The sequence below is a fragment of the Pseudomonas sp. GW823-FHT02C05 genome (assembly GCF_058797595.1).
Window position 1 is genome coordinate 1 of record NZ_JBXAJU010000004.1, and the last position, 57,209, is coordinate 57,209.

The 57,209-nt window shown below is 61.9% G+C and carries 54 protein-coding genes (1 of these 54 running past the window's edge); 24 read left to right on the forward strand and 30 right to left on the reverse strand.

Features of this window, described 5'->3' with window-relative positions:
• Positions 1-202 (forward strand): hypothetical protein (locus AC1RGE_RS21385; RefSeq protein ID WP_492584977.1); only part of this gene is annotated, 202 nt, incomplete at its 5' end.
• On the opposite strand, the gene tyrS is transcribed toward AC1RGE_RS21385, so the two are convergent.
• A complete protein-coding gene (tyrS, locus tag AC1RGE_RS21390; RefSeq protein WP_053154182.1) occupies positions 189-1,388 on the reverse strand; it encodes a tyrosine--tRNA ligase in 1,200 nt (399 codons plus the stop codon). The two genes, AC1RGE_RS21385 and tyrS, sit on opposite strands and share 14 nt — an antisense overlap.
• A 209-nt stretch (positions 1,389-1,597) precedes the next feature.
• Here tyrS and AC1RGE_RS21395 point away from each other — a divergent pair, with 209 nt between their 5' ends.
• Both AC1RGE_RS21395 and AC1RGE_RS21400 read left to right on the forward strand, forming a co-directional pair.
• On the forward strand, positions 1,598-3,019 hold the full coding sequence (locus tag AC1RGE_RS21395) for a peptidoglycan DD-metalloendopeptidase family protein (protein WP_011063787.1): 1,422 nt from the start codon (positions 1,598-1,600) through the stop codon (positions 3,017-3,019).
• Between the two features lie 3 nt (positions 3,020-3,022).
• Positions 3,023-4,114, forward strand: a complete 1,092-nt coding sequence (locus tag AC1RGE_RS21400) for an anhydro-N-acetylmuramic acid kinase (protein ID WP_492584979.1) — start codon at positions 3,023-3,025, stop codon at positions 4,112-4,114.
• Positions 4,115-4,184: 70 nt separating this feature from the next.
• On the opposite strand, the gene erpA is transcribed toward AC1RGE_RS21400, so the two are convergent.
• Positions 4,185-4,535 carry an iron-sulfur cluster insertion protein ErpA gene (erpA, locus tag AC1RGE_RS21405; RefSeq protein WP_011063789.1) on the reverse strand — a complete coding sequence of 117 codons (351 nt, stop codon included), beginning with the start codon at positions 4,533-4,535 and terminating at the stop codon, positions 4,185-4,187.
• 168 nt (positions 4,536-4,703) lie between these two features.
• A complete protein-coding gene (gene argC / locus AC1RGE_RS21410) occupies positions 4,704-5,738 on the reverse strand; it encodes an N-acetyl-gamma-glutamyl-phosphate reductase (protein WP_011063790.1) in 1,035 nt (344 codons plus the stop codon).
• Positions 5,739-5,873: 135 nt separating this feature from the next.
• Here argC and hemJ point away from each other — a divergent pair, with 135 nt between their 5' ends.
• The 6 genes from hemJ to coq7 all read left to right on the forward strand — a co-directional run bounded on the left by hemJ (position 5,874) and on the right by coq7 (position 10,358).
• A complete protein-coding gene (gene hemJ / locus AC1RGE_RS21415) occupies positions 5,874-6,305 on the forward strand; it encodes a protoporphyrinogen oxidase HemJ (RefSeq protein ID WP_011063791.1) in 432 nt (143 codons plus the stop codon).
• Positions 6,306-6,337: 32 nt separating this feature from the next.
• Entirely contained in the window at positions 6,338-7,306 is a 969-nt protein-coding gene (locus AC1RGE_RS21420; protein ID WP_492584981.1) for an NAD(P)H-dependent flavin oxidoreductase, read from the forward strand.
• 96 nt (positions 7,307-7,402) lie between these two features.
• Entirely contained in the window at positions 7,403-8,323 is a 921-nt protein-coding gene (locus tag AC1RGE_RS21425; RefSeq protein ID WP_019092761.1) for a DUF805 domain-containing protein, read from the forward strand.
• A 62-nt stretch (positions 8,324-8,385) separates the two neighbouring features.
• Positions 8,386-9,174 carry an SDR family NAD(P)-dependent oxidoreductase gene (locus tag AC1RGE_RS21430; protein WP_015637239.1) on the forward strand — a complete coding sequence of 263 codons (789 nt, stop codon included), beginning with the start codon at positions 8,386-8,388 and terminating at the stop codon, positions 9,172-9,174.
• Between the two features lie 70 nt (positions 9,175-9,244).
• Entirely contained in the window at positions 9,245-9,583 is a 339-nt protein-coding gene (locus AC1RGE_RS21435; RefSeq protein ID WP_011063795.1) for a histidine triad nucleotide-binding protein, read from the forward strand.
• A gap of 127 nt (positions 9,584-9,710) precedes the next feature.
• Positions 9,711-10,358, forward strand: a complete 648-nt coding sequence (gene coq7 / locus AC1RGE_RS21440; protein ID WP_011063796.1) for a 2-polyprenyl-3-methyl-6-methoxy-1,4-benzoquinone monooxygenase — start codon at positions 9,711-9,713, stop codon at positions 10,356-10,358.
• A gap of 72 nt (positions 10,359-10,430) precedes the next feature.
• Here the strand turns inward: coq7 and AC1RGE_RS21445 are convergent, their stop codons facing one another.
• A complete protein-coding gene (locus AC1RGE_RS21445) occupies positions 10,431-10,853 on the reverse strand; it encodes an OsmC family protein (protein ID WP_009045862.1) in 423 nt (140 codons plus the stop codon).
• A gap of 236 nt (positions 10,854-11,089) precedes the next feature.
• On the opposite strand from AC1RGE_RS21445, the gene crp reads away from it, so the two are divergent.
• Positions 11,090-11,734, forward strand: coding sequence for a cAMP-activated global transcriptional regulator CRP (crp, locus tag AC1RGE_RS21450; protein WP_011063797.1), 645 nt, complete (start codon positions 11,090-11,092; stop codon positions 11,732-11,734).
• On the opposite strand, the gene AC1RGE_RS21455 is transcribed toward crp, so the two are convergent.
• From AC1RGE_RS21455 to AC1RGE_RS21490, 8 genes are all read right to left on the reverse strand, one after another.
• Positions 11,731-12,432: a lipoate--protein ligase family protein gene (locus AC1RGE_RS21455; RefSeq protein ID WP_015637240.1), complete on the reverse strand. Its 702-nt coding sequence runs from the start codon at positions 12,430-12,432 to the stop codon at positions 11,731-11,733. The genes crp and AC1RGE_RS21455 overlap by 4 nt on opposite strands.
• A 67-nt stretch (positions 12,433-12,499) precedes the next feature.
• Positions 12,500-13,336, reverse strand: coding sequence for an indole-3-glycerol phosphate synthase TrpC (gene trpC, locus AC1RGE_RS21460; RefSeq protein ID WP_103290291.1), 837 nt, complete (start codon positions 13,334-13,336; stop codon positions 12,500-12,502).
• A complete protein-coding gene (gene trpD / locus AC1RGE_RS21465) occupies positions 13,333-14,382 on the reverse strand; it encodes an anthranilate phosphoribosyltransferase (protein WP_011063800.1) in 1,050 nt (349 codons plus the stop codon). The genes trpC and trpD overlap by 4 nt, the downstream gene beginning before the upstream one ends.
• 9 nt (positions 14,383-14,391) lie before the next feature.
• The gene (locus AC1RGE_RS21470) at positions 14,392-14,985 is read right to left on the reverse strand and encodes an aminodeoxychorismate/anthranilate synthase component II (RefSeq protein ID WP_492584983.1); all 594 of its coding nucleotides are present in this window, start codon (positions 14,983-14,985) and stop codon (positions 14,392-14,394) included.
• Between the two features lie 887 nt (positions 14,986-15,872).
• Complete coding sequence (locus AC1RGE_RS21475) at positions 15,873-17,504, reverse strand: ABC transporter ATP-binding protein (RefSeq protein ID WP_492584985.1); 1,632 nt, start codon at positions 17,502-17,504, stop codon at positions 15,873-15,875.
• 2 nt (positions 17,505-17,506) lie between these two features.
• Positions 17,507-18,334 (reverse strand): ABC transporter permease, encoded by an 828-nt coding sequence (locus tag AC1RGE_RS21480; protein WP_011063803.1) that lies wholly within the window; start codon positions 18,332-18,334, stop codon positions 17,507-17,509.
• A gap of 3 nt (positions 18,335-18,337) precedes the next feature.
• The gene (locus tag AC1RGE_RS21485; protein WP_011063804.1) at positions 18,338-19,297 is read right to left on the reverse strand and encodes an ABC transporter permease; all 960 of its coding nucleotides are present in this window, start codon (positions 19,295-19,297) and stop codon (positions 18,338-18,340) included.
• Positions 19,298-19,349: 52 nt separating this feature from the next.
• Entirely contained in the window at positions 19,350-20,951 is a 1,602-nt protein-coding gene (locus AC1RGE_RS21490) for an ABC transporter substrate-binding protein (protein ID WP_492584987.1), read from the reverse strand.
• A 238-nt stretch (positions 20,952-21,189) separates the two neighbouring features.
• Between AC1RGE_RS21490 and AC1RGE_RS21495 the strand changes: the two genes are divergently transcribed.
• Positions 21,190-21,630, forward strand: a complete 441-nt coding sequence (locus AC1RGE_RS21495; protein WP_145713278.1) for an Rrf2 family transcriptional regulator — start codon at positions 21,190-21,192, stop codon at positions 21,628-21,630.
• A 152-nt stretch (positions 21,631-21,782) separates the two neighbouring features.
• On the opposite strand, the gene trpE is transcribed toward AC1RGE_RS21495, so the two are convergent.
• From trpE to AC1RGE_RS21560, 13 genes are all read right to left on the reverse strand, one after another.
• Complete coding sequence (trpE, locus tag AC1RGE_RS21500; protein WP_011063807.1) at positions 21,783-23,270, reverse strand: anthranilate synthase component I; 1,488 nt, start codon at positions 23,268-23,270, stop codon at positions 21,783-21,785.
• A 71-nt stretch (positions 23,271-23,341) separates the two neighbouring features.
• Positions 23,342-24,160, reverse strand: coding sequence for a phosphoglycolate phosphatase (locus tag AC1RGE_RS21505; protein WP_011063808.1), 819 nt, complete (start codon positions 24,158-24,160; stop codon positions 23,342-23,344).
• Positions 24,157-24,831, reverse strand: coding sequence for a ribulose-phosphate 3-epimerase (gene rpe / locus AC1RGE_RS21510; RefSeq protein WP_011063809.1), 675 nt, complete (start codon positions 24,829-24,831; stop codon positions 24,157-24,159). The genes AC1RGE_RS21505 and rpe overlap by 4 nt, the downstream gene beginning before the upstream one ends.
• Positions 24,832-24,911: 80 nt before the next feature.
• Positions 24,912-26,060 carry an iron-containing alcohol dehydrogenase gene (locus AC1RGE_RS21515; RefSeq protein ID WP_011063810.1) on the reverse strand — a complete coding sequence of 383 codons (1,149 nt, stop codon included), beginning with the start codon at positions 26,058-26,060 and terminating at the stop codon, positions 24,912-24,914.
• A gap of 117 nt (positions 26,061-26,177) precedes the next feature.
• Entirely contained in the window at positions 26,178-27,623 is a 1,446-nt protein-coding gene (locus tag AC1RGE_RS21520; RefSeq protein ID WP_125063642.1) for a hypothetical protein, read from the reverse strand.
• A gap of 73 nt (positions 27,624-27,696) precedes the next feature.
• Complete coding sequence (locus AC1RGE_RS21525) at positions 27,697-28,845, reverse strand: iron-containing alcohol dehydrogenase (protein WP_011063812.1); 1,149 nt, start codon at positions 28,843-28,845, stop codon at positions 27,697-27,699.
• A gap of 197 nt (positions 28,846-29,042) precedes the next feature.
• Positions 29,043-30,416 carry a sigma-54 interaction domain-containing protein gene (locus tag AC1RGE_RS21530; protein ID WP_011063813.1) on the reverse strand — a complete coding sequence of 458 codons (1,374 nt, stop codon included), beginning with the start codon at positions 30,414-30,416 and terminating at the stop codon, positions 29,043-29,045.
• A 102-nt stretch (positions 30,417-30,518) separates the two neighbouring features.
• Positions 30,519-31,343, reverse strand: a complete 825-nt coding sequence (locus tag AC1RGE_RS21535) for an ABC transporter permease (protein WP_011063814.1) — start codon at positions 31,341-31,343, stop codon at positions 30,519-30,521.
• Between the two features lie 13 nt (positions 31,344-31,356).
• Entirely contained in the window at positions 31,357-32,604 is a 1,248-nt protein-coding gene (locus AC1RGE_RS21540) for an ABC transporter permease (RefSeq protein ID WP_011063815.1), read from the reverse strand.
• A 148-nt stretch (positions 32,605-32,752) separates the two neighbouring features.
• Positions 32,753-33,796, reverse strand: a complete 1,044-nt coding sequence (locus AC1RGE_RS21545) for an ABC transporter substrate-binding protein (protein WP_072443675.1) — start codon at positions 33,794-33,796, stop codon at positions 32,753-32,755.
• Between the two features lie 43 nt (positions 33,797-33,839).
• Complete coding sequence (locus tag AC1RGE_RS21550; protein ID WP_011063817.1) at positions 33,840-34,964, reverse strand: ABC transporter ATP-binding protein; 1,125 nt, start codon at positions 34,962-34,964, stop codon at positions 33,840-33,842.
• Between the two features lie 262 nt (positions 34,965-35,226).
• A complete protein-coding gene (locus AC1RGE_RS21555; RefSeq protein ID WP_011063818.1) occupies positions 35,227-35,856 on the reverse strand; it encodes a response regulator in 630 nt (209 codons plus the stop codon).
• 13 nt (positions 35,857-35,869) lie between these two features.
• Positions 35,870-38,269: a PAS domain-containing sensor histidine kinase gene (locus AC1RGE_RS21560; RefSeq protein WP_492584989.1), complete on the reverse strand. Its 2,400-nt coding sequence runs from the start codon at positions 38,267-38,269 to the stop codon at positions 35,870-35,872.
• 74 nt (positions 38,270-38,343) lie between these two features.
• Between AC1RGE_RS21560 and AC1RGE_RS21565 the strand changes: the two genes are divergently transcribed.
• Entirely contained in the window at positions 38,344-39,333 is a 990-nt protein-coding gene (locus AC1RGE_RS21565; protein ID WP_065365139.1) for an alpha/beta hydrolase family protein, read from the forward strand.
• Positions 39,334-39,378: 45 nt separating this feature from the next.
• On the opposite strand, the gene AC1RGE_RS21570 is transcribed toward AC1RGE_RS21565, so the two are convergent.
• Genes AC1RGE_RS21570 through AC1RGE_RS21580 form a run of 3 tightly spaced genes read right to left on the reverse strand, consistent with a single transcriptional unit; the run spans position 39,379 to position 41,844 of the window.
• Positions 39,379-40,146, reverse strand: a complete 768-nt coding sequence (locus AC1RGE_RS21570) for a TerB family tellurite resistance protein (RefSeq protein WP_492584991.1) — start codon at positions 40,144-40,146, stop codon at positions 39,379-39,381.
• A gap of 1 nt (position 40,147) precedes the next feature.
• Positions 40,148-40,822 carry an N-acetylmuramate alpha-1-phosphate uridylyltransferase MurU gene (gene murU, locus AC1RGE_RS21575; protein WP_015637249.1) on the reverse strand — a complete coding sequence of 225 codons (675 nt, stop codon included), beginning with the start codon at positions 40,820-40,822 and terminating at the stop codon, positions 40,148-40,150.
• Positions 40,819-41,844: an aminoglycoside phosphotransferase family protein gene (locus tag AC1RGE_RS21580; protein ID WP_011063823.1), complete on the reverse strand. Its 1,026-nt coding sequence runs from the start codon at positions 41,842-41,844 to the stop codon at positions 40,819-40,821. Before AC1RGE_RS21580 ends, murU begins: the two co-directional genes overlap by 4 nt.
• Before the next feature lie 130 nt (positions 41,845-41,974).
• On the opposite strand from AC1RGE_RS21580, the gene AC1RGE_RS21585 reads away from it, so the two are divergent.
• The 11 genes from AC1RGE_RS21585 to AC1RGE_RS21635 all read left to right on the forward strand — a co-directional run bounded on the left by AC1RGE_RS21585 (position 41,975) and on the right by AC1RGE_RS21635 (position 56,110).
• Positions 41,975-44,812 (forward strand): LPS-assembly protein LptD, encoded by a 2,838-nt coding sequence (locus AC1RGE_RS21585; RefSeq protein WP_072443666.1) that lies wholly within the window; start codon positions 41,975-41,977, stop codon positions 44,810-44,812.
• Positions 44,793-46,109 (forward strand): peptidylprolyl isomerase SurA, encoded by a 1,317-nt coding sequence (surA, locus tag AC1RGE_RS21590; protein ID WP_036997049.1) that lies wholly within the window; start codon positions 44,793-44,795, stop codon positions 46,107-46,109. The genes AC1RGE_RS21585 and surA overlap by 20 nt, the downstream gene beginning before the upstream one ends.
• Positions 46,106-47,095 carry a 4-hydroxythreonine-4-phosphate dehydrogenase PdxA gene (gene pdxA, locus AC1RGE_RS21595; RefSeq protein WP_015637252.1) on the forward strand — a complete coding sequence of 330 codons (990 nt, stop codon included), beginning with the start codon at positions 46,106-46,108 and terminating at the stop codon, positions 47,093-47,095. The genes surA and pdxA overlap by 4 nt, the downstream gene beginning before the upstream one ends.
• Positions 47,092-47,904 carry a 16S rRNA (adenine(1518)-N(6)/adenine(1519)-N(6))-dimethyltransferase RsmA gene (rsmA, locus tag AC1RGE_RS21600; protein WP_492584993.1) on the forward strand — a complete coding sequence of 271 codons (813 nt, stop codon included), beginning with the start codon at positions 47,092-47,094 and terminating at the stop codon, positions 47,902-47,904. The genes pdxA and rsmA overlap by 4 nt, the downstream gene beginning before the upstream one ends.
• A 124-nt stretch (positions 47,905-48,028) precedes the next feature.
• On the forward strand, positions 48,029-48,409 hold the full coding sequence (gene apaG / locus AC1RGE_RS21605) for a Co2+/Mg2+ efflux protein ApaG (protein ID WP_011063828.1): 381 nt from the start codon (positions 48,029-48,031) through the stop codon (positions 48,407-48,409).
• Positions 48,409-49,278 (forward strand): symmetrical bis(5'-nucleosyl)-tetraphosphatase, encoded by an 870-nt coding sequence (locus tag AC1RGE_RS21610; RefSeq protein ID WP_492584995.1) that lies wholly within the window; start codon positions 48,409-48,411, stop codon positions 49,276-49,278. The genes apaG and AC1RGE_RS21610 overlap by 1 nt, the downstream gene beginning before the upstream one ends.
• A gap of 33 nt (positions 49,279-49,311) precedes the next feature.
• On the forward strand, positions 49,312-49,641 hold the full coding sequence (gene glpE, locus AC1RGE_RS21615; protein WP_011063830.1) for a thiosulfate sulfurtransferase GlpE: 330 nt from the start codon (positions 49,312-49,314) through the stop codon (positions 49,639-49,641).
• 299 nt (positions 49,642-49,940) lie between these two features.
• Positions 49,941-51,863: a PrkA family serine protein kinase gene (locus AC1RGE_RS21620; RefSeq protein ID WP_011063831.1), complete on the forward strand. Its 1,923-nt coding sequence runs from the start codon at positions 49,941-49,943 to the stop codon at positions 51,861-51,863.
• 118 nt (positions 51,864-51,981) lie between these two features.
• Positions 51,982-53,256 (forward strand): YeaH/YhbH family protein, encoded by a 1,275-nt coding sequence (locus AC1RGE_RS21625; protein ID WP_011063832.1) that lies wholly within the window; start codon positions 51,982-51,984, stop codon positions 53,254-53,256.
• The gene (locus tag AC1RGE_RS21630) at positions 53,253-54,815 is read left to right on the forward strand and encodes a SpoVR family protein (protein ID WP_492584997.1); all 1,563 of its coding nucleotides are present in this window, start codon (positions 53,253-53,255) and stop codon (positions 54,813-54,815) included. Before AC1RGE_RS21625 ends, AC1RGE_RS21630 begins: the two co-directional genes overlap by 4 nt.
• Before the next feature lie 65 nt (positions 54,816-54,880).
• Positions 54,881-56,110 carry a multifunctional CCA addition/repair protein gene (locus AC1RGE_RS21635; RefSeq protein WP_492584999.1) on the forward strand — a complete coding sequence of 410 codons (1,230 nt, stop codon included), beginning with the start codon at positions 54,881-54,883 and terminating at the stop codon, positions 56,108-56,110.
• Between the two features lie 46 nt (positions 56,111-56,156).
• Here the strand turns inward: AC1RGE_RS21635 and folK are convergent, their stop codons facing one another.
• Entirely contained in the window at positions 56,157-56,672 is a 516-nt protein-coding gene (folK, locus tag AC1RGE_RS21640) for a 2-amino-4-hydroxy-6-hydroxymethyldihydropteridine diphosphokinase (protein WP_492585001.1), read from the reverse strand.
• Complete coding sequence (gene folB, locus AC1RGE_RS21645) at positions 56,663-57,016, reverse strand: dihydroneopterin aldolase (RefSeq protein ID WP_011063836.1); 354 nt, start codon at positions 57,014-57,016, stop codon at positions 56,663-56,665. The genes folK and folB overlap by 10 nt, the downstream gene beginning before the upstream one ends.
• Positions 57,017-57,090: 74 nt before the next feature.
• Here folB and plsY point away from each other — a divergent pair, with 74 nt between their 5' ends.
• Positions 57,091-57,209 carry the 5' end (the start) of a glycerol-3-phosphate 1-O-acyltransferase PlsY gene (gene plsY, locus AC1RGE_RS21650; protein ID WP_019094979.1) on the forward strand. 451 nt of this gene lie beyond the right edge of the window, so 119 of the gene's 570 nt are visible here — the first part of the coding sequence; the start codon lies at positions 57,091-57,093; its stop codon lies beyond the right edge, outside the window.

Genomic DNA, 57,209 nt, shown 5'->3' on the forward strand with positions numbered 1-57,209 from the left:
GATCGAATCGTTAATAAGGCGAAAACTGACTGCCTTACCAACTACTCCTGGCTTCGATGAACTGAAGCGTAACCGCTATCGAAAACTGCGTAACTCATTGAATCTCAAGGAGTTTTCCGTTTCGACTGCGCCGGAAGTGGGGCGAATTATAGAGAGATATAATTCGCCGTCAACATCTATTTTCAGTTTTATTCGGATTTAAGCGTAATACGTGCAAATGCCTTCTTGCCGGCTTGGCACACATGGGTTGAACCTACTGCATATATATAGGTGCGATCGACAACCTCACCATCCACCCGCACACCACCCGAACCTAGAAGATCCCGAGCCACTGCGGCGTTCTTCACCAGCCCTGCCTTATTAAGGACAGCCGCAATCGGCATATCCTCGGCAGCAACCAGCTCAATTTCCGGCAGATCATCAGGCAGCTCGCCATCTTTCATGCGATTACCTGCGGCACGGTGAGCATTTGCAGCAGCCTCTTCACCATGGAAACGCGCAACAATCTCTTCGGCCAGCTTGATCTTGATGTCACGCGGGTTAGCGCCAGCATCTACATCCGCCTTGAATGCATTGATCTCATCCATGGAGCGGAAGCTGAGCAACTCGAAGTAACGCCACATCAACGCATCAGGAATGGACACCAGCTTGCCGTACATCACGCCAGGCGCCTCCTGGATACCGACATAGTTACCCAGAGACTTGGACATCTTCTTGACGCCATCCAACCCTTCGAGCAATGGCATGGTCAGAATGCACTGAGCCTCCTGACCGTAACCGCGCTGCAGCTCACGCCCCATCAGCAGGTTGAACTTCTGGTCGGTACCGCCCAGCTCGACATCGGCGCGCAATGCCACCGAGTCATAGCCTTGCACCAACGGATACAGGAACTCATGAATGGCAATCGGCTGATTGGTCGAATAGCGCTTGTCGAAGTCGTCGCGCTCGAGCATCCGTGCAACGGTGTACTGGGAAGTTAGACGAATGAAGTCCGCCGGTCCCATCTTGTCCATCCAGGTGGAGTTGAAAGCCACCTCAGTCTTGGCAGGATCAAGAATCTTGAAGACCTGGCTTTTATAGGTCTCTGCGTTTTCCAGGACCTGCTCGCGAGTCAAGGGTGGGCGCGTGGCACTTTTGCCACTGGGGTCACCGATCATGCCGGTGAAGTCGCCAATCAGGAAGATTACCTGGTGACCCAAGTCCTGGAACTGACGCAGCTTATTAATAAGTACGGTATGCCCGAGATGCAGATCCGGCGCCGTCGGATCAAAGCCAGCCTTAATGCGCAGCGGTTCGCCGCGCTTGAGCTTCTCGATCAACTCGGACTCGACCAACAACTCTTCCGCACCACGTTTGATCAGCGCTAGCTGCTCTTCAACCGACTTCATAACAGACCCGCAAGGCTCAGATTCAAAAGGGAACCAACCATACAAGATCATGGACTAATTACAAGTTTTGCCCGGCGTACGGGAGCATTCCGAAAGCAGAGTGCCCGCGCCCTTGCGTCACAGATGATTTGGTTATATTTTATACAGTTATTTCATCTTCATCATGTCATTCATCTTTTCCATTTCATCTTTTCAAAGTCAAATTACCTATGACCACCGAACCGTCTAAAGCGCCACCGCTTTATCCGAAGAGCCACCTGCTCGCCGCAAGTGGCATCGCGGCCCTTCTCAGCTTGGCCCTTCTGGTATTTCCATCCAGTGATGTAGAAGCAAAAAAAACGACATTGAGCCTTGATCTGGAAAGCCCGATCGAGCAACTGACACAAGATCAAGACGCCGCATCCACCGAACAAGCCACAAGCGAGGCCGTTGCCTCACCTTTCGCACAGATCGAAAACACCGCCGAAGACACCACGCAAACCGCAGAAACCGCACCTGTGCCTGCTGCCGTGGAGGAGCCAAAAGCCCCCGGCCACAGGGAAGTTCTGGTCACCAAGGGCGACACCCTCTCCACACTCTTTGAAAAGGTTGGCCTGCCAGCCACTTCTGTCCATGAAGTACTGGCCAGCGACAAGCAGGCCAAGCAGTTCTCCCAGCTCAAGCATGGCCAGAAGCTGGAGTTCGAGCTGACGCCTGATGGCCAACTGAACAACCTGCACAGCAAGGTCAGCGACCTGGAAACCATCACCCTGACCAAAGGCCCCAAGGGCTTTACGTTCAGCCGCGTGATCACCAAGCCAGTGGTTCGTTCTGCCTATGTCCATGGCGTCATCAACAGCTCGCTTTCGCAGTCTGCCGCACGCGCCGGGCTGTCCCACAGCCTGACCATGGATATGGCCAACGTTTTCGGCTACGACATCGACTTCGCCCAGGATATTCGCCAGGGTGACGAATTCGACGTGATCTATGAGCAAAAAGTCGCCAACGGCAAGGTAGTCGGTACAGGCAATATCCTCTCCGCGCGCTTCACTAACCGTGGCAAGACCTACACCGCAGTGCGCTACACCAACAAACAGGGTTCCAGCAGCTACTACACCGCTGATGGCAACAGCATGCGCAAGGCCTTCATCCGTACACCGGTGGACTTCGCGCGCATCAGCTCGCGCTTTTCCATGGGCCGCAAGCACCCGATCCTGAACAAGATCCGTGCCCACAAGGGCGTGGACTATGCCGCGCCACGGGGCACGCCAATCAAGGCTGCCGGTGATGGCAAGGTGCTGCTAGCTGGCCGTCGTGGCGGTTATGGCAATACCGTGATCATCCAGCACGGCAACACCTACCGCACCCTGTACGGCCATATGCAGGGCTTTGCCAAGGGTGTGAAGACTGGCGGCTCGGTGAAACAGGGCCAGGTCATCGGCTATATCGGTACCACCGGACTGTCCACCGGACCGCACCTGCACTATGAGTTCCAGGTCAACGGTGTCCACGTGGATCCGCTGGGCCAGAAGCTGCCCATGGCCGACCCGATCGCCAAAGCCGAACGAGCACGCTTCCTGCAGCAGAGCCAGCCTCTGATGGCCCGGATGGATCAGGAAAAGGCCACGATGCTGGCCTCGAGCAAGCGCTAAGCCATGGCGCTCTATATAGGTGTGATGTCCGGTACCAGCCTTGATGGCCTGGACATCGCCCTGATCGAGCAAAGCCCGGCGCTTAGATTGGTCGCCACTCGCTACATCCCCATGCCCGATACCCTGCGCGCCGAACTCCTGGGTTTGTGCGCCAGTGGCCCCGACGAGATCGCCCGTTCCGCCATCGCCCAACAGCACTGGGTCGAGCTGGCCGCCCAGGGCATCAACCAGCTTCTGCAACAACAGCAACTGCCCCCTCAAGACATTCGCGCTATCGGCAGCCACGGACAAACCGTGCGTCATGAGCCAAGCCGCGGGTTCACGGTGCAGATCGGCAACCCGGCCCTGCTCACTGAGCTGACCGGGATCACTGTCGTCAGCGACTTCCGCAGCCGCGACGTGGCAGCGGGCGGGCAAGGCGCGCCGCTGGTTCCTGCCTTTCACGAAGCCCTGTTCGACCAGCGCCCGGGAAACCGCGCCGTGCTGAACGTCGGCGGGTTCAGCAACCTGAGCCTGATCGAAACCGCCAAGCCGGTGGCCGGATTCGACTGTGGCCCGGGCAACGTCCTGCTCGATGCCTGGATCCAGGCCCAACGCGCAGAGAACTTCGACCGCAATGGCCAGTGGGCTGCCAGCGGCCAGATTGATCCGCCCCTCTTGCAAGCCTTGCTCAGCGACCCGTTCTTCGCCACCCAAGGCCCGAAGAGCACCGGGCGCGAGGTATTCAATCTTGATTGGCTACAGCGACATCTGAGGGCACGGGGTGCTATTGCCGCCGAAAACGTGCAGGCTACCCTTCTGGAGCTGACAGCTCTAACCATCGTCGAGTCGCTGCAGAGCGCTCAAAGTGACACCCAGGAGCTGCTGGTGTGCGGCGGCGGCGCGCATAACGCAGCGCTCATGGGCCGCCTGGCAGCCCTCCTCCCGCAAACACGGGTCAGCAGCACTGCGGCGTATGGCGTAGATCCCGACTGGGTAGAGGCTATGGCGTTTGCCTGGCTGGCCCACTGCTGCCTGGAAGGCATCGCTGCCAACCGGCCCAGCGTCACCGGCGCCCGTGGCCTGCGTGTACTAGGCGCCATCTACCCGGCTTGAACAGCAGACAGCAAAACGCCGCAGGATCCCAGGCCCCTGCGGCGTTCGGCGAATGGCTACTGCCGGCTGGTCAGATCGAGAACGACGACCCGCAACCACAGGTAGTGGTGGCATTGGGGTTCTTGATCACGAACCGCGAACCTTCCAGGCCTTCCTGGTAGTCCACTTCAGCACCGGCCAGGTACTGGAAGCTCATCGGATCGACCACCAGGCTCACGCCCTCGCGCTCGACGATGGTGTCATCCTCGGCCACTTCCTCATCGAAAGTGAAACCGTACTGAAACCCCGAACAACCGCCGCCCGTAACGAATACGCGCAGCTTCAAGCGATCATTACCCTCTTCATCGACCAGGGTCTTCACCTTGTGCGCTGCACCTTGAGTGAATTGCAAAGCCGTGGGGGTGAAGGATTCAACGCTCATGCTGACTATCTCCCGGCGTTAAGCCGCCATACTGCGTAATGACGCGCATTATCCGCTTCTCCCAGAAAAGCGGTCAACTATTGTTACGGTATATCAATAGTCGTACAGCCACCCGTATAAAGCAGAAAGGCCCGTCAGACGGGCCTTTTTGTTCACGCAAAAACGACGTTAAGGCAGCATGCCCGCGTGGGACAGCCCCAGACGCTCATCCAGGCCGAACAGGATATTGAGGTTCTGCACCGCCTGGCCCGAAGCGCCCTTGACCAGGTTGTCGATGACCGACAGTACCACTACCAGATCATCATCCTGCGGCCGGTGCACGGCAATCCGGCACACGTTGGCACCCCGCACACTGCGGGTCTCCGGATGGCTGCCGGCCGGCATTACATCGACAAACGGCTCATTGGCATAACGCTTCTCGAACAACGCCTGCAGATCCACCGACTTATCCACCACCGTGGAGTAGAGCGTGGAGTGGATACCGCGAATCATCGGCGTCAGGTGCGGTACGAACGTCAGGCCAACTTCCTTGCCTGCTGCCCGGCGCAGGCCCTGACGGATTTCCGGCAAATGACGGTGCCCCTTGACCGCATAGGCCTTCATGCTTTCGGAAGTTTCCGAGTACAGCGACCCGACGCTGGCGCCACGGCCAGCACCGCTGACACCGGATTTGCAGTCGGCGATCAGCCGGGAAGTGTCGGCAAGACCGGCTTCCAGCAGCGGCAGGAAACCGAGCTGGGTTGCGGTTGGATAGCAGCCAGGAACCGCAATCAAACGGGCTTTCTTGATCTGTTCGCGATTGACTTCCGGCAGGCCGTAGACCGCTTCCTCCAGCAATTGAGGGGCACCGTGAGGCTGACCGTACCACTTGGCCCACTCATCGGCATCCTGCAGGCGGAAGTCCGCAGATAGATCGATGACCTTGGTCCCCGCAGCCAGCAGTTCGCCAGCCAGTGCATGCGCCACGCCATGGGGGGTGGCAAAGAACACCACGTCACAGGCACCAAGGGTCTTGATATCCGGCACGCTGAACGCCAGGCCGTCGTAATGGCCACGCAGGTTCGGGTACATGTCGGCAACGGCCAGGCCAGCCTCGGATCGCGAAGTGATGACTTCCACTCGCGCTTGCGGATGCTGTGCCAACAGACGCAGCAGTTCGACACCGGTGTAACCCGTGCCGCCGACGATACCGACCTTGACCATAAACCTGCCCTCAACGAACCCACTGGAAAGCTGCCGATAATAGGGGCGGCGCGCCCCTGCGACAACCGTCAAGGTGACGTGCGGACGCTCTACCCTCTACTATCTTCGCCACCGTGAACCTGGGAATAACTAAAAATGCTCTATCTATGGCTCAAAGCCTTTCATATCGTCAGCGTGGTCTGCTGGTTTGCCGGCCTTTTCTACCTGCCACGCCTGTTCGTTTACCACGCCCAAAGCGAGGACAGCATCAGCCGCGAGCGCTTCTGCCTGATGGAACGCAAGCTGTACCGCTTCATCATGGGGCCTGCGATGATCGCGGCACTGATCTTTGGCATCTGGCTGATCAGCCTCAACCCCAGCGCGTATTTCGGCCAGGGCGGCTGGATGCACGCCAAACTGACCCTGGTGGTCATCCTCATCGGCTATCACCACATGTGCGGCGCGCAAGTGAAGCGCTTCGCCCGTGGCGAAAACACCCGCAGCCATGTCTTTTATCGCTGGTTCAATGAAGTACCGGTTCTGATATTGCTGGCTATTGTAATTTTGGTCGTTGTACGGCCGTTCTAACTCTAACTAGTCGCTTCCCTGGGGGTACTCCAATGTCACTGCCCGCTTTGCTCGAACAACGTCTGCGCCTGCCCCTGGTGGCCGCGCCGATGTTTCTGATCTCCAACCCGGAACTGGTCCTGGCCTGCTGTCGCAATGGTGTGGTGGGTAGCTTTCCCGCCCTCAATCAGCGCGAAAGCAGCGGTTTCAAGGCCTGGCTGGAGGAGATCGAAGCGGGCCTGGCCAAGCTGGAGAACCCTGCTCCCTACGCCGTGAACCTGATCGTGCACAACAGCAACCCACGGCTGCAGGCCGACTTGCAGATCTGCATCGAGCACAAGGTACCGATCGTCATCACCAGCCTCGGCGCGGTCAAGGAAGTAGTGGACGCCGTGCACAGCTACGGCGGCCTGGTATTTCATGACGTGACCACCCGCCGGCACGCAGAGAAAGCCGCCGAGGCGGGTGTCGATGGGCTGATCGCCGTCGCTGCCGGAGCGGGTGGCCATGCAGGCACCTGGAGCCCCTTCTCTCTGGTCGCCGAGATCCGCCAGTTCTTCGACAAGACCCTGCTACTGGCCGGCTGCCTGAACCGGGGCCACGAGATTCTTGCCGCACAGCTGCTTGGCGCCGACCTCGCCTACTTGGGCACCCGCTTTATCGGTACCACCGAAAGCCACGCACCGGATGCCTATAAAGAGATGCTACTCAGCTCTCGAGCCGCCGACATCGTGCATACCGCCGCGGTTTCTGGAGTGCCTGCCAGCTTCATGCGCCAAAGCCTGGAGAACGCAGGTTTCGACCTGGCCGCCCTGCAAGGCAAAGGTGAAATCAACTTCGGCTCCAAGCTCAAACCCATCAGTGATGAGGCAAAAGCCTGGAAAACCGTCTGGTCCGCAGGCCAGGGGGTTTGTGAAATCGACGACCTGCCCAGCGTCGACCAATTGATCGCGCGCCTGGACAGCGAATATCAGGCGGCCCAGCAACGCACCAGCCAACTGAGCAAACGCTGGCCACGTTAACCCGTTCTCATTAGTTTTTTGGCCAGCCGAGGGGCGCTGGCCTTAAACTGTCGGTCTTTTATGTAAACCTTCTTTTCAAGTGACAGGGATGCCCCCATGAGCGAAACCCGCTACAAGATCGTTTTCGACGGCACATTGCTGCCCGGCGTGGAAAAAGCCACTGCCCAACTGAACCTCGCCGAACTGTTCAAAAGCGATGCGGCCGCCGTAGAACGCCTGTTCAGCGGCCAGCAGGTGGAGCTCAAGCGCGACCTGACGCAGGCCGACGCCCAGCGCTATCTGGAAGCATTGAAGAACGCCGGGATCGATGCCCGCATCGAATCCGAGCAGGCCCTGAAGCTGGATCTAGACGCAGTAACCCCCACACCCAGGGCCAGCAGCCTCAGCGAATCGCCCTATGCGCCCCCGCAAGCCGCAGTAGGCGATGCAATCCCACAATACGCCGCACTCAACGTATTCAGCTTCGAAGGCCGTATCGGTCGCCTGCGCTACCTGGCCTGGACTCTGGTCCTGACGGTGGCCATGCTGGCCGTGGTCGGGGTAGGCGCCTTCTTCGGTATCCTGTCCGCGGCGGTGTTCAATTCCACCCTGCTCACCGGCCTGGGAATTGTCGGCGGCATCGTGGTCTTCATCGGTTTCCTCGTGGTCAGCATTCAGATCAGCGTGCAGCGCCTGCACGATCTCGGCTGGTCGGGCTGGCTGTGGCTGCTGAACTTCGTGCCCATCGTCGGCAGCATCTTCCCTCTGGTGCTGATGGTCAGCCCGGGCAGCAACGTGGCCAACCGCTACGGCGCCCCACCACCGCCCAACACCACCGCCGTCAAGGTGCTGTCCTGGATGTGGGTCGTCCTGATCGTCGCACTGATCGTGGGCATGGTGGCCGGCGGCCTGAGCTCCCTGGAAGATCGCTACAGCGAAACCAGCTACAGCGAAAGCATCGACTCCAGCAACGCCGATGAAGATGCCGAACCCGCCGATATCGCCGCCCCTGTAGAATCCGAGTCCGAGCAAGAATAAACGCGCCCGGGCCTGCGACCCTCCCCCGTCGCAGGCCGCCGGCCGTTGCGATGGAGAAATGCATGACCCGTTACGCTCTGATCACTGGTGCTTCCAGCGGCATAGGCCTGGCCCTGGCCGAAGCACTGGCCCGGCGCGGCCGTAACTTGATTCTCGTGGCCCGTCAGCGTGATCAGCTGGAATGCATCGCCCTGGAATTGACCCAGCGCTTCGGCGTCGAAGTGCTGTTCCGCGCCTGCGACCTGGGCGAACCACTGCGCCTGTCCGGTTTCCTGCTGGAGCTGGAGGAGGGTGACCGGCAGATCGACCTGCTGGTCAATTGCGCCGGCATCGGCACCAGCGGCCCGTTCCTGGCCCAGGACTGGATGACCGAGCAGGACCTGATCGAGGTCAACATCCTCGCCCTCACCCGCCTGTGTCATGCCCTGGGCAACAGCATGGCGCTGCTGGGCGGCGGGCAGATCCTCAATGTCGCCTCGGTGGCAGCCTTCTATCCCGGCCCCTGGATGAGCAGCTACTACGCCAGCAAGGCCTATGTCCTGCATTTCTCCGAAGGGTTGCGCGAAGAATTGAAGAAGTGCGCGGTGAAGGTCTCGGTACTCTGCCCGGGGCCGACCCGCACCGCATTTTTCCGCACCGCACAAATGGACACCACCAAACTCAAGGACAGCAAGCTGCTCATGAGCCCCGAGGAGGTCGCGCTGTATGCGATCCGCGCCCTGGAAAAGAACCGCGCCATCATCATTCCCGGCCGCCTGAACCGCTGGATGGCCTTCAGCGCCCGCCTGAGTTCACGCTGGCTGACCCGCAAGATCGTCGGTTACGTCAATCGGGCCTACTGCCCACGTTAAGAGTCGGGGCTGGGCGCACCTTGTGCACCTGAGTACACTCGGCCCGGACCAACCCAATGGAGAAACAGCTGTGGATACTCTGTTCACCAAGATCATCAACAGAGAAATACCCGCGAAGATCATCTACGAGGACGACCAGGTTCTGGCCTTCCACGATATTGCCCCGCAAGCGCCGGTGCATTTCCTGGTGATCCCGAAGAAACCCATCCGTACCCTCAACGACCTCACCGAGGACGACAAGACCCTGGCCGGACACATTCTGTTCACCGCCCAGCGCCTGGCCAAGGAGCAAGGCTGCGAAGACGGCTTCCGGGTGGTCATGAACTGCAACGAGCTGGGTGGGCAGACCGTGTATCACATTCACATGCACGTGCTGGGTCAGCGCCAGATGAACTGGCCGCCGGGCTGATTGCCCCCACCCACCCCTTGCGCAGCGCCCTCTCGGACCATCGAGGACGAGGGTGCGCTGATCCAGCGCAGTTTTCGCTCCTTTGATTGGAGTAAACTGGCCGCCGAGATTTCTCCCGGAGATAAGCATGACTACCCAACGTCACTACTCGCCGATCGACCGCCTGCTGTTGCAAGCCGATATGGCGATGCGCACGCTGCTGCCATTCAGCGGCCAACCTTATCGCCCGTCGCCGGCCATCGTGCAGCCGGAAGCGCAGATGAGTGACGAGGACACCCGGCACGTGGCCGGCCTGATGCGCATCAACCACACCGGGGAAGTCTGCGCCCAGGCGCTGTACCAGGGCCAGGCCCTGACCGCCAAGCTGCCTCAGGTACGCCAGGCCATGGAACATGCCGCCGAAGAAGAAATCGACCACCTGGCCTGGTGCGAACAGCGCATCCGCCAGTTGGGTAGCCACCCGAGCGTGCTCAACCCGCTGTTCTACGGTTTGTCCTTCGGCATCGGCGCCGCGGCAGGCCTGATCAGCGACAAGGTCAGCCTGGGGTTCGTTGCCGCCACTGAAGACCAGGTGTGCAAGCACCTGAACGAGCATCTGGAGCAACTGCCGGCCGAAGACGAAAAGTCCCGAGCGATTCTCGAACAGATGCGCATCGACGAAGAACATCACGCTGAAACCGCGCTCGAAGCCGGCGGGTTCCGCTTCCCGGCGCCGGTGAAATTCGGCATGAGCCTGCTGGCCAAGGTCATGACCAAGAGCACCTACCGGATCTGATTCCAAACCACAGGCATCAAAAAGGGCGCTATCGAAGCGCCCTTTTCTTTTACCGCCAGAATCCGCGCGGGTTCAGCCCAGCTCGACGATTTCGTAATCGTGAGTGATGGCCACACCGGCCGCGCCGAGCATGATCGACGCCGAGCAGTATTTCTCGGCAGACAGCTCGATGGCCCGCTTGACCTGGGCCTCTTTGAGGCCCCGGCCCTTGACCACGAAATGCATGTGGATCTTGGTGAAGACCTTGGGGTCTTCGGTGGCACGCTCGGCATCCAGGAACGCCTCGCAGCTTTCAACCGCCTGGCGCGACTTCTTGAGAATGCTGACCACATCGAAGTTGCTGCAACCGCCCACGCCGAGCAGGAGCATTTCCATAGGGCGAACACCCAGGTTGCGGCCACCGGCTTCCGGCGGGCCATCCATCACCACTACGTGGCCACTGCCCGATTCGCCGAGGAACATGGCTTCGCCAGCCCATTGGATGCGTGCCTTCATCGCCAAGACTCCACTGTTAAAAAAGGGTCGCCAGCTTAGCACAGGGTTTTCCAGCCACAGCGCTTTGACCGTTTGTCCCTCAATACCGGTTTTCGATAAGAAAAATCTTAATTGAGCCAAGGACGTGTCTGTTAAGCTGACGCCAAATGACTGGCGCATCGCCAGCGTTCAACACCTTCGTTTTACGCCCCATAAAAAAAACACCTCATACCGTGCAGTCTTTTCGGGATACAACCATGGTTGCTATTGCCCCCACCCCCAAGATCAAAAATCTCGACAAGTTGCTCATGCACTGTCAACGCCGCCGGTATCAGGCCAAGAGCAACATCATCTGCGCCGGTGATGTGTCCGACAGCCTGTACTTCATCATCAAGGGCTCGGTGACCATCCTCATCGAAGACGATGACGGTCGGGAGATGATCATCGCCTACCTCAATGCCGGAGACTTCTTCGGCGAACTGGGGCTCTTCGAAGAGGCCGGCCATGAGCAGCAGCGCAGCGCCTGGGTGCGCGCCAAGGTAGAGTGCGAGGTTGCCGAGATCAGCTACGCCAAGTTCCGCGAACTGTCGCAGAACGACCCGGACATCCTCTATGTGCTCAGCGGGCAGATCGCCCAGCGCCTGCGCAACACCACGCGCAAGGTCGGCGACCTGGCGTTCTTCGACGTGACCGGGCGGGTGGCCCGCTGCCTGCTGGAGCTGTGCAAGCAACCGGACGCCATGACCCACCCGGATGGCATGCAGATCAAGATCACCCGCCAGGAAATCGGCCGGATCGTCGGTTGTTCACGGGAAATGGTCGGTCGCGTCCTCAAGGATCTGGAAGAACGCAACCTGGTTCACGTCAAGGGCAAGACCATGGTGGTATTCGGCACCCGCTAATCCCCCAGGAAGCCCTTGAGCATCTGTCGGTACAGGCTCTCCAACCGCACTAGCGCATCGGGCGCCGCAAAGGCCTCGTGCAGGGCGATATGACTTTCGGCTCGGCAGCGCTGTTCCAGGCCACAGGCCTGATTGAAAGTATTGACCGCGTTCACCATCGAATCGCGTTCGTTATCCAGCAGCAAGGCACCATGCACCAGGCCCACTGGCCGCTGGCCACCCTTGCTCTGACGCCAGCGCTGGGCGGTGCCAACCATCTTGCGCCCGTCCAGGTTGACGTTGAAGCGACCATCGCAGAACGCCCCTTCCACTTCGCCCAATGACGGGTTGCCCCCCAGTTCGCTGAGCAGGTCGCAGATCGGCTGACACAGGCGCCGGTACGCGGTTTCGATCCGGCCCTGATCCCCTTCGCTGCGTGGCGGGGCGTAGACCAGGGCGATGTTCACCGTGGCCGCCGACTGCGGCACCGGCTCGCCGCCGGTTTCGCGCAGCAGCACCGGCCAGCCGTTGGCGGCCGACTCCTCGCAGGCCCGTTCAAATCCAGGCAGACGGCTCAAGCGCCGAGGCATCACCAGCGCCCGGTCACTGGGCTGCCAGAACAGCAGGCCGAACTCTTGTTCACCGGTACACACCAGGGCCAGCAGATCTTGCTCGGCCTGCAGGCCGGCTTCGACAGTCAAGGCAAGGGGTTGAGTCATGGCAGTAGAAATCCTTGGCGATAGGCATGAAAAAGCCGGCATCGCCGGCTTGTTCATTGTCACGGGTTCAGTCCAGGGTCGAGCCGCTGACCGGCACGCCGCGCTCAGGGAAGAACAGACGCTGCAATTCGCTGCCCGGGCTTTCGGCACGCATGAACGCCTCACCCACCAGGAACGAATAGACATCGCTGATTTCCATCAGCTCGACATCGGCACGGTTGAGGATGCCGCTCTCGGTAATCACCAGGCGCTCGCGGGGAATGCGTGGCAGCAGGTCGAGGGTGGTCTCCAGATTGACTTCGAAGGTGTGCAGGTTGCGGTTGTTGACCCCAACCAGAGGTGTGTCGAGGGTCTTCAGCGCCCGCTCCAGCTCATCACCGTCATGCACTTCCACCAGCACATCCAGGCCAACGCCCTTGGCCACCGCCGCCAGCTCCGCCATCCGCACGTCATCCAGCGCAGCGACAATCAGCAATACGCAGTCGGCGCCCAGCGCGCGGGCTTCGACGATCTGGTACGGATCGATCATGAAGTCCTTGCGGATCACCGGCAGCTTGCAGGCGGCGCGGGCCTGCTGCAGGTACGCATCGGCACCCTGGAAGTAATCGACATCGGTCAGCACGGACAGGCAAGTGGCACCGCCTTTCTCGTAGCTCTTGGCAATGTCCGCCGGAACGAAGTTCTCACGGATCACGCCTTTGCTCGGCGAAGCCTTCTTGATCTCGGCTATCACTGCCGGCTGCTTGAGCTTGACCTGATCCTGCAAGGCCCGGGCGAAACCCCGTGGTGCATCGGCCGCACGCGCCAGGGTTTCCAGCTCGGCCAGGCTGACGCGGGCGCTGCGCTCGGCAACCTCCTCGGCTTTACGGGCGAGGATTTTTTCCAGAACTGTCGGCACACTCATCCTTCATTCTCCTGCTTGAACACCGCGGTAAAGGCACCCAGCTCTTCGAGCTTCTCCCGGGCCAGGCCGGTGTGCAAGGCGTCGTGAGCCAGGGCCACGCCCTCTTTCAGGCTACTGGCATGATCGGCGGCATACAGCGCCGCACCCGCATTGAGCACAATCATTTCGGCGGCCTTCTGGCCATGCTCTGTCTTGCGGCGCCCCAGGGCATCGCGGATCAGCTCCAGGGAGGCCGCCGGGCTTTCCACCACCAGGCCGAACAGACTCTGGCTCTTCATGCCCAGATCCTCGGGCTGTACCCAGTACTCGGTGATCTGGTCATTCTTCAGTTCGGCCACATAGGTGGGCGCAGCCAGGCTGAACTCGTCCAGACCATCCTGGGAATGCACCACCAGAACGTGCTTGCTGCCCAGGCGTTGCAAGACTTCGGCCAAGGGCCGGCACAACGCCTGAGTGAACACGCCTACCACCTGATGCTTGACTCCGGCCGGATTCGTAAGCGGGCCGAGCATGTTGAACAGGGTGCGCAGGCCAAGGTCGCGACGCGGGCCGGCGGCATATTTCATCGCCCCGTGATGGGACTGGGCAAACATGAAGCCGATGCCGACGTTATCGATGCAGCGCGCCACCTGGACCGGGGTCAGGTTCAAATAGATCCCGGCCGCTTCCAGCAGGTCGGCGCTGCCGCTCTTGCCGGACACCGCGCGGTTGCCGTGCTTGGCCACAGTGCAACCGGCCGCTGCGACCACAAAGGAGGAAGCCGTGGACACGTTGAAGATGTTCGCCCCGTCGCCGCCGGTGCCCACTACATCCACCACGCCATCCAGGGTTTTCAGCTCGACCCGGTCCGCCAGCTCGCGCATTGCCGATACCGCACCGACGATCTCGTCGATGCTTTCGCTTTTCATGCGCATGGCCATCATGAAGGCGCCAATCTGCGCATCGGTGCATTGGCCGGTCATGATTTCACGCATTACCGAACGCATTTCTTCGGTGCTCAGGTCCAGGTGGCCGACGATACGGCTCAGGGCAGTCTTGATATCCATGAAAAGTCCTTAGCGCGTGCCGCCGCTCTGTTTGAGAAAGTTGGCGAACAGCTCGTGGCCCTGCTCGGTGAGAATAGACTCGGGGTGAAATTGCACCCCCTCGATATTCAGCGTCTTGTGGCGCAACCCCATGATCTCGTCGACGGAGCCGTCTTCCAGCTGGGTCCAGGCCGTGACTTCGAGGCACTCGGGCAAGCTCTCGTGCTTGACCACCAGCGAGTGGTAACGGGTTACGGTCAGCGGCATGTTCAGGCGGTTGAACACCCCCAGGTCACGGTGGAACACCGGGCTGGTCTTGCCGTGCATCACTTGCCGGGCACGCACCACCTGGCCGCCAAAGGCCTGGCCGATGGACTGATGCCCCAGGCATACGCCGAGAATCGGCAGCTTGCCGGCGAAATGCTTGATCGCCTCGATGGAAATACCGGCTTCGGTCGGCGTGCAAGGCCCGGGCGAGACCACGATGCGCTCGGGCTTGAGCGCCTCGATCTGAGCCACGGTCAGTTCGTCATTGCGCACTACTTTCACCTCAGCTCCCAACTCGCCCAGGTACTGGACGACGTTGTAGGTGAAGGAGTCGTAGTTATCAATCATCAGCAGCATACATGCTCCAACTTATTGATTTTAAAGTAGGTGTGCATGCAACTCAGGGTGTCGATATGCACATTGATATACACGAGCGCAGTGGAGCGTGCCGGGCGAGCTTGCGCACCCGAATGCTGCAAGCTGTCGGCAGGGCAGACAAGGTGATGGATTTGAACCGCCTTATCTATGCAATGTCGCTCAGCTCGCCACGCCATCGTCGGCCATCGCCAGCGCAAGCCGGCAGAACGTTGGGCATGACGATGCACCCGATGGCATTGCCGCCGGGCGAAGGTGTACTGCGTGGGGAGACTGATTGGCATGCAGCGTTCTCCTGGGGTTTGGAGCCGCCGTGCCGGAGAGCTATTAGATCCTTGATCCCTGCTTGCCGATTACGGCGGCAGGGTTCGGTTAAAAAACCGCAACGACGTGCCGCTTCCTATTGGAAGCGCCACCACTGACTAAAACGAATCGTTGCAATGCAAAGCATAGGACCTAACCATAATTGAGCACTCGACGGCGTTCCGCAGCCGAGCTTCGAGGCGCGATTGTACCGTTCATCAAGGGGCTGCGTCGATTGCAATTTGCCGCTGGGTCTTGCGGCACTCACTCCGCTGGTTGATACCTGCCCCACTCCGTTGGAGCGCAATGCATGGCTGGCCCCGCGTATGCCGTGCGCTCCAGAGCGCCGGGCGGCACGACATGCAAACCGCTTTGCGCAGCCCGCCTCGGCAGATGGCTTGGAAGCCCTTTAAACGCCACAAGTCCATCACCGAAACGGCGCTCTTTAAGGTGGTGGCAGCCTGTTTGCGCCTTCTTAGCCGTGCGGCTCAAGGGGCGTTCCGCCTCTTCTGGCCCCAGAAGCACGGCCGCTTGATCAAAGGGGCACTTTTCTTGCCATGGCCAAGTCAGGAAACCAGCGCCCTTTTCTCCAGCAAATGGTCGAGCCAGTTCGGATCCATTTCTGGCTCACTGGAGAACAACAAGCCGGTGTAGTCGCGGTACGGCGGGGTAAAGATCTCCTCCCGGCAACCGTGATCGACCACCTTCCCACGCTGCATTACCAGTACCTCGTCAGCAATGGCGCGCACGGTGGCGACGTCGTGGGTGATGAACAAGTAGGCCACGCCCAGTTGCTGCTGGATGCGGTTGAGCAGCTTCAGAACGCCTTCGGCCACCAGTTGGTCGAGGGCCGAGGTGACTTCGTCGCAGATGATCAGTTGCGGCTCGGCCGCCAGAGCCCGGGCGATACAGATCCGCTGCTTCTGCCCGCCAGACAGTTCGCGGGGCTGGCGATCCATGTACAACGCCGGGTCCAGCTCGATCATCTCCAATAGCTCGGCGACCCGCTGGCGCAGCGCCTGGCCCTTGAGGCCGAGGTAGAAACTCAGCGGCCGGCCGATGATGTCGACGATGCGCTGGCGCGGGTTGAGCGCGGTGTCGGGGATCTGGTAAATCATCTGCAATCGGCGCAATTGCTCCTTGCTGCGCTGGCGATAATCAGCTGGCAGCGCTTTTCCGTCATACAACACCTGGCCGCTGGTCGGCGGCAACAACCCGGTGATCAAGCGTGCCGTAGAGCTCTTGCCGCTGCCCGACTCGCCGATCACCGCCAGGGTCTGGCCACGGTAGAGCTTGAGCGAGACATCATGCAGCACCGGCTGATGGCCGTAGCTGGCGCTGGCCTTGCGTACCTCCAGCAGCGGTGTTGCCTGCGGTGGGCGCGGCTTGGGTTCGGTGCGCAAGCTACGTACTGCCCAAAGCGATCTGGTGTAATCCTGCTGTGGGGCGTCGAGCATGGTCCGGGTGTCGGCCTCCTCCACCAGCTTGCCGTGACGCAGAACCATGATGCGGTCGGCCATTTGCGCCACCACTGCCAGGTCGTGGCTGATGTACAAGGCGGCGCTCCCGTAGGTTTTCACCGCATCGCGAATCGCCACCAGCACTTCGATCTGGGTGGTGACATCCAGCGCCGTGGTCGGTTCGTCGAAGATGATCAGGTCCGGGTGGCAGGCCATGGCCATGGCGGTCATCACCCGTTGCAACTGACCACCGGAGACCTGGTGCGGGTAGCGCTGGCCGATCTGCTCGGGGTTGGGCAGACGCAGTATGCGGTAGAGCTCCACTGCTTCGGCTTGTGCCTTGGCACGCTCGATACCAGCGTTCCTTACCGCGGTTTCGACATGCTGGTCGATCAGCCGGTGCGCGGGGTTGAACGAGGCCGCCGCGCTTTGCGCGACATAGGCGATACGCAGGCCGCGCAGCTTGCGCAGGGCTTCGGGCTTGGCGCCCACCAGTTCCTGGCCATCGAAGCGCACCGAGCCACCCGTGATACGGCAACCGTCGCGCACATAACCCATGGAGGCCAGGCCCAGAGTCGACTTGCCCGCCCCCGATTCACCAATCAGGCCCAGTACTTCGCCCCGCTGCAGGCTCAAGTCGATGCCCTTGATCAGCGGGTGCCAAGCGTCCTGATAATGGCCTTCAATACGCAGGTCGTGGATTTCCAGTAGCGGCTTGTCACTTGAATGAACGGTCATGCTCAGCACTCCTTCAGGCCGCTGGATAGATGCAGCACCCAGTCCACGACAAAGTTGACGCTGACGGTGATCAGCGCCACTGCCAGGGCCGGCAGCAGCGGGCTGATATCGCCGAAGGTGATCAGCACGGCATTGTCGCGGACCATGCTGCCCCAGTCGGCGGTCGGCGGCTGGATGCCCAGGCCCAGGAACGACAACGCACTGATGAACAGAAACACAAAGCAAAAACGCAGGCCGAACTCGGCAATCAGCGGCGCGGCGGCATTGGGCAGCACCTCGCGGCTGACCAGCCACCACAGCCCTTCCCCACGCAGCCGGGCGGCCTCGACGAAGTCCTGGACCACCACGGTCATCGCCACCGCCCGTGACAGGCGAAACACCCGGGTGGCATCCAGCAGCGCGATCACCAGCACCAGCGAGGTGGCGTTGGTGCCGACCACGCTGAGGATCAGCAAGGCAAAGATCAGCTGCGGGATGGCCATGAGGATATCCACCAGCCGCGACAGGCCCTGGTCGATCCAGCCGCCCCTGATCGCCGCTACCAGCCCGCAGAAACCGCCGACGGCAAAGGCCAGTAGCGTCGTCAGGAAGGCAATCCCCAGGGTGTTGCGCGCGCCATACACCAGGCGGCTGAACATGTCGCGGCCCAGGTTATCGGTACCCAGCAGGAACTGCCCGCCCCAGGGCGCAAAACCTTCGCCGACCACTTCAGTCTCGCCATACGGCGCCAGCACCGGCGCGAATAGGGCCACCAGGATGTAGGCAACAATCACCAGCAGGCCGAACTGGGCGCTCATGGGCGCCCGCAACAACGCTTTGATCAGGCTCATGGCTTACCCCTTCGGATGCATCAGGCGTGGGTTGCTGGCAATCGACAGCACGTCGGCCGTGGTATTGAGCAGGATGTAGGTGGCGGCGAAGATCAGGCTGCAGGCCTGCACCACCGGGATATCGCGCTTGGACACCGAGTCGACCAGTAACTGGCCGAGCCCCGGATAGACGAACACCACCTCGACCACCACCACGCCGACCACCAGGTAGGCCAGGTTCAGTGCCACCACGTTGATGATCGGTGCCAGGGCATTGGGCAAGGCGTGGTGGAAGATGATCCGCGCCTGGCTGATGCCCTTGAGCCGGGCCATCTCGATATAGGGGCTGGCCAGCACGTTGATCAAGGCCGCGCGGGTCATGCGCATCATTTGCGCGACCACCACCAGGCTCAGGGTCAGCACCGGCAGTAGCGAGCGCTCCAGCACCTCGGCGAACGATGCCCCCGGAGCCAGGTTGGAGATACTCGGCAACCAGTTGAGCTTGACCGCGAACACCAGGATCAGGATATAGGCGACGAAAAACTCCGGGAACGACACCGCGCTCAGGGCGCTGGTGTTGAGCAGGCGGTCGAACCAACTGTTGCGGTACAGCGCCGCGAGCATGCCCAGCAGCAAGGCTACCGGCACCGATACCAGCGCCGCCAGCAAGGCCAGGGTAAAGGTGTTGCCCAGGCGCGTGCCGATCAGCTCGGCAATCGGCCGCTGGTTGGCCAGCGACAGGCCCAGGTCACCGTGCAGCAGTTGCCAGGCCCAGTGGCCGAAGCGGGTCAGCGGCGGCAGGTCCAGGCCCAGTTGGGCACGGAAGGCAGCGACGGTCTCGGGAGTTGCCGCCTGGCCGAGCATGGCCTGGGCGACATCGCCCGGGAGCATGCCAACGGCCAGGAAGATGATCACCGACACCGCCAACAGCGACAACAGGCCCAGGGCCAGGCGCTGGAGCAACAGTTTGCAAAGGCTATTCACCGTACAGCTCCTCGAACAGGATCAACGAAGAAAGGTGCAAAAAGTGTCGGGCTTACGCCTGCCACCAGCGCTCGATCAAGCGCAGGCCATCGAGCTCGCCATAGGGCGCGGTCAGCCCGCCGTGGGCCACGCGCTTGGAGCGTGCGGCCACGGAGCTTGCGAACAGCGGCACGATCGCCCCGCCCTCGTCACGGCACAGGGCCTGCATTTCGTTGTACATCTCCTGGCGCAGCGGCGCGTTCATCTCGCCGCGAGCGGCGTTGAGCAGCTGGTTGAAACGGGCGTTGTCCCAGTGCGTCTCGTTCCAGGCCGCGCCCTTGGCGTAGCCGATGCTGAACATGCGGTCGGCGGTCAGGCTGCTGTACCAGAACGAGGTGGTGAAGGGCTGCTTCATCCACACATTGGAAAAAAAGCCGTCGGCTGGTTCGCGCACCACGTCGATGTCGATACCGGCCTGGCGTGCCTGCTCCTTGAACAGTACCGAGGCATCCACCGCGCCGGTGTAAGCGGCATCGGAGGCCTGCAGGCGCACCTTGAGCGAATCGACCCCGGCCTGGCGCAGGTAGAAACGCGCCTTGTCCGGGTCATAGCCACGCTGCTCCAGGGCGCTGTTGATGAAGCGACTACCGGGCTGGATCGGGTGGTCGTTGCCAATCTGGCCATAGCCATAAAGCACCGAGGCCAGCAGGGTTTCGCGGTTGATCGCATGTTTGAGCGCCAGACGGATGTTGTTGTCCTGGAACTGCTGGCTGTCGGTCAGCATCGGGAAGGTGTAGTGCTGGGCGCCCTTGGTCTCTTCGATGACCAGATTGGGGTTGCGCTTGAGCAAGGCGACAGTCTTGAGATCGACCTTGTTGATCACATCGACCTGGCCGGTGACCAGGGCGTTGACCCGCGCGGCGCCATCGGCGATGGCCAGCAGCTCGGCGCTGGCGAAATGCGCGCGGCCGGCTTTCCAGTAATCCGGGCTGCGCTCAAGGTCCATGCGCACGCCGGGTTCGAAGCCCTTGAGGCGATAACCGCCGGTGCCGATCCCGGCCTGCCAGTCGGCGGCGCCGTCCTTGGCGGGCATGATCACCAGGTGATAATCGGCCACCACGTAGGCGAAGTCGGCATTGCCCGAATGCAGTTCGAACACCACGGTGTCATTGCCCTGGGCGCTGACCTTGGCAACATCGCCGAGCACAGTCTTGGCCGCCGAGGTGGACTTGTCGCCCAGGTGATGCCCGATTGAGGCGACCACATCGCCGGCATCCAGAGTCTTGCCGTCATGGAAGGTCACCCCCTGGCGCAAGGTGAAGGTCCAGATGCGTGCATCGGGGCTGGATTCCCAGCGCTCGGCAAGCTCGGGGATCGCCGTGCCATCGACGCCGATTTCGCTCAGGGTGTTGTACACCGCCGAGAAACCGACAAAGGTAAAGGTGTCGCTCCATGAACCTGGATCACGAGAATCGGTAGTACTGCCACCGGCCAGGCCCATGCGTAGCACGCCGCCCGCTTTCGGGGTGGCCTCCCCGGCCCAGCCGCGTTGCGGCAAGCCCATTGAAAACGCCCCGGCCACGGCAACCGCCGCTGCGCTGTACTTGAGAAAATCCCGACGCGGCAGGCCGCTGTCGTGCATCGCTTGAGTTATTTTGTTGTTGTTATCGCTCATGGCATTGCCTCTGTTGAACCGCAGAGAAAAGGATTCAGCCGACCTCGCACGCACTGATGCTAAATATTTGTAATTGTCATCATGACAAATACATTAAGCTCAAAAACAGGTCGCTGCCAATCCCCTTCTCTTTACGAGCGAGGCTCTTGCTAGGCGGGGTTTTGTCAGTACTATCGGTTCGAAGGGGCAGATCGGAATGTCGCTACTGCCCTACCACTGAAGAGAGAATTCAAACTAGATGAGTCAGTCGACCCGCCTGATCACCGCCTCATACATCCTCTCGTTCGTAGCGGCCAACGCGCCGCAGAGGTTGCGTACCGAGACCATTGCCAAGTGGGTCAAGACTCATCCCACCCGGGTACGCAGTCTCGTGTCGTTGATGGTCAAAGCCAATATTCTGAAGTCATGGCGCGGCGCCCACGGCGGCCTGACCCTCGCACGCCCAGCCAGCGATATCACCTTGCGTGAGGTCTATGACGCCGTACAGGAAAGCTCGCTGATCGCCGAGAAGATCGACAACCCGTTCTCAGGCCTGGAAGAACATTGCAAGGTATTCGATGTATTCACCCGCCTGTTCGCCATGCTTGAAGCCAACATGCGCCTGGACCTTGGCACTATCACCGCAGACCAACTGTTCGTTGCCTTCGAAAAACCGCAGGAAAATATCAGGCAGGCCTAAGACCTTAGGGCGCAATGCTCGGGGCCTTCATCAGCGCAGCAGCTGGGCGCTTATCGCTCCCGCGCTCGATTGATATACACCACAGCACTGGATTTCATGAGGTCCTGATAGACATCAGGATCCTCACAAAACCAATCAACGACAGCAACTCCTCAAGCCTTGGATGCAGGGGTCTGTTCCGCCAGTGCCACGGCACGGAACATTGCGCGACGCTTGTTCAGCGTCTCTTCCCACTCCAGGGTCGGCACCGAGTCGGCAACAATCCCGCCGCCGGCCTGTACATGCAGCTCGCCGTTCTTGATCACCGCCGTGCGAATGGCAATGGCAGTGTCCATGTTGCCGTTCCAGGCGAAGTAACCCACGGCGCCGCCATAGATCCCACGCTTGACCGGTTCCAGCTCGTCGATGATTTCCATCGCACGGATTTTCGGTGCGCCGGACAGGGTGCCCGCCGGCAGGATCGCCCGCAGCGCATCCATGGCCGTCAGCCCGGCCTTGAGCTGGCCGGTGACGTTGGAAACGATGTGCATCACGTTGGAATAGCGCTCGATGACCATCTTTTCGGTGAGTTTCACCGAACCGATTTCCGAGACCCGACCGGTGTCGTTGCGTCCCAGGTCGATCAGCATCAGGTGCTCGGCGATCTCCTTGGCGTCCGACAGCAGGTCCTGCTCCAGGGCCAGGTCGGCTTCCTCGGAGGCGCCCCGCGGGCGGGTACCGGCGATCGGCCGCACAGTGATCAGGTTGTCTTCGACCCGCACCAGCACTTCCGGCGAGCTGCCCACTACGTGGAAATCACCGAAGTTGAAGAAGTACATGTAAGGGGTCGGGTTGAAGCAGCGCAGCGCCCGGTACAGGTCGATGGGCGCCGCCGAAAAATCGATGGACATGCGCTGGGACGGCACCACCTGCATGCAGTCACCGGCCAGGATGTATTCCTTGATGGTGTCCACGGCCCGTTCATAGTCAGCCTGGGTAAAGCTGGAGCGGAACAGCGGATCAGCGGCCAGCTGCTTGCTGAAATCCAGGCCCGGACGCGGAGTGATCGGCTGGCGCAGTTGCGCCAGCAATTCCTGCAAACGTGCCTGGCCGGCTTCGAAGGCGTTGTCCTGGCCAGGGTCGGCCAGCACGATGGCGTGCACCTTGCCCGCCAGGTTGTCGAACACCACTACCGCGTCGGAGACCATCAGCAGGATATCCGGCACACCGATCGGATCCGGGTTCGGGCACGGGCCCAGGCGCGGCTCGACATAACGCACGCAGTCATAGCCGAAATAGCCCACCAGGCCACCGTTGAAACGCGGCAGGCCGGCAATGGTCGGGACGTTGTAGCGGGCTTTGAATTCCTCGACGAAGGCCAGCGGGTCGGCCACTTCGTGACTTTCGATCTCCACGCCATCATGGGTCACGCTGACCTGGAAGCCGTGCACCCGCAGCACAGTGCGGCACGGCAGGCCGATGATCGAGTAACGCCCCCACTTCTCACCGCCCTGCACCGACTCCAGCAGATAGGAGTTGGGCTGGTCGGCCAGTTTCAGGTAGATCGACAGCGGGGTATCGAAGTCGGCAAGGGTTTCGCAGGCCAGCGGGATACGGTTGTAACCGGCTGCGGCCAAACGCAGGAATTCTTCGCGAATCATGGGGTGCCTCGTGGCTTGAGGGTCTAACAGTCAGGTATGCAAACGTGCCGGCGGGGCCGGCCAGACAAAAATCAGGCGCGCCAACGCCAGCGGGCCAGGGCCTTGATGACTTTCATCCAGAGTTTGCGAGTGACCACCACGATGGAGTTTCCAGAATGGGATGGAACAGCGTCGGGCAACGTTATCTCAGCGGCAGGTTCTAAGCAACCGGGGATCAGCGCCCGCAGGTTGTCGATCACCAGCGCCGGCGACTCCTCGGCAATCGGCCGGCCGTGGTTGTAGCCGTAGCTCAGGGCGACGCACTTGACCCCCGCCGCCTTGGCTGCCAGCACGTCACTGCGCGAATCGCCGACGAACAGTGATTGCGAGGCCGGCACGCTGGCCATCTTCATCACAAAGAACAGCGCCGCCGGGTCGGGTTTCTTCTGCGGCAGGGTATCGCCGCCGATGATCCAGCGGAAATACCGACCGATTTTCATCTGGTCCAGCAAGGGGGCCACGAAACGCTCGGGCTTGTTGGTAATCAGGGCCATTTCCACGCCCTGCTTGTGCAGCCACTTGAGAGTCTCGCGCGCACCGGGATAGACCACGGTCAACTCGTGGCTGTCCTCGTAGGCGGTATTGAACAGCTCCAGCGCATACTCGGCCTCGACATCGTCGACACCCTGGGCCTCCAGGCTGTTGGCCAGGGCCCGGCGCACCAGCATGGGCGCACCGTTGCCAACCCACTCACGCACCGCCTCGACACCGGCAGGCTTGCGCCCCAGCTTGAGCAGCATCTGATCCACGGCAGCCGCAAGGTCCGGCACCGAATCGACCAGGGTGCCATCCAGGTCGAACATCACCAGCCGTGGCAGGCGCCCCTGGAACAGCTGCTCAAAGGCGCTCATGGTCGCGCCAACGCCAGTTCGGCACGCATTTTCTCGATGACTTCCTGATAGTTCGGCGCATTGAAGATCGCCGAGCCTGCCACAAAGGTATCGGCGCCTGCGGCAGCGATTTCGCGGATGTTGCCCACGTTCACCCCACCGTCGATTTCCAGGCGGATATCCCGCCCGGAGGCATCGATCAAGGCACGAGCCTCACGCAGCTTGTCGAGGGTGCCCGGAATGAACTTCTGCCCGCCAAAGCCCGGGTTGACACTCATCAGCAGCACCATGTCGACCTTGTCCATCACGTACTTGAGCACGTCCAGCGGAGTTGCCGGGTTGAACACCAGGCCAGCCTTGCAACCGCCTTCGCGGATCATCTGCAGGGAACGGTCCACATGCAGCGTGGCTTCGGGGTGGAAGGTGATGTAGGTGGCGCCCGCTTCGATGAAGTCACCGATGATGCGGTCCACCGGAGTGACCATCAGGTGTGCATCGATCGGCGCGGTGATCCCGTACTTGCGCAGCGCGGCGCAGACCATCGGGCCGATGGTCAGGTTCGGCACATAGTGGTTGTCCATGACATCGAAATGCACGATGTCGGCGCCGGCGGCCAGGACATTGTCCACTTCCTCGCCCAGACGGGCGAAGTCGGCGGAGAGAATCGACGGAGCAATAGCGAAGGGCTGCATGACGCACCTTTTTTGAGCAGAATCACGATGGCGCGCATTGTATACCTCATGCTTTGGAGCGCACACCGTAACCGCGATGATCAGTAGGCCGCGCGATAGATCTTCTCGATATCGGCGGGGCTCAGCCGGCGCGGGTTGTTGCGCATCAAGCGCTCGATACCCGCGGCCTCGACGGCCATGGCCGGGATCGCATCCTCGGGCACGCCGAAGCTGCGCAAGCCGCTGGGAATTTCCACCGCCGCACACAACGCTGCCATGGCCTCCACTGCCCGGTCGGCCGCCTCGCTGGCACTCAGGTGCGCGGTCTGTACCCCCATGGCCTCGGCGATATCCTGCATACGCTCGACGCAGGCCATCTTGTTCCAGGTCATGACATAGGGCAGCAGCAAGGCATTGCTGACCCCGTGGGACATATGAAAGCGGCCGCCCAGGGGATAGGCCATCGCATGCACCGCACCGACCCCGGCATTGCCGAAGGCCATGCCGGCCATCAGGCTGGCGGTGGCCATGTCCTCCCGGGCCTGCAGGTGGGCCGGGTTGGCAAAGGCCTTGGGCAAAGCCTTGACGATCAGCTTGATGGCGCCGATGGCCAGGGAGTCGGTGATCGCGGAAGCATTGAGGGACAGGTAAGCCTCAATGGCATGCGCCAGGGCATCGACGCCGCTGGCCGCGGTGACACGCGGTGGACAGGTCAGGGTCATCTGCGGGCTGACCAGGGCCACGTCCGGCAGCAGGTAGTCGCTGATGATGCCTTTCTTCAATTGCGCGACCCGGTCCGAGAGGATCGCCACATTGGTCACTTCCGAACCAGTGCCTGCGGTGGTGGGAATGGCGATCAGCGGCGGCCCCTTGCGCGGCACCTGGTCGATGCCGAACAGGTCCTCCAGGGCGCCATGATAGCCGGCATAGGCCCCGACACTCTTGGCAATATCGATGGCGCTGCCGCCGCCCAGGCCGATCAGCCCGTCATGCCCGCCCTCGCGGTACACCTGCATGCAGTCCTCGACGATGGCGATTTCCGGATCAGGCTGCACCCGGTCGAAGACTTCGTAACTGCGCTCCCCCAGGTGGGCCAGCGCCAGCTCCACCGTGCCGGACCTGAGCAGGGCAGTATCGGTGACGATCAGCGGGTTATCGACATCCAGGCGGGTCAGCTCGGCAGCCAGTTGCTCGATGGCGGTGCTGCCGGTCAGCAATTTATGGGCGATCTTGAAAGAGGAAATACTCATGTGCGCAGCCTCTTATATAAAGGTGGGAGCCGGCACAAGCGTAGCTGGGGATTGCGCAACCGGGCTGTCGCGATGCCCGATCGGCATCACGACAGTGCTCACGTTACCCGCGAAAGCTCATGCCACCTCGCTTTCCACCGCCCGGGCGGGCTTGGCCTGGGGCCCTGGCTGGGCACCCGGGACGGCAGTTGCGTCCGCGGCGCCCAGGTCCTTGCTGAAAGTCCGGTCGTTCTCGCCCTTGAAGAAGTTCTTGCCGTAGATCAGCAGGCACAGCACCACGCCAATGGCAAAGCCCCAACTGGCGCCCTTGATCGCCAGCACTGCACCGATCACCCCTGCGATGCCCAGGTCACGCTGGCTACGGGCCTCGAGAATGCCCAGGCGCACGCTGACGTAACCCTGGATCAGCAAGGTCAGCGCCAGCGCGACCCCGAGAATCGGCTGCACCAGGGTCACTACCGGCAACAGCAGCAAGCCGGTGTTGGTGCCCCAACGGAACGAGCCCATGCCGCCATAGATCGACTTCATGGCCTTGGGCCCGCCCTTGAAGCGCTCGATCACCACCACCAGCATCGCCGCCCATTTCGGCCCGCACATGGCAATGTCCGGACCGAAGATGCTCATGAACGCGTTGCGCCCGCCGAAGATCAGGTGCGAGCGGTCCGGGTCGTAGTCGACCTTTTCGTCGGTGCGGATCTGCTCGGCCTCGTCCAGCAGCACCTTGGCGCTGAGCACATCGCCAAAGACGATGATGTACACCGCGAGCATGGTCGGCAGCGCGCTGATGAACATCGACAGCGGCGGCATGCCCAGGCCGAACACCGTGTAGTTGTTCCACAGGCCGATGAAGTCCGGCTTGCTCAGGCCCCACTGGATGGTCGGCCACGGCGCTTCACCGAACAGCGGCGCCAGCACTACCGCCAGCAGGATGATCGGCAGGATGCCCAGCTTGGCGAAGTTCCACCAGAAGCGGTTACGCAGCTTGAGCTGGGCAAAATGCTGAGAAAAGATCAGGTAGAAGGCAATGCCGATGGCAATGGAAATGGTCCAGGGAAAGCTGTCGAACTTGCCGCCCACCTGGAACACCGCGGTCACCGCACTGAGCCCGGCGCCGACAATGATTCCCGACTTGATCGCCGAGGGCACGAAGCCCACCACCTTGCGCGCCATGCCGGTGGCCCCCAGGGCGATGGAGAACACCCCGAGCATCAACTGGAAGGCAATCAGCGCGTGGACACGCTCCGGGCCCACGGGAAACTGCGCGCAATAGGCCATCAGCAGCGGCACCGCCGGGGTGATCCAGCCGGGCACCACGGGGTCGCCCAGCAGGTGGTGGGCCAGGTACAACAGGCCGTTGAGCATGACCACGGCCAGGGCCATCTCGAAGGGCATGCCGAGGAACTCGGTCATCAGTGGAATGGCCGCCAGGTCGACGGCGCACATCAGCAAGCCTTGCAGGTAGTCCGGCAGCTCGAATTTGTAGTGGATAAAGGGCAAACGCACCTTGAACGGGCCAAGGGCGATGTACGGCGTTTCGTGCCGAGTGTCGGAAGGCGTTGGCATCAACTGCACCTGTCTTATTGGTATTGGTGGCGGTGTAAAGCGGCCCGCGCCAGTTGGCACGGGCAAGGATCGATCAATAGGCAGCCCGGTAGATCTGCTCGATATCGCCGGGGCTCAGTTGGCGCGGGTTGTTGCGCATCAGCCGCTGGATACCCGCCGCTTCCACGGCCATGGCCGGGATCGCGTCCTCGGGCACACCGAAGCTGCGCATGCCCGTGGGGATGTCCACCGCAGCGCACAGCGCAGCCATGGCCTGGACCGCCTGCTCTGCGGCCTGGCCATCACTGAGCCCGGCGATCGGCAGGTCCATGGCCTGGGCGATATCGCGAAAGCGCTCGACACAGGCCATCTTGTTCCAGGCCATGACGTAGGGCAGTAGCAGCGCGTTGCTCACCCCGTGGGCGATATTGAAGCGCCCGCCCAGGGGATAGGCCAGGGCATGCACTGCACCGACTCCGGCATTGCCGAAGGCCATGCCGGCCATCAGGCTGGCGGTGGCCATGTCTTCCCGGGCCTGCAGGTTGGCCGGGTTGGCGTAGGCCTTGGGCAGCGCCCTGACGATCAGGCGGATCGCGCCCAGGGCCAGGGAGTCGGTGATCGGCGAACCGTTGAGCGACAGGTAGGACTCCACCGCATGCACCAGCGCGTCGACGCCACTGGCGGCGGTGACGCTGCGCGGGCAGGTCAGGGTCATCACCGGGCTCACCAGCGCTACGTCCGGCAGCAGGTAATCGCTGACGATGCCCTTTTTCAACTGGGCCACCTTGTCCGAGAGGATCGCCACGTTGGTCACCTCCGAACCGGTGCCCGCAGTGGTAGGAATGGCAATCAGCGGCGGCCCCTTGCGCTGCACCTGATCCACCCCGAACAGCTCTTCCAGCGCGCCTTCATGGCCGGCGAACGCAGCCACCGCCTTGGCGATATCAATGGCGCTGCCGCCGCCCAGGCCGATCAGGCCATCGTGGCCACCGGCCCGGTAAGCCTGGGTGCAGGCCTGGACTATGGCGATTTCCGGCTCCGGCTGGACCTCGTCGAAGATCCGGTAAGCGCGCCCGCCCAGGTGGGCCAAGGCCAGATCGACGGTGCCGGACTTGACCAGGATCGCATCGGTGACGATCAGCGGGTTGCTGATCTGCAGGCGCGCCAGTTCGGCGTCCAGCTGTTCGATGGCGCCCTGGCCGGTAATCAGTTTGTTGGCAATCTTGAACGCAGAAATACTCATCAGCTCGGCCTTGTTTAATTGTTGTGGCAAGAGCGCCGTCAGGCGGCCACTCTCGAATGGGCTCGCAGGCTGTAGAGCGAAAGCTGTGCCAAGATACGCAAAGCCTTGATCTACAAGGCTCTGGAAGGAAATCCAGGGGAATGACCGGGCCGTCGCGATTGAATTGCTGATCGCTGCAGGCAGCTCTGATCAGAATCCTAATCAGAGTGTTCCCAGCGCTTCATCTTCTGCACCACCGTGGCCTGGCTCACCCCCAGCGCCTTGGCGGCCAGGCGGGTGGTCTTGTGCAGTTGCAGGGCCGCGCGAATTGCCTGGCGCTCGGCGTTCTCCAGCACCTTGCGCAGCGGCAGGCGGCTGTCGTCGGTGTTGCGGGCCTGTTGCTCGATCAGGTCCTCCGGCAGGTCCAGGGCCTCTATCACCTGGCCGGAGCAGGTCACCACCAGGCGCTCCACCACGTTGATCAGCTCGCGGATGTTCCCCGGCCAGGCGTACTCGCCCAGCAGTTCCAGGGCTTCCAGGCTCCACTGCACCTGACGCTGATAGCGCTGGTTGAAGTGCTCCAGGTAGTACTCCAGCAAGGGGCCGATTTCCTCGCTGCGCTCGCGCAGGGCCGGGATCGCGATGGGCACCACATTCAGGCGGTAATACAGGTCGGCGCGGAACTTGCCCTCGGCCACCCGCTGCTTGAGGTCGTGATGGGTGGCGCTGATGATGCGCACATCCACCTCCTTGAGCTCCAGGCCGCCCACCGGAATGAAGCGGTTCTCTTCGATGACCTTGAGCAGCTTGACCTGCACCGCCAGGGGCAGATCGCCGATCTCATCGAGAAACAGCGTACCGTTGTGTGCCAGTTCCAGCAGTCCGCGCTTGCCCTTGCTGCCAGCACCGGTGAAGGCACCCGGGGCATAGCCGAACAGCTCGGCCTCGATCAGGTTCTCCGGCAGCGCCCCGCAGTTGAGGGCCAGGAACGGTTCGCGGGCACGAGCACTGGCGTTGTGGATAAATTGCGCCACCAGGGTTTTACCCACACCCGTCTCCCCTTGCAGCAGCACCTTCACGTCGCAGTCGGCCACTTGCCGGGCCTGGGCAAAGACCCGCCCGGAAACCTCCTGGTCGGCCATCAGCGGTGATTGCAACAGGTCGTCACGCTGGCCCGCATGCAGCCGCGCAGTGCTGGTGCGCAGCTGCTTGAGCTGCTGCAACTCGTCGCGCTCGCGCTTGATGCGCAGCAGCTCGGTCATGTCGCGCACGGTGCTGACCACATAGCGAATGCTCTGGTCGGCGGCGAGGATCGGCGTGGCACTGACCAGCAACTTCTTGCCGTGGCTGAGGCTCTGCATCACCGACACCGGCCGACCGTCCTGCAGTACCCGTAGTGAAGCGGACTGGGAAATCACCCCGCTCTTCACCAGCTCCTGCATCGGCCGCCCCAGCAGCTCGGCGCCGTTCAGGCCGGTGAGGCGCTCGTAGGCCTGGTTGACCTTGAGGGTCTGGCCCTGGCCATCGGTGATGTAGACGCCGTCATGCAGCGCATTGAGCAGCTCTTCGAAACTGGCATCGTTGAAGTTCACCCGCGACTCCACAGTAAGCATGGGAAGCGCGCAGTTTACGGGTGAACGACAAGCAGAGGGGACGGGGCGGCCCAGACCTTAGTACAAGGCCGCCCGAGGGGCTCAGGCCTGAGCCGTGCGCAGTTTCTCGCTGCGCCCGCGCAGCCATTCCAGGGTCAGCAGCAGGATCACCGAGAAGGCGATCAGCAACGTGGCCGCAGCGGCGATGGTCGGGCTGAGGTTCTCGCGGATGCCGCTGAACATCTGCCGCGGCAGGGTGGCCTGCTCCGGGCCGGCGAGGAACAGGGTCACTACCACTTCATCGAACGAGGTGGCGAAGGCGAACAGCGCGCCACTGATGACCCCGGGGGCGATCAACGGCAAGGTCACCCGGCGGAATGTGGTCAGCGGCGAGGCACCCAAACTGGCCGCGGCCCGCACCAGGTTGTGGTTGAAGCCCTGCAGGGTTGCCGACACGGTGATGATCACGAAAGGCACGCCGAGCACCGCATGCACGATGATCAGCGAAAAGAAACTGTTGCCCATGCCCAGCGGGGCGAAGAACAGGTAGCTGGCCACACCGATGATCACTACCGGTACCACCATCGGCGAAATCACCAGGGCCATCACCAGCGCCTTGCCGGGGAAATCACCGCGGGTCAGGCCGATGGCCGCCAGGGTGCCGAAGACCATGGCCAGCAAGGTTGCGGCCGGCGCCACGATGACGCTGTTCTTCAGCGCGCGCATCCACTCGGCAGAGGCGAAGAAGTCCTGGTACCAGTGCAGCGAAAAGCCCTGCAGCGGGTACACCAGGAAACTGCCGGAGTTGAACGACAGCGGGATGATCACCAGCACCGGCAACACCAGGAACAACAGGATCAAGCCGCAGAGAATCCGCAAGCTGTAGAACCAGACCCGTTCGACGGGTGACATGTAGGGGCTCAGCATTTCGATTCTCTCCTTAGCTCAGGCGCAGGCGGCTTGCGCCCACCAGCCAGCTGTAAATCAGATAGAGCACGATGGTCGCCAGCAACAGCAGGCCGCCCAGGGCCGTGGCCATGCCCCAGTTGATGCTGGTGTTGGTATAGAAGGCGACGAAGTAGCTGACCATCTGGTCGTTCGGGCTGCCCAGCAATGCCGGGGTGATGTAGTAACCAATCGCCAGGATGAACACCAGCAGGCAACCAGCGCCGACCCCAGCGTAGGTCTGCGGGAAATACACCCGCCAGAAGCTGGCGAACGGATGGCAGCCCAGGGAGATCGCCGCACGCATGTAGGTCGGCGAGATGCCTTTCATCACGCTGTAGATCGGCAGGATCATGAACGGCAACAGGATGTGCACCATGGAGATGTAGACCCCGGTACGGTTGAACACCAGTTCCAGGGGCTTGTCGATCACCCCCATGGCCAGCAGCGCGCTGTTGATCAGGCCACCCGATTGCAGCAGCACGATCCACGCCGCCACTCGCACCAGGATCGAGGTCCAGAACGGCAGCAGCACCAGGATCATCAGGAGGTTGCTCTTGCGCGCCGGCAGGTTGGCCAGCAGGTACGCCAGGGGATAGGCCAGGGCCAGGCAGATGGCGGTGATCACCAGGCCCATCCAGAAGGTGCGGGCGAAGATGTCCAGGTAGATGGACTGGTCCGGGGTGGCCGGGGCCAGTTCGCCCAGGTCGTCGATGCGATGGTCCACCGCCGCCAGCAGGTAGTACGGGGTCAGGCTGCTGGTGTTGCGGCGGATCGCCTGCCAGTAGGCCGGGTCGCCCCAGCGCTCATCCAGGCTTTCCATGGCTTCTTTATAGGATTCGGGCTCGGCCTTGAACGGCAGGGCGCGGGCGGTCTTGGTCAGCAGGCTGCGGTAGCCGGCCAACTCCATGTTCAGGCGCTTGGACAGGTCGCCCAGGGTCTGATTCTTGCGGGCGTCCGCCAGGTCTTCGCTCAAGGCCTTGTAGGCCCCTTCGGCAGGCAGGCCACGACCGTCCCAGGCACTCACGGCCGCCACAGTACGCGGCATGCCGCCGACCACTTCCGGGTTGCCGACGCTCTTGTACAGCAGCGCCACGATCGGTACCAGGAACACCAGCAGCAGAAACAGCACCAGGGGCGCGATCAGCGCCTGGGCCTTCCAGCGGTTGACCCGCTCGGCACGGGCCAGCCGCTGCTTGAGGGTCGGGCCGGTGACCGCGTTCAGGGGAACGGTGATGGTCATGACAAACTCCGCGAATCGATCTTTCGAATACAAACCACCAGGCGGCAGGAGCGGGCTTGGCCGCGCATCGAAGGCTGTGCTTCACCATCAAGGTTGATGCTGATGACGCCTTCGCGAGCAAGCTCGCTCCTACAACGGCAGGGGGTGGTTACTTGGCTGCCCAGGCGTTGAAGCGCTGTTCCAGTTGCTCACCGTTGTCAGCCCAGAAGCTGACGTCGATCTGCACCTGGTTGGCGATGTTTTCCGGAGTGGTCGGCATGTCCTTGAGGATGTCCTTGGCCAGCAGCGGCACGGCCTGGGTGTTGGCCGGGCCGTAGGCGATATTCTGCGAATAGGTTTTCTGCTGCTGCGGTTGCACCGAGTAGGCGATGAACTTCTTCGCCGCTTCGGCGCGAGCCTTGTCCAGGCCTTTTGGAATGGCCCAGGCGTCGAAGTCGTAGATGCCGCCGTTCCACACCACTTTCAGGTTGCTTTCCTTCTGCACCGCGGCGATCCGGCCGTTGTAGGCCGAGCTCATGACCACGTCGCCGGAAGCCAGGTACTGCGGCGGCTGGGCGCCGGCTTCCCACCACTGAATGTAGGGCTTGAGCTCATCGAGTTTCTTGAAGGCACGGTCCTGCCCATCCTTGCCGGCCAGGACCTTGTACACGTCCTTGGGCGCGACGCCGTCGGCCATCAGGGCGAACTCCAGGGTGTACTTGGCGCCCTTGCGCAGGCCGCGCTTGCCCGGGAACTGCTTGACGTCCCAGAAATCAGCCCAACTGCTCGGAGCGGTTTTCAGCTTGTCGGCGTTGTAGGCCAGTACCGTGGACCAGACGAAAAAGCCCACGCCGCACGGCTGGATCGCGCCCTTGACGTAGTCTTCGCTGTTACCGAACAGCGCCGGGTCCAGTTGCTCGAACATGTCCTCGTCGCAACCGCGGGACAGTTCCGGGGACTCCACTTCTACCAGGTCCCAGGACACACTCTTGGTGTCGACCATGGCCTTGATCTTGGCCATTTCGCCGTTGTATTCGCCGGCGATGATCTTGCCCTTGCCCGCCGCTTCCCAAGGGGCATAGAAGGCCTTGACCTGGGCCGCCTTGTTCGCCCCGCCAAAGGACACCACGGTCAGGTCCGGGCCCGCCGCCATGGCGTGCGCCGCACCCATCATGCCCAGTGCCAGGGCGGTGAATTTCAGGGATCTCAACATTTATTGTGTTCTCCACGTGCAGGTTGGTGTTGCAGGGGGGCGATCAATTCGCCTCTAGAAGCGGGTCGAGCGCGCGAACGTGCTCGACTTGCCAGCCAAGTGGCACCACGTCACCCACTGCCAGCGCAGGATCGAGCTCGGCAATCGGCTGTTTCACGAAGAAGTCGCTCTTGCCGCAGACTTCCAGGCGCACCCGGACGTGGTCGCCCAGATAGATGAATTCCGCCACCCGGCCGGAGAAGCGGTTGACGCAGCTTTCGCTGGAACCGTTGAGGCTCACCCGCTCCGGGCGGATGGACAAGGTCACCGGGCCGCCGACCTGGCCGACATTCACCGCCAGCGCCTCGACCTTCTCGCCACGCCCCAGCTCCACCACGCAACGCTCGCCGTTGTGGCTGTGCAGGCGGCCGTTGAGGCGGTTGTTCTCGCCGATGAAGTTGGCGACGAAGGTGTTCTTCGGTTCTTCGTAGAGAGTGCGCGGCGGCGCGATCTGCTGGATCTCGCCCTGGTGGAACACCGCCACCCGGTCGGACATGGTCAGGGCTTCGCCCTGGTCGTGGGTCACATAGACCACGGTCACGCCCAGGCGCTGGTGCAGGTGCTTGATCTCCATCTGCATGTGTTCGCGCAGTTGCTTGTCGAGGGCACCAAGGGGTTCGTCCATCAGCACCAGCTGTGGCTCGAACACCAGGGCCCGGGCCAGGGCCACCCGCTGCTGCTGGCCGCCGGACAGCTGGGCCGGGTAACGCTGGGCGAAAGCGTCGAGCTGGACCATGCTCAGCACGCGCTTGACCCGCTCGCTGATGTCGGTCTTGCCGAGGCCGCGCACCGACAGCGGAAAGGCCAGGTTCTCGGCCACGGTCATGTGGGGGAACAGCGCGTAGTTCTGGAACACCATGCCGATGTCGCGCTTGTGCGGCGGCACATTGTTGATCGAACGCCCGGCCAGCTGGATCTCGCCGGCGGTCGGGGTTTCGAAACCGGCCAGCATCATCAGGCTGGTGGTCTTGCCGGAACCGGACGGCCCCAGCAGGGTGAGGAACTCGCCTTTGCGAATTTCCAGGTTGAGGTCTTTGACGATCAGGTTCTCGCCGTCGTAGCTCTTCTGCACACCACGAAAGCTGACCAGAACATCGTTGGCCCCAGCACTTGAAACGACCTCGCTCATACCCGCACCTTTTGTTTTAGACGGCTGTGGAACAAGCCTAGAGGAGCCTGCAGAGCGCGCAAATCGGGGGCCAGGAGAGATTCGCCTCAGCCCTCTGGAAGGTTGCGTGTAGGGATTGCCCTACAAGAATGGCGCGATTGGATAAGGGCGGAGGCAAACGGCAGGCTGCAAGCGGCAAGAAACGGCGAAAGCCTGAAAGCGCGGAATGTCGCAAATGGATAAGTGCCCTCCCCCAAGGGGAGGGAGAGCACCGCAGAGGGTGTCAGAGCAGCTTGTGTTCCATGGCGTATTTCACCAGTTCGGCCAGGGAGGTGATGTTGAGCTTCTGCATCAGCCGCGCCTTGTGGGTACTGATGGTCTTGCTGCTCAGGGCCAGTTGCTGGGCAATGTCGTTGACATTGGCGCCCTGGGCCAGGCGCTCGAAAACCGAGAATTCACGCTCGGAAAGCAGCGAATGCAAGGGCCGGGTATCGGTCAGGCCGACCTCGAAGACCATACGGTCAGCCAGGTCCGGGTCGATATAGCGGCCGCCGGATGCCACCTTGCGAATGGCCGTCAGCAGCAGCGACGGATCACTGTCCTTGGTGGCGTAGCCGGCAGCGCCGATCTTCAGCGCCCGGGCGGCCATCTGCGCCTCGTCGTGCATCGACAGCACCAGGATCGCCGGCGGGTTGCTCAGGGCACGGATCCGCGGAATGGCCTCCAGGCCGTTCACCCCGGGCATGGAGATATCCAGCAGCACCACTTCGCAGGGCACCTGACGCAGGGTCTCCAGCAACTGCTCGCCGTTGCTCGCCTCGCCCACCACGACCAGGTCCTTGGCCAGGCCAATCAGTTGCTTGATGCCTTCGCGAACGATGGTGTGGTCTTCGGCTACCAGTACACGGATCACGCGTGTCTCCTCATTATTGTTCTTGGTCCAGGGGCACCCGGACACTCAGGGTGGTGCCTTCGCCCCGCTCACTGTGCAGCGACAGGCCCCCGCCCATGATCAGCACCCGCTCGCGCATGCCTACCAGGCCAAAGGACGTCGGACGTGCAGAAGCGGTGTCGAAGCCCAGGCCGTCATCGCTGATGCTCATGCACAGCTCGTGTGCTTCCAGGGTCAGGGTGAGTTCCACAGTATGCGCCTGGGCATGGCGCATGACATTGGTCAGGGCCTCCTGGAGGATACGGAACAGGCCGACGGCCTTGGCGTCGCTCAAGCGCGGCAGGTTGTCCGGCACCTGCACCAGGCAGGGGATCTGGGTGCGGGCCTCGAACCGGCGGGCCTGCCATTCGATGGCCGAGGCGATGCCCGCATCGAGGATTGGCGGCCGCAGTGCGGTAGCCACATCCCGCACCAGCTGGAACAGCTGGGCGATCAGGCGCTTCATGCTGTTGAGGCGTTCATGCAGGCCCGGGTCGAGCTGGGCATAGGCCAGCTCACACATGGACGTTTCCAGCTTGAGCACAGTCAGCATCTGCCCCAGTTCGTCATGGACTTCCCGGGCAATGCGGGCCTTTTCCTCTTCGCGCACGCTTTCCAGGTGCGCCGACAGCTCCCGCAACTGTTCACGGGAGCTGGCCAGTTCCAGCTCGATGCGCTTGCTTTCGCTGATGTCCCAGACAATGCCGTCCCAGACAAACGCGCCGTCATCCAGGCGCCGGGTGATGGCCTTGATCTCGGCCCAGCGCTGCTGGCCCTGGCGAGTGAGGATGCGGCCCTGCCAGGACCAGTCGCTGTCGGTGTCCAGGGCCTGGTCCTGGGTCTGGTGATAGCTGGCCTTGTCGTCCGGGTGCACCAGGCTGCGCAGGCCCTTGTCCCGGTGGGCCAGTACCGCTGGCGAGTAGCCCACCAGGGTCTCGCTGCCTTCGCTGATATAGGCGAAGTCGATCTGCCCGGTGACCGGCGCCCGCTCCAGGCGGAACACCAGGCCCGGCACGTTGGCTGCAATCCCCTGCAGACGCGCCTCGCTTTCGCGCAGGGCCGCCAGCGCGCGACGGCGCTCGGTCACGTCATTGAGATAGACCACCAGGTATTCGCTGTCGCGAAAGCGCAGGAAGCTCAGGGACACGTCCGCCGGCAGGATGCTGCCATCGGCACGCACACACTGGGTCTCGAAACTTTGCACGCCCTCCTCGCTGGCCCGGGCCCGCTTCCACAGGTTGAGCCAGCGATCCATATGCAGGTTGGGCTCGAAATCGATCAGCGGCCGGTCGATCACCCCGCCCGCCGGGTAACCGAGCATCTCTTCGGCTGCCCGGTTGGCGTAGCGCACATGGCTGTCCCAATTGACCCAGAGAATGCCCACGGTGCTCTGATCGATGGAGAACTGGGTCAGGCGCAGGGCTTCCTCGCTGGCGGCACGCAAGGCGATGTCCTCCCGCGCCGCCAGCAGGCGCTGCTCCAGGCTGCGCTGCTGGCGGCGCTGCCAGAAGACTATCGCCAGACTCGCCAGCAGCAGGATCACCAACAGCAGGCTGAGGTTCTGCCAGACTCCGGGGGACTCGCCAAGCCGCGGGTACTTGGGCTGCAGCCAGCGGCCATGGAGCTGCTCCAGCTCCTTGGCCGGGATCGCATGCAAGGCCGCTTCGACAATGCTCGCCAGTTCCGGCCAATCGCGGCGAGTGGCTACCCGCAGCAATTGCGGCAGGCCGATATCCCCCACCACGGCCAGCCCGGCGAACTCCGCCTCCCCCGAAAGGCGACTGAGCTGAGCCTCGTCCACCACCGCGTAGCGGGCCTGCTGGCTCAGCAGCAACTGCAGGGCCTGGCGCTCCAGCGGCACCCCTTGCAGGTTGAGGTTGGGGTAAGTCAGGCGCAGGTAATCGGCCACCGCACTGGGCATGCGCACGGCGACCCGGGCCTGGCTGTCGAGTTTTTCCAGCTCCACCGCACCTGCGCCCTTGCGCTCCCCGACCACCAACTGCGGCACGCGCATATAGGGGTCGCTGAACAACCACAGGCGCAGACCGGCCGGGGTCTGGGTCAGGCCCGGGGCCATGTCCACCTCGCCGTCCCGCAGGGCCCGCTCCAGCTGTGCCTGGTCAGGGAAGTTACGCCAGCTGAGCTCGATGTTCAGCGCCTTGGCCAGGGCTTGCATCAACTCGACATTGGCCCCGGACAGCCGCTGCAGGCGCCGGTCGTACTGGGCGAACGGCGCCTGCAACACCAGCCCCACCCGCAACTCGGGGTGCTGCGCCAGCCACTGGCGCTGTTCCAGGCTCAAGGGCGCAGTCGGCACCTGGGGCGCCGGGGCCGCATGGCCTATCAAGGGAAGGCACAGACAGCCGATAAGCAGAAGGCAGCGAAAACGCATCATCTGAAGTCTCACACCCTGACAAATACTGACCAACCCATTAGGCTGCCGGAATTACTTCTGGCCTGGAATATCCGATGCCCCTTGTCCACCGCTCGGCACTGCCCGCATTGTGCCTGTCGCTGATCCTGCCCTGGACCTTTTCTGTGCAAGCTGCCGACCCGGCTCCAGAAACCAAGACTCCCGAGGAACAACCGGCGCAACGCCAACCCCTGCCTGAGCGTAGCCAGGAAGACGCCGCCGCCCTGGAGCGCCAGTTGCCCGCCCTGGAACAGCAGCAGTTGCAAGCCGGCGGCGATACCTTCCTGGCCCTGTGGAAGCCGGCCAACACCAGCGACCCCAAGGGCGTGGTGATTATCCTCCCGGGAGCGGGTGAAACCGCTGACTGGCCGCAAGCCATTGCACCTTTGCGCAACAAATTGCCGGACACCGAGTGGGCCAGCCTGAGCCTGACCCTGCCTGACATGCTCAGCGAGGCCGCGCAACCACGGGTGGTCGAAGCCGCACCGGCCCCTACGGACAAGGCCAACACCGCCAAGGATGCCAGCACCGAGGCCAAGCCGATCGAGCAGGTCGCTGGCGGCGAAGCCGACGTGGCCGACCGGGTAGTAGCAGAAAGCACGGAAGAGCAGGTCAAGGCGGATGCCGAGCGCATCTTCACCCGTGTCGATGCTGCCCTGGCCTTTGCCGAACAGCAGAATGCCCGCAGTATCGTGCTCCTGGGTCATGGTACGGGTGCCTACTGGGCCGCACGCTACCTCAGCGAGAAACAGCCGGCCCAGGTACAGAAGCTGGTGATGGTAGCAGCCCAGTCCCCGGCCAATGGCAAACCGCAACTGGTGGAGATCACGCCTACGTTGAAGCTGGCCACTGCCGACTTCTTCTATGTCGACAAGCCTCTGGCGCAAAAAGCCGCCCTGGAGCGACTGCAAGCGAGCAAGCGCCTGAAGCACTCGAACTTCAGCCAGATTCCCCTCAAGGCCCTGCCCGGCAACAACACCGCCCAGCAAGAGCAGCTGTTTCGCCGGGTACGCGGTTGGTTGAACCCTCAGAACACCGATAGCTGAGCCCACAGGCCGCGACTGCCGCAGCGGCAATCGCGGCCTGCACCCTCAGCGGAATTCCCGGCGCTGGCGTATCAGGGCATAGGCGCTGTGCAGCTCCCGGGTCTTTTCCGTAGCCTCACGCACCTGTGCCTCGCTGGCGCCGTTGCCGGCGATCTTGTCCGGGTGATGGCGGCTGAGCAGGCGCCGATAGGCCCGCTTGATCTGCGCCGGCTCGCTGGTAGCTGCAACCCCCAACAGGCGCAGCGCCTCTTGATAAGTCAGGGCGCCTTCGGCCAGTGACTTCCTCGCCGGACCGTAGTCCTGCGCCAACGCCTGCACCTGGTCACGGGTCCAGCCCAGCCATTTGCCCCAGAGCTGGATCAGTTCGCGCTCCGCCGGCCCGACCCGGCCGTCGGCCCAGACCATGCGCCAACAGGCCCGCAGCACGCCTTCGGCGGCATGGGGCTGGGCCGCGAGGCGACGCAGATAGCCGCGCAGACGGTCATTGCCCGACTTGCCGCGATTGAACGCGGCAATCGCCCGGCGCTGGGCCGCATCGTTCATCTCCAGCGAGCGCATTTCCTGGCGCGCCTGCTGGATATGCCCGTCCATCACCCGGCCATCACTCTTGGCCAGCCGCCCCAGCAGCACGAACAGCAATTCATCATTGCGCAACGCCGGGCGCCCGCCCAGGCGTTCACGCACCTGCGCCCAGCTGTGCAGTTGCAGGCGCCGGTCCAGCGCCTGCCCCAGCAACGCACCGAGCATGGCCCCCGGAATACTGGCGATTGCAAATCCAGCTCCGGCTCCGATCAGAGTCCCTGGCCACCACATATCAGCGACTCGCTTGCAGCAAGTGTTCAACCTGGGCCAGACGCTCGACGGTGCCGACATCGACCCAGTGCCCCTGCATATGTTCGCCACTGACCTGGCCTTGGGCCATGGCTTCGCGCAATAGCGGCGCCAGCTTGAACGGACCGGCAACACAACCCTGGAATAACCGCGGATGCAGCACCGATATGCCGCTGAACGTGAGCGCCGCTACGCCTGGCTGGCGGTCGTGCAACTGGCCGTTTACCAGGCAGAAGTCGCCACCACTGGGGTGGTGCGGCGGGTTGTCCACCATCACCAGATGAGCCAACCCGGCCAGGGGCCGGCGCAGGGCGGCAAAATCGTAGTCGGTCCAGATATCGCCATTGACCACCAGGAACGGCGCGTCCCCCAACAAGGGCAATGCCTGGAAAATCCCGCCGCCGGTTTCCAGCGGCTGGCCTTCGGCCGAATACTGGATGTTCAGGCCCCAGCGCTGGCCATCGCCGAGTGCATCCTCGATCTGCTGGCCGAGCCAGGCATGGTTGATGACGATGTCGCGAAAACCTGCCGCCGCCAGGGCCCGCAGGTGGTACTCGATCAGCGGCATGCCCGCTACAGGCAGCAAGGGTTTGGGAGTGGTCAGGGTCAGGGGGCGCATGCGCTCGCCCTTGCCGGCTGCCAGGATCATCGCCTTCATGCATGGGCTCCCGCCGGCTGGCGCAGGCTGAGCAGCAGTTGCGACAGCTCTGCAAGCTCGGGGCGTCGGGACGTGACCGCCTCTATATAAGCAAAGAAGCGCGGCACGTCGGCCAGGTAGCGTGGTTTGCCATCGCGGTGGCAAATCCGCGAGAAGATACCGATCACCTTGAGGTGACGCTGCACACCCATCAGGTCGCTGGCCCGCAGAAACTCGTCAAAGTCGTCCTGCACCGGGATACCCCGCGCCCGCGCCTGGTGCCAGTACTGGCTCAGCCAGCCCTGTACCCGGGACTCCGGCCAGCTGAGGAAGGCATCCTTGAACAGACAGGTCACGTCATAGGTCACCGGGCCGTAGACCGCATCCTGGAAGTCCAGCACGCCGGGGTTCGGTTCGCTGTGCATCAGGTTGCGTGGCATATAGTCGCGGTGCACCAGCACCTTGGGTTGCGCCAGGGCGCTGTCGATCAGCAGGTCGCTGGCACGCTGCCATTGCTCGCGCTGCTGCGGACTCAGGCTGATGCCCAGCTCACGGCCGATGTACCACTCGGGGAACAGCTCCAGCTCACGGCGCAGCAGGGCCACGTCGTAACTGGGCAGGGGCGCGTCCATCGGCAACTGCTGGAAGGCCAGCAAAGCCTGGAATGCATCCTCGAACAGTGCGTCGGCATTATGTTCGTTGATCACGTCCAGGTAGGTCTGATTGCCCAGGTCATTGAGCAACAGGAAGCCGCGAGGCAAATCTTCTGCATAAATTTTCGGCACGTTGATGCCGCAAGTCGCCAGTAAACGGGCGATATCCACGAAGGGTTTGCAGTTTTCCTGGGGGGGCGGAGCGTCCATCACCACGAAGCTGCGACCCGCGCCCTGCCAACGGAAATAACGACGGAAACTCGCGTCGCTGCTGGCTGCGGTCAATGTTGCCGGGGGCACTTCACCCCAGCCCTGTGCTGCATAAACAATCGCCAACTGCTCATCGAGCCAAACTTTCAGGTGTTGCAAGCGTACATCTTGGTCAGGCATTACAAGGGTCTCCGACGGCGCTAGCCGTCAAGCGGGTCATGCTTTATTATCCAGCATCTTTTTCAGACCATCGAGAGGCGTGCGGCCCACACCGCGGGCAGATGGCACGCAGGAAGCCCGGACTAATAAGATGGCATTGAAATCCCCCGCGTTTCGTAAAAAATTTCCGTTGCTGGTTACCGGCAGTTTGCTGGCCCTGCAACCTCTAGCCACTTCCTTCGTGGTCGCCGCGGAACAGTATGACTGCTCAGTCTCTGCTTCGGGTGGCTGGGCCTGTGCGCCGAAAACCAGCGCCGCCCAACTGCCGCCGCGCCCGGTCCACGACGCCAACTCGGTCAGCTCCAGCGTTGCTACGGCAGCCGATGCTACGGGCGAAGAAGCCAGCGGCGACAAGTCGAAGCTGGTGACCGAGGCCAAGGGCCGTGGCCTGAAGTCCCGCAGTGCGGACTACAGCCACCTCGACTGGGTACCGCGTGAGAAGCTCACCGCCGCTCAATTGGCCGAGACCGGTCCTTACTGCTCTGGTTCCTATATCGAACCGATTCGTCCTGGCATGAATGACAAGACGAATAAAAGTGACGCTCCGACCTTTATCGGCGCCAAGGCTTCCCGCTATCAGCAGGAAGAACAGGTGGCGACCCTGGCCGGTGACGTGGTCATGCGCCAGGGCAGCATGCAGGTCGAGGCCGACGAGGCCAGCCTGTATCAGGCCGAGAACCGCGGCGAACTAAGCGGCAACGTGCGCGTACGCGACAATGGCGCGCTGCTGGTGGGCGACCACGCCGACATCCAGCTGGATACCGGTGAAGCCAAGGTCGACAACGCCGAGTACGTTCTGCACAAATCCCGCGTCCGTGGTAATGCGCTGTACGCCAAGCGTGCGGAAAACGCCATCATCCGCCTCAAGGATGGTACGTACACCACGTGCGAACCGAACAGCAACGCCTGGCAGCTCAAGGGCAACAACATCACCTTGAACCCGGCCACCGGCTTCGGCACCGCGACCAACGTGACCCTTCGGGTCAAAGATATTCCGGTGCTCTACACCCCGTATATCTACTTCCCGATCGACGATCGTCGCCAGTCCGGCTTCCTGCCGCCTAGCTTCAGTACCGGCAGCGATACCGGCTTCATGCTGGTGACCCCGTACTACTTCAACCTGGCGCCCAACTACGACGCCACGTTGTACCCACGCTACATGGCCAAGCGCGGCCTGTTGATGGAAGGCGAGTTCCGCTACCTGACCAAAAGCAGCGAAGGTCAGTTCGGCGCGGCCTACCTCAACGACGACGACACCGATCGCAAGAAGCAGACCGACTACGAAAAAACCCGCTACATGCTCAACTGGCAGCACAAGGGCGGGCTTGATTCGCGTCTGATGACCGAAGTCGACTACACCAAGATCAGCGATCCGTACTACTTCCAGGACCTGCAGACCGACCAGATCGGCGTGAAGGCCACCGATTACGTCAACCAGCAAGGCGTGGTTACCTACCGTGGCGACGACTACACCGCACGCCTGAACGTGCAGGCGTACGAACTGGCCAGCGTGGCCAACATCACTCCGTACAACAAGCTGCCGCAAATCACCTTCAACGGCGCGCTGCCGTACCATCCGCAAGGTCTGGATTTCACTTATGAAACCGAGTTGGTGCGCTTCGATCGGGATCTGCTGACAGGCAATTATACGGACAAGGACGGTGGGCCGATCGATCCGGTTACCGGTGCAGTGGGCACACGACGCCTTGATACCAACGTCGCTGGGCTAGCCCGCGCGAATGGCGATCGTCTGAACCTCAAGCCGGGCGTCAGCCTTCCGCTGAACTGGAGCTACGGCTACCTGACGCCGTCCTTGAAGTACATGTACACCCAATACAACCTTGATCTTGATGGTACTGGCAAAGAAGGCATCGTCGCGGCACGCAACTACGCGACCGCTACAGGCACCCGCTATGTCGGCGGCGACTACAGCCGAAACCAAAACCGCGGCGTCCCGATCGCCAGCCTCGACGGTGGCCTGTACTTCGACCGCAACACCCAATGGTTTGGCAAGAACTATCGTCAAACCCTGGAACCACGCGCGTTCTACCTCTACGTTCCTGAAGAGGATCAGAAAGACATCCCGGTATTCGATACTGGCGAGCCCACGTTCAACTACGCCTCCTTGTTCCGCGACAACCGCTTTTCCGGCTCTGACCGTGTCGGCGACGAGAACAAGCTGTCCTTGGGTGTGACCAGCCGTTGGATCGAAGACAACGGTTTCCAACGCCAGCGCATCAGCGTCGGCCAGGCTCTGTACTTCAAGGACCGTACCGTCCAGCTCCCGGGCATCGATTACCGTACCCGCGCGGACGCCACCTCGAACGTCTCGCCTTACGCACTTGAGTACGAATACCGCTACAACCGCGACTGGCGTGCAACTGCCGACTACAACTGGGACCCGGACAGCCACAGCGCGCGTTCCGGCAGTGCGATGTTCCACTATCAGCCTGAAGACAACCCGAACAAGGTGGTCAACGCCGGCTATCGCTATCGCAACGACCAGATTCGCTACGACCAGAACAGCGGTACCTGGAAAATGGGTGGCGACTACGGCACTCCGGGCACTCCGGGCTACGTGAAGGACTACTACAAGATCCAGCAGCATGACTTCTCGGTGATCTGGCCGATCGTGCCGCAATGGAACGCCATCAGCCGTTGGCAGTACGACTACAACCGTAACCGCACGCTCGAGGCCTTCGGTGGTTTCGAATACGACAACTGCTGCTGGAAACTGCGCCTGATCAGCCGTTACTGGGTCAAGTATGACGAGTTCAGTCAGAACGCTCCTGAGAACGAGAAAGGCGACCGCGGCATCTTCCTCCAAATTGTTCTGAAGGGTCTCGGTGGCGTCATGGGCACCAAAGTAGAGAGCTTCCTCGACAAAGGCATCCAAGGTTATCGTGAACGTGAAGACCAAGCTTTCTGATTGTCTGCGCCCGCTGATGCTGGGCGCGCTGTTCCTGAGTACTGCGGCCAGCGCCGCAGTACAGTCCATCGACAAGGTCGTGGCCATCGTCGACAACGACGTGGTCATGCAGAGCCAGTTGGACCAGCGGGTTCACGAAGTCCAGCAAACCATCGCCAAGCGTGGCGGTGGCGTACCGCCTACCAGCGTCCTGGAGCAACAGGTTCTGGAACGCCTGATCGTTGAAAACCTGCAACTGCAGATTGGCGAACGCTCCGGCATCCGCATCACCGATGAAGAACTGAACCAGGCGATCGGCACCATTGCCCAGCGCAACAGCATGAGCATCGAGCAATTCCGTGCCGCCCTGGCCCACGATGGCCTCTCTTATGAGGACGCCCGTGACCAGGTTCGCCGCGAGATGATCATCAGCCGTGTGCGCCAGCGCCGTGTGGCCGAACGCATCCAGGTATCGGAACAGGAAGTGAAGAACTTCCTGGCCTCGGACCTGGGCAAGATGCAGCTCTCCGAAGAACTGCACCTGGCCAATATCCTGATCCCGACCCCGGAAAGCGCCAACTCCGAAGCCATTCAGAGTGCTGCCCGCCAGGCCATGGAGGTGTACCAGCAGCTCAAGCAGGGTGCGGACTTCGCCCAGCTGGCAATCGCCCGCTCCGGCAGCGACAACGCTCTGGAAGGCGGCGACATGGGCTGGCGCAAAGCGGCTCAACTGCCCCCTCCATTCGATCGCGAACTGAGCGCCATGGCCGTGGGTGACATTACCCAACCGGCCCGTACCCCTGGCGGCTTCATCATCCTCAAGCTGCTGGACAAACGGGGCGGCGGTAATCAGGTGCGTGACGAAGTGCACGTGCGTCATATCCTGATCAAGCCAAGCGAAATTCGCAGCGAAGAAGAGACCAAGCGCCTGGCGCAGAAACTCTACGATCGCATCGAGGCCGGCGAAGACTTCGCCGAACTGGCGAAAAGCTACTCGGAAGACCCAGGCTCCGCCCTCAACGGCGGCGACCTCAACTGGATCGACCCGAACGCCCTGGTGCCGGAATTCCGCGAAGTGATGGCCAAGACCCCACAAGGTCAACTGTCCAAGCCCTTCAAGAGCCCTTACGGCTGGCACGTACTGGAAGTCCTTGGCCGTCGCGCCACCGACAGCACCAGCCAGGCCCGCGAACAGCAAGCCATGACCGTCCTGCGTAACCGCAAGTACGACGAAGAGCTGCAGACCTGGTTGCGGCAGATCCGTGACGAGGCCTACGTCGAAATCAAGCTGCCCGGCGCTGAACAGGCCGCACAGTGAAACCCAGACGTTTCGCTCTGACACCCGGCGAACCGGCGGGTATAGGTCCTGACCTGTGCCTGCTGCTCGCTTCGCAACCCCAGCCTCACCCCCTGATTGCCATTACCAGCCGCGACCTGCTCCTAGAGCGGGCCGCGCAGCTGGGCGTGGCCGTCGATCTGCTGCCGGTAACCCTGGAGCAACTGCCGACTGAACCCGCCCCGGCGAACAGCCTGTATGTCTGGGACACGCCCCTGGCCAAACCTGTGATCAGCGGCCAGCTGGACCAGGCCAATGCGGCTTTTGTCCTGCAAACCCTGACCCGCGCCGGCCAGGGCTGCCTGGACGGGCACTTTGCCGGCATGATCACCGCCCCCGTGCACAAAGGCGTGATCAACGACTCCGGGATCGCCTTTTCCGGCCATACCGAATTCCTCGCCGACCTGACCCACACCGAGCAAGTGGTGATGATGCTGGCCACCCACGGCCTGCGCGTGGCGCTGGTAACCACCCACCTGCCCTTGCGGGAAATCGCCGACGCCATCACTGTCGAGCGCCTGGAGCGGGTCACGCGGATCCTGCATGCCGACCTGCAGCACAAGTTCGGCATCGCCCGGCCACGCATCCTGGTCTGCGGGCTCAACCCCCACGCCGGTGAAGGCGGTCACCTGGGCCGCGAAGAAATCGACATCATCGAACCTACCCTAGAGCGCCTGCGCACCGAAGGCATGGACCTGCGCGGTCCATTGCCTGCCGACACTCTGTTTACCCCCAAATATCTGGAGCACTGCGACGCAGTGCTGGCGATGTACCACGACCAAGGCTTGCCTGTGCTGAAATACAAAGGCTTCGGCGCGGCCGTCAACGTGACGCTCGGCTTGCCGATCATCCGCACTTCCGTCGACCACGGCACCGCCCTGGACCTGGCCGGCAGCGGCAAGATCGACACCGGCAGCCTGCAGGTCGCCCTGGAAACCGCCTACCAGATGGCCGAGAACCGTATATGACCGAGCAATACCAACACCGGGCGCGCAAGCGCTTCGGCCAGAACTTCCTGCATGACGCTGGCGTCATCGACCGCATCCTACGGTCCATCCACGCCAAGCCTGAGGACCGCATGCTGGAAATCGGCCCGGGCCAGGGCGCCCTGACCGAAGGCCTGCTGGGCAGCGGCGCCCAGCTGGACGTGGTGGAACTGGACAAGGACCTGATCCCGATCCTCAACCAGCAGTTCGCCGGCAAGAGCAACTTCAACCTGCACCAGGGCGACGCCCTGAAGTTCGACTTCAACACCCTGGGCGCAGCGCCAGGCAGCCTGCGGGTGGTCGGCAACCTGCCCTACAACATCTCTACTCCGCTGATCTTCCACCTGCTGCAGAACGCCGGACTGATCCGCGACATGCACTTCATGCTGCAAAAGGAAGTGGTCGAACGCCTGGCTGCCGGCCCTGGCGGTGGTGATTGGGGCCGTCTTTCGATCATGGTCCAGTATCACTGCCGTGTGGAGCACCTGTTCAACGTCGGCCCGGGCGCCTTCAATCCGCCGCCAAAAGTCGACTCGGCGATCGTGCGCCTGGTGCCCCACACGGTACTGCCACACCCGGCCAAGGATCATCGCCTGCTGGAGCGCATCGTGCGCGAAGCCTTCAACCAACGCCGCAAGACCCTGCGCAACACCCTCAAGGCACTGCTCAGCAGCGCCGAGATCGAGGCCGCCGGCGTAGACGGCAGCCTGCGTCCCGAGCAACTGGACCTGGCCGCCTTCGTGCGCCTGGCCGATCAGCTGGCAGGCCAACCCAAGCCCGCCACCGACTGAAACGCCCTAGGCTGTTATCGGGTAGGACGCCAGACAGGATGTCTGGTCTACTACCCGATACTTGACCTAGACTGACCTCCATCAGTCCTGTCCCGCGTCCCGCTTTGCTTTAAAGGCCTCTTGCATGTCCGATCCTCGTTACCAGGTCGACGTCAGCGTCGTCACTCGCTTTCTGGCAGACCAATCGCAACCCGAGCAGAACCGCTTCGCTTTCGCCTACACCATCACCGTGCAGAACAATGGCTCGCTTCCAGCCAAGCTGCTGTCCCGGCACTGGGTGATCACCGATGGCGACGGGCATGTCGAAGAGGTCCGTGGTGCCGGCGTGGTGGGCCAGCAACCGCTGATCGCCGCAGGCAAAAGCCACACCTACAGCAGCGGCACGGTAATGACCACCCGGGTTGGCAACATGCAGGGCAGCTATCAGATGCTCGCCGAGGATGGCAAACAGTTCGACGCCGTCATTGCGCCCTTCCGCCTGGCCGTGCCCGGAGCCTTGCACTGATGGCGACCTACGCCGTCGGCGACCTGCAAGGCTGCCTGGAACCTCTGCAATGCCTGCTTGAACAAGTAGCCTTCGATCCCGCCCGGGATCGCCTGTGGCTGGTGGGCGACCTGATCAACCGTGGCCCGCAGTCGCTGGAAACCCTGCGCTACCTGTATTCGATCCGCGACTCGCTGGTCTGCGTGCTGGGCAATCACGACCTGCACCTGCTGGCCGTCTGGCGCAACGTCGAGCGCCTGAAGAAATCCGACACTCTGCGCGAGATCCTGGAGGCTCCCGATTGCGAGGAGCTCTTGCAGTGGCTGCGCCAGCAAAAGCTGATGCATTACGACGAAGCCCGCAACATCGCCATGGTCCACGCCGGCATAGCCCCCCAGTGGTCACTGAAGAAAGCCCAGAAATGTGCCGCCGAGGTCGAAGAAGCGTTGCGCGACGACAACCTCTTCGACCCCTTCCTGGACGGCATGTATGGCAATGATCCAGCGAAATGGGACAGTGATCTCAAAGGCGTGACTCGCCTGCGGGTCATCACCAACTACTTCACCCGCATGCGCTTCTGTACCAGCGATGGCAAGCTGGACCTCAAGAGCAAGGAGGGCCTGGACACCGCGCCACCGGGCTACGCCCCCTGGTTCAGCCACAAGGAGCGCAAGACCCGGGACCTGAAGATCATCTTCGGCCACTGGGCAGCCCTGGAAGGCCATTGCAACGAGCCCGGCATCTTCGCCCTGGACAGCGGCTGCGTCTGGGGCGGGGCCATGACCCTGCTGAATGTCGATAGCGGCGTACGCCTGACCTGCGACTGCGATGCCCAAGGCCGCACCGCCGCTCTTTCCCCCGAACCCCTGCCGGCACCGGCAAAGCGCTAGCCGGCGCTGATTATCAAGCTCCAGGAGCCCGCCATGAGCGAATTCAAACGCATCCCCCCAGAACAGGCCCAGGCACTGCGCGAGCAAGGTGCCGTGGTGGTGGACATTCGCGATCCGCAAACCTACGCACTGAACCACATCAGTGGCTCGCAACACCTGGACAATCACTCCATTTCCGACTTCATCCGCGCTGCTGACCTCGACGCTCCGCTAGTGGTGGTTTGCTATCACGGAAACTCGAGCCAGAGCGCGGCAGCCTACCTGGTCAGCCAGGGCTTTTCCGACGTCTACAGCCTGGATGGCGGCTTCGAACTGTGGCGCAGCACTTATCCAGCGGAAACCGCTCAGGGCAACCCTGAATAATTTTTTTCCGACGCTCTAGCCCGCGTACGACGCGGGCTGACGCAGCACCAGACGAACGGTAGCGGGCAACTAATTCCCCATCTCGCCTTGACCTCCCGGATTCCGAACTATCCTTAGCCTCAGGCCATCCAAATCAGGGGAGAGCCGGTACACCGGCGAGCGGGTCATCGGTACTAGCTTTCAAGGTCGATAGCTTTGAAAGTGTTCTGGGGGGTAAACAGCAGCTGGAAACTCAGCTGCATGCCAGCACTTGACTGACTGATCCGACGCCGGCTCCACGTATCGAGCGAGGTGACGTCATGAGTATTTTTAGCCACTTCCAACAACGCTTCGAATCCACACGCCAGGAAGAGTTTTCGCTGCAGGAATACCTGGAGCTGTGCAAGAAGGATCGAAGCGCCTACGCCTCGGCCGCCGAGCGCCTGCTGCTGGCCATCGGCGAGCCCGAATTGCTGGATACCTCGACCAATTCGAGGCTGTCGCGAATCTTCTCCAACAAAGTGATTCGCCGCTATCCGGCATTCGAAGACTTCCATGGCATGGAAGAATGCATCGATCAGATCGTCTCCTACTTCCGTCATGCCGCTCAGGGCCTGGAAGAAAAGAAACAGATCCTCTATCTGCTGGGGCCGGTGGGCGGTGGTAAATCCTCCCTCGCCGAGAAACTCAAGCAACTGATCGAGAAAGTGCCCTTCTACGCCATCAAGGGCTCTCCGGTCTTCGAATCACCGCTGGGCCTGTTCAACGCCACGGAAGATGGCGCGATTCTCGAAGAAGACTTCGGCATTCCCCGGCGTTACCTCAACACCATCATGTCGCCCTGGGCTACCAAGCGCCTGTCGGAGTTCGGCGGCGACATCAGCCAGTTCCGGGTGGTGAAACTCTATCCGTCGATCCTCAACCAGATTGCCGTGGCCAAGACCGAGCCTGGGGATGAGAACAACCAGGACATCTCGGCCCTCGTGGGCAAGGTGGATATCCGCAAGCTGGAAGAATTCCCCCAGAACGACGCCGACGCCTACAGCTACTCCGGGGCGCTGTGCCGGGCCAACCAGGGCCTGATGGAATTCGTCGAAATGTTCAAGGCACCGATCAAGGTGCTGCACCCATTGCTGACCGCGACGCAGGAAGGCAACTACAACAGCACAGAGGGCCTGGGGGCGATTCCGTTTACCGGCATTCTGCTGGCCCACTCCAACGAGTCGGAATGGCACACCTTCCGCAACAACAAGAACAACGAAGCCTTCATCGACCGGATCTATATCGTCAAGGTGCCGTACTGCCTGCGGGTCACCGATGAGGTGAAGATCTACGACAAGCTGCTGTTCAACAGCTCCCTGGCCAAGGCCCACTGCGCCCCCGACACCCTGAAGATGCTGGCGCAGTTCACCGTGCTTTCGCGCCTCAAGGAACCGGAGAACTCCAACATCTACTCGAAGATGCGGGTGTATGACGGCGAAAACCTCAAGGACACCGATCCCAAGGCCAAGTCGATCCAGGAGTACCGTGACAGCGCCGGCGTCGACGAGGGGATGAACGGGTTGTCGACTCGCTTTGCCTTCAAGATCCTGTCGAAGGTCTTCAACTTCGACCCTCACGAAGTGGCGGCGAATCCGGTGCACCTGCTGTACGTGCTGGAACAGCAGATCGAGCAAGAGCAGTTCCAGGCAGAAACCCGCGAGCGCTACCTGCGCTTCCTCAAGGAATACCTGGCACCGCGCTACATCGAATTCATCGGCAAGGAGATCCAGACCGCCTACCTCGAGTCCTACAGCGAGTACGGCCAGAACATCTTCGACCGCTACGTGCTCTATGCGGACTTCTGGATCCAGGATCAGGAATACCGCGATCCGGAGACCGGCGAAATCCTCAATCGCGTGGCCCTCAACGAGGAACTGGAAAAGATCGAAAAACCGGCCGGGATCAGCAACCCGAAAGATTTCCGCAACGAAATCGTCAATTTCGTCCTGCGCGCCCGGGCCAACAACAACGGCAAGAACCCCACCTGGCTCAGCTACGAGAAGCTGCGGGTGGTCATCGAGAAGAAAATGTTCTCCAACACCGAGGACCTGTTGCCGGTCATCAGCTTCAACGCCAAGGCGAGCAAGGAGGATCAGCAGAAGCACAACGACTTCGTCACACGAATGGTCGAGCGCGGCTACACCGACAAACAGGTACGGCTGCTATCCGAATGGTATCTGCGGGTCAGAAAGTCGCAGTAGAGCAGCTGCAAGCTTCTAGCCCCAAGCTGCGGGCACCTTGCCGTAGAGCCCTTGCGGGCTCTGCTGCAACGCTGCCTACCGCCTGAAGCTTATGTCTTGAAGCTCCCCGGAGGGGCCCATGAGCTATGTGATCGACCGACGTCTCAATGGCAAGAACAAGAGCACGGTAAACCGCCAGCGGTTTCTGCGGCGCTACCGTGACCACATTAAAAAGGCCGTCGAAGAGGCGGTTAGCCGGCGCTCCATCACCGATATGGAGCATGGCGAGCAAATCAGCATTCCCGGGCGGGATATCGACGAGCCGGTGCTGCACCACGGCCGTGGCGGCAAGCAGACCGTGGTTCACCCAGGCAACAAGGAGTTCACTGCCGGCGAGCACATTGCCAGGCCTCAAGGCGGCGGTGGGGGCGGTGGCGGCCGGGGCAAGGCCGGCAACTCCGGCGAAGGCATGGACGAGTTCGTGTTCCAGATCACCCAGGAGGAATTCCTCGAATTCATGTTCGAGGACCTGGAACTGCCCAACCTGGTGAAACGCAACCTGACCGGAACCGACACCTTCAAGACCGTACGAGCCGGGATCAGCAACGAAGGCAACCCGGCTCGGATCAATATCATCCGTACCTTGCGGTCGGCCCACGCGCGGCGCATTGCCTTGTCCGGCAGCAGCCGGGCCAAGCTGCGGGAAGCCAAGGAAGAACTGGCGCGCCTGAAGCGGGAAGAACCGGACAATTTCGGCGATATCCAGGAGCTTGAGGCGGAAATCGAGCGCCTGAGTGCCCGGATTCACCGCGTGCCCTTCCTCGACACCTTCGACCTCAAGTACAACCTGCTGGTGAAACAGCCCAACCCCAGCTCCAAGGCGGTGATGTTCTGCCTGATGGACGTTTCCGGCTCCATGACCCAGGCCACCAAAGACATCGCCAAGCGTTTCTTCATCCTTCTGTACCTGTTCCTCAAGCGCAACTACGACAAGATCGACGTCGTGTTCATCCGCCACCACACCAGTGCCCGGGAAGTGGACGAGGAGGAATTCTTCTATTCCCGGGAAACCGGCGGCACCATCGTCTCCAGCGCCCTGAAGCTGATGCAGGAGATCATGGCCGAACGCTACCCGAGCAACGAGTGGAACATCTACGCCGCCCAGGCCTCCGATGGCGACAACTGGAACGACGACTCGCCGATCTGCCGCGACATCCTGATCAACCAGATCATGCCGTTCGTGCAGTACTACACCTACGTGGAAATCACCCCGCGCGAGCACCAGGCCCTGTGGTTCGAGTACGAACGCATCGCCGAGGCCTTTTCCGATACATTCGCCCAGCAGCAACTGGTTTCGGCCGGAGACATCTATCCGGTCTTCCGTGAACTCTTCCAGCGCAGGTTAGTGACATGACCGCCAGAGAGCAGAAGCGCCAACCCATCTCCACCGGCTCGGAATGGACCTTCGAGCTGATCCAGGCCTACGACCGTGAAATCAGCCGTATCGCGGCCCGCTATGCCCTGGACACCTATCCCAACCAGATCGAAGTGATCACCGCCGAGCAGATGATGGACGCCTATGCCTCGGTGGGCATGCCCCTGGGCTATCACCACTGGTCCTACGGCAAGCACTTCCTCAGCACCGAAAAATCCTACAGCCGGGGCCAGATGGGCCTGGCCTACGAAATCGTCATTAACTCCGACCCTTGCATTGCCTATCTGATGGAAGAGAACACCATCTGCATGCAGGCGCTGGTGGTAGCTCACGCCTGCTATGGCCATAACAGCTTCTTCAAGGGCAATTACCTGTTCCGCACCTGGACCGATGCCAGCTCGATCATCGACTACCTGGTGTTCGCCAAGCAGTACATCATGCAATGCGAGGAGCGCCATGGCATCGATGCCGTGGAAGATCTGCTGGACTCCTGCCATGCCTTGATGAACTACGGTGTCGACCGCTACAAGCGGCCCTACCCGATTTCCGCCGAAGAAGAACGGCGCCGGCAGAAAGACCGGGAGGAACACCTGCAGAAACAGATCAACGACCTGTGGCGCACCATTCCCAAGGGTGCGGACAAGTACAGCGACAAGGACAATGCGCGCTTCCCCGCCGAACCTCAGGAAAACATCCTCTATTTCATCGAAAAACACGCGCCACTGCTGGAGCCCTGGCAACGCGAGATCGTGCGCATCGTGCGCAAGATCGCCCAGTACTTCTACCCGCAACGCCAGACCCAGGTGATGAACGAAGGCTGGGCTACCTTCTGGCACTACACCTTGATGAACGATCTGTACGACGAAGGCCTGGTCACCGATGGCTTCATGATGGAATTCCTCACCTCCCATACCAGCGTGGTATTCCAGCCAGGCTTCGACAGCCCCTACTACAACGGCATCAACCCCTATGCCCTGGGCTTTGCCATGTACCGCGATATCCGACGCATCTGCGAGGAGCCCACGGAAGAGGACCGGCGCTGGTTCCCGGAACTGGCCGGCACCGACTGGCTGTCGAGCATCAAGTTCGCCATGAGCAGCTTCAAGGACGAGAGCTTCATCCTGCAGTACCTGTCGCCCAAGGTCATCCGCGATCTCAAGCTGTTCAGCATCATGGACGACGACCAGAAGGACGACCTGCTGGTACCGGCAATCCATGATGAAAGCGGCTATCGGAACATCCGTGAAACCCTGGCCGCGCAATACAACCTGGGTAACCGAGAACCCAACGTGCAGATCTGGAGCATCGACCGCCGGGGCGACCGCTCCTTGACCCTGCGTCATCAGCAACACGACCGTAAACCCCTGGGGGATTCCACCGACGAAGTGCTCAAGCACCTGCACCGCCTCTGGGGCTTCGACATTCACCTGGAAACCCTGCAGGGCGACCAGGTGATGAAAACCCACCATGTACCGCCAAAGAGCGATCACAACGAAAACGACTACGGTCGCCTGGACTTGGCGGTTATCCACCTTTAAGCCCGATAACAAGCCTCCGGACGCGCGATACAAGGGTTATCCTGTCGCGCTAACGGAGGTTTTTTATGCGGATTTACAAAGTCGGCGGCGCCGTGCGCGACCGCCTGCTCGGCAGGCCGGTTACCGATATCGACTGGGTGGTAGTGGGTGCCAGTGCAGAGGAGATGCTCGCCAAGGGCTTTCGCCCCGTGGGCGCGGACTTCCCGGTATTCCTGCACCCCAAGAGCGGCGAGGAATATGCCCTAGCCCGCACCGAGCGTAAGAGTGGGCGGGGTTATGGCGGTTTCACCTTCCATGCCAGCCCGGAAGTCACCCTGGAAGAGGACCTGATCCGTCGCGACCTGACCATCAACGCCATGGCCGAAGATGAACAGGGCCGCCTCACCGATCCCTACAACGGCCAGAAGGACCTTCAAGAGCGGCTATTGCGCCACGTTTCCCCGGCATTCGCCGAAGATCCCCTGCGAGTACTGCGGGTCGCCCGCTTCGCCGCCCGCTACGCCGGGCTGGGTTTTCGCGTGGCGCCAGAAACACTCGAGCTGATGCGCGAACTCAGTGAATCCGGCGAGCTTCAGGCCCTGACGGCCGAACGCAGCTGGAAAGAGATATCCCGCGCCCTGATGGAGGATCAGCCCCAGGTCTTTATCCAGGTATTGCGCGACTGCGGCGCGCTGGCGGTGCTGATGCCCGAAATCGACGCACTGTTCGGCATACCTCAACCCGCGGTCCACCACCCGGAGATAGACACCGGCGCGCACACCCTCAGCGTTCTGCTGCAAGCCGCGTTGCATCAGCAACCCCTCAGCGTGCGCTGGGCCTGCCTGCTCCACGACCTGGGCAAGGGCCTGACACCCGAGGAGGAGTGGCCACGGCACATTGGCCATGAGCGCACAGGCCTGGAACTGATCAAGGCGGTCAATGAACGCTTCAAGGCGCCCCGGGAATGCCAGGAGCTGGCACTGCTGGTGGGCCAGTACCATACCCACGGCCACAAGGCGCTGGAACTCAAGGCCTCGACACTCCTGGAGCTATTGCAAAGTTTCGACGTGTTCCGACGCCCACAGCGTTTCGAAGAGTTCGTAGCGGCATGCGAAATGGATGCTCGCGGCCGTCTTGGGCTGGAGTCGCGGCCTTATCCGCAGGCCGATTACCTGCGAGGAGCCGCCGAGGCGGCGCGCAAGGTGGCGGTTCAACCCTTGCTGGAACAGGGGTTCAAGGGGCCGCAACTGGGCGAGGCACTAAGGCTGGAACGACTGAAGGCCATCAAGGCCTACAAGGAACAGCACGCGCCTTGAGTGAGTCGCGGACCGCCCCGCCGGGTCCGCGATTAGTCGAGCGCAGCTACAGGTCTGGTGGGGTCAGTTGCATGCCCTGCCATTCGAAGGCGACCGGGGCCAGCACCTGATCGATCTGCGCCTCGGCCCAGAGCGCCCCGAGGCTCTTGCCCGCCAGCGGATGCACCCGCTCGGGCGCCATCAGCGACAGCGGCCAGAGCACGAAGGCGTTCTTCAGAATCTCTGCCCGGGGCAGGATCAGGCCATCGAAATTGCCAGTCAGTTCACCGTAGAGCAATACATCGATATCCAGCGGCAGGCCTTTACGATCAGGGGCATAACGGCCGTTATCGGCCTCGATGAACTTCAGGCGCCGGTCCAGCTCGATCAGAGGCAAGTCGGTAAAAGCCGTCACCACCAGGTTGAAAAACGGGCCGCTCTTGATCCCCACCGGCTGGCTTTCGAACACCGGCGAGCAACGCATATCCACCAGAAAACCGGCCAGGGCATCAAGCCCGGCCCGCAGATGAACTTCACGCCCGATATTGCTACCGAGCCCCAGATACACCTGAGTCAGCGACATCCGCGCTCGATCTCCACACCCACACCCGAGGCAGCCGGGACGGCGCCAGGCTTGGTCAGTTTCAAGCGCAACCAAGGGATGTGAAATTCATTCATCAGAACCTCGGCAAGGCGCTCGGCAAAGGTTTCCACCAACTGGTACTGGGCATGCTCGGCAAACGCCTGGATCCGGGTGGAGACACTGGCATAGTCCAATGCCAGCGTAAGATCATCTCCAGCAGCTGCCGGGCGATTGTCCCAGGCAAAGCTCAGATCAAGACGCAGGCACTGTCGGATGCCGCGCTCCCAGTCGTAGGCACCAATCACGGTGTCCACTTCCAGCCCTTCGATAAACACTCTGTCCAAGCACTCTTCTCCGCAGCACGACAAGGGCGCAATGCGCCGTTAGAATCAGGGCTTCCTCGCCCGGAATAGTTAGCATGTTTTGGTTACTGGCGATTTTCGCCTACCTGCTCGGCTCTCTGTCCTTCGCCATTTTGCTCAGCCGCCTTACGGGAAACCCCGACCCGCGAATGAGTGGCTCGGGTAATGCCGGCGC

Bases quoted from the DNA above. Each gene is read 5' to 3' on its own strand.
- tyrS (WP_053154182.1), bottom strand. From the start codon at position 1,388: ATGAAGTCGGTTGAAGAGCAGCTAGCGCTGATCAAACGTGGTGCGGAA.
- AC1RGE_RS21395 (WP_011063787.1), top strand. From the start codon at position 1,598: ATGACCACCGAACCGTCTAAAGCGCCACCGCTTTATCCGAAGAGCCAC.
- AC1RGE_RS21400 (WP_492584979.1), top strand. From the start codon at position 3,023: ATGGCGCTCTATATAGGTGTGATGTCCGGTACCAGCCTTGATGGCCTG.
- erpA (WP_011063789.1), bottom strand. From the start codon at position 4,535: ATGAGCGTTGAATCCTTCACCCCCACGGCTTTGCAATTCACTCAAGGT.
- argC (WP_011063790.1), bottom strand. From the start codon at position 5,738: ATGGTCAAGGTCGGTATCGTCGGCGGCACGGGTTACACCGGTGTCGAA.
- hemJ (WP_011063791.1), top strand. From the start codon at position 5,874: ATGCTCTATCTATGGCTCAAAGCCTTTCATATCGTCAGCGTGGTCTGC.
- AC1RGE_RS21420 (WP_492584981.1), top strand. From the start codon at position 6,338: ATGTCACTGCCCGCTTTGCTCGAACAACGTCTGCGCCTGCCCCTGGTG.
- AC1RGE_RS21425 (WP_019092761.1), top strand. From the start codon at position 7,403: ATGAGCGAAACCCGCTACAAGATCGTTTTCGACGGCACATTGCTGCCC.
- AC1RGE_RS21430 (WP_015637239.1), top strand. From the start codon at position 8,386: ATGACCCGTTACGCTCTGATCACTGGTGCTTCCAGCGGCATAGGCCTG.
- coq7 (WP_011063796.1), top strand. From the start codon at position 9,711: ATGACTACCCAACGTCACTACTCGCCGATCGACCGCCTGCTGTTGCAA.
- AC1RGE_RS21445 (WP_009045862.1), bottom strand. From the start codon at position 10,853: ATGAAGGCACGCATCCAATGGGCTGGCGAAGCCATGTTCCTCGGCGAA.
- crp (WP_011063797.1), top strand. From the start codon at position 11,090: ATGGTTGCTATTGCCCCCACCCCCAAGATCAAAAATCTCGACAAGTTG.
- AC1RGE_RS21455 (WP_015637240.1), bottom strand. From the start codon at position 12,432: ATGACTCAACCCCTTGCCTTGACTGTCGAAGCCGGCCTGCAGGCCGAG.
- trpC (WP_103290291.1), bottom strand. From the start codon at position 13,336: ATGAGTGTGCCGACAGTTCTGGAAAAAATCCTCGCCCGTAAAGCCGAG.
- trpD (WP_011063800.1), bottom strand. From the start codon at position 14,382: ATGGATATCAAGACTGCCCTGAGCCGTATCGTCGGCCACCTGGACCTG.
- AC1RGE_RS21470 (WP_492584983.1), bottom strand. From the start codon at position 14,985: ATGCTGCTGATGATTGATAACTACGACTCCTTCACCTACAACGTCGTC.
- AC1RGE_RS21475 (WP_492584985.1), bottom strand. From the start codon at position 17,504: ATGACCGTTCATTCAAGTGACAAGCCGCTACTGGAAATCCACGACCTG.
- AC1RGE_RS21480 (WP_011063803.1), bottom strand. From the start codon at position 18,334: ATGAGCCTGATCAAAGCGTTGTTGCGGGCGCCCATGAGCGCCCAGTTC.
- AC1RGE_RS21490 (WP_492584987.1), bottom strand. From the start codon at position 20,951: ATGAGCGATAACAACAACAAAATAACTCAAGCGATGCACGACAGCGGC.
- AC1RGE_RS21495 (WP_145713278.1), top strand. From the start codon at position 21,190: ATGAGTCAGTCGACCCGCCTGATCACCGCCTCATACATCCTCTCGTTC.
- trpE (WP_011063807.1), bottom strand. From the start codon at position 23,270: ATGATTCGCGAAGAATTCCTGCGTTTGGCCGCAGCCGGTTACAACCGT.
- AC1RGE_RS21505 (WP_011063808.1), bottom strand. From the start codon at position 24,160: ATGAGCGCCTTTGAGCAGCTGTTCCAGGGGCGCCTGCCACGGCTGGTG.
- rpe (WP_011063809.1), bottom strand. From the start codon at position 24,831: ATGCAGCCCTTCGCTATTGCTCCGTCGATTCTCTCCGCCGACTTCGCC.
- AC1RGE_RS21515 (WP_011063810.1), bottom strand. From the start codon at position 26,060: ATGAGTATTTCCTCTTTCAAGATCGCCCATAAATTGCTGACCGGCAGC.
- AC1RGE_RS21520 (WP_125063642.1), bottom strand. From the start codon at position 27,623: ATGCCAACGCCTTCCGACACTCGGCACGAAACGCCGTACATCGCCCTT.
- AC1RGE_RS21525 (WP_011063812.1), bottom strand. From the start codon at position 28,845: ATGAGTATTTCTGCGTTCAAGATTGCCAACAAACTGATTACCGGCCAG.
- AC1RGE_RS21535 (WP_011063814.1), bottom strand. From the start codon at position 31,343: ATGCTGAGCCCCTACATGTCACCCGTCGAACGGGTCTGGTTCTACAGC.
- AC1RGE_RS21540 (WP_011063815.1), bottom strand. From the start codon at position 32,604: ATGACCATCACCGTTCCCCTGAACGCGGTCACCGGCCCGACCCTCAAG.
- AC1RGE_RS21545 (WP_072443675.1), bottom strand. From the start codon at position 33,796: ATGTTGAGATCCCTGAAATTCACCGCCCTGGCACTGGGCATGATGGGT.
- AC1RGE_RS21550 (WP_011063817.1), bottom strand. From the start codon at position 34,964: ATGAGCGAGGTCGTTTCAAGTGCTGGGGCCAACGATGTTCTGGTCAGC.
- AC1RGE_RS21560 (WP_492584989.1), bottom strand. From the start codon at position 38,269: ATGATGCGTTTTCGCTGCCTTCTGCTTATCGGCTGTCTGTGCCTTCCC.
- AC1RGE_RS21565 (WP_065365139.1), top strand. From the start codon at position 38,344: ATGCCCCTTGTCCACCGCTCGGCACTGCCCGCATTGTGCCTGTCGCTG.
- AC1RGE_RS21570 (WP_492584991.1), bottom strand. From the start codon at position 40,146: ATGTGGTGGCCAGGGACTCTGATCGGAGCCGGAGCTGGATTTGCAATC.
- murU (WP_015637249.1), bottom strand. From the start codon at position 40,822: ATGAAGGCGATGATCCTGGCAGCCGGCAAGGGCGAGCGCATGCGCCCC.
- AC1RGE_RS21580 (WP_011063823.1), bottom strand. From the start codon at position 41,844: ATGCCTGACCAAGATGTACGCTTGCAACACCTGAAAGTTTGGCTCGAT.
- AC1RGE_RS21585 (WP_072443666.1), top strand. From the start codon at position 41,975: ATGGCATTGAAATCCCCCGCGTTTCGTAAAAAATTTCCGTTGCTGGTT.
- rsmA (WP_492584993.1), top strand. From the start codon at position 47,092: ATGACCGAGCAATACCAACACCGGGCGCGCAAGCGCTTCGGCCAGAAC.
- apaG (WP_011063828.1), top strand. From the start codon at position 48,029: ATGTCCGATCCTCGTTACCAGGTCGACGTCAGCGTCGTCACTCGCTTT.
- AC1RGE_RS21610 (WP_492584995.1), top strand. From the start codon at position 48,409: ATGGCGACCTACGCCGTCGGCGACCTGCAAGGCTGCCTGGAACCTCTG.
- glpE (WP_011063830.1), top strand. From the start codon at position 49,312: ATGAGCGAATTCAAACGCATCCCCCCAGAACAGGCCCAGGCACTGCGC.
- AC1RGE_RS21620 (WP_011063831.1), top strand. From the start codon at position 49,941: ATGAGTATTTTTAGCCACTTCCAACAACGCTTCGAATCCACACGCCAG.
- AC1RGE_RS21625 (WP_011063832.1), top strand. From the start codon at position 51,982: ATGAGCTATGTGATCGACCGACGTCTCAATGGCAAGAACAAGAGCACG.
- AC1RGE_RS21630 (WP_492584997.1), top strand. From the start codon at position 53,253: ATGACCGCCAGAGAGCAGAAGCGCCAACCCATCTCCACCGGCTCGGAA.
- AC1RGE_RS21635 (WP_492584999.1), top strand. From the start codon at position 54,881: ATGCGGATTTACAAAGTCGGCGGCGCCGTGCGCGACCGCCTGCTCGGC.
- folK (WP_492585001.1), bottom strand. From the start codon at position 56,672: ATGTCGCTGACTCAGGTGTATCTGGGGCTCGGTAGCAATATCGGGCGT.